The 56,293-nt window shown below is 72.1% G+C and carries 49 protein-coding genes (2 of these 49 cut by a window edge); 25 read left to right on the forward strand and 24 right to left on the reverse strand.

Annotated features, from left to right (window positions below):
* On the reverse strand, positions 1-39 hold the start of the coding sequence (locus RGE_RS10115) for an SDR family oxidoreductase (protein ID WP_014428279.1). 852 nt of this gene lie to the left of the window's left edge; only the first 39 of its 891 coding nucleotides appear in the window; it begins with the start codon at positions 37-39; its stop codon lies beyond the left edge, outside the window.
* A gap of 178 nt (positions 40-217) precedes the next feature.
* On the opposite strand from RGE_RS10115, the gene RGE_RS10120 reads away from it, so the two are divergent.
* Positions 218-604 carry a winged helix-turn-helix transcriptional regulator gene (locus tag RGE_RS10120; protein WP_014428280.1) on the forward strand — a complete coding sequence of 129 codons (387 nt, stop codon included), beginning with the start codon at positions 218-220 and terminating at the stop codon, positions 602-604.
* A gap of 1 nt (position 605) precedes the next feature.
* Here the strand turns inward: RGE_RS10120 and arsB are convergent, their stop codons facing one another.
* From arsB to RGE_RS10140, 4 genes are read right to left on the reverse strand one after another with little or no spacing between them, the layout of a single operon-like run.
* Positions 606-1,670: an ACR3 family arsenite efflux transporter gene (arsB, locus tag RGE_RS10125; RefSeq protein ID WP_014428281.1), complete on the reverse strand. Its 1,065-nt coding sequence runs from the start codon at positions 1,668-1,670 to the stop codon at positions 606-608.
* 4 nt (positions 1,671-1,674) lie between these two features.
* Entirely contained in the window at positions 1,675-2,181 is a 507-nt protein-coding gene (locus RGE_RS10130; RefSeq protein ID WP_014428282.1) for an arsenate reductase ArsC, read from the reverse strand.
* A gap of 1 nt (position 2,182) precedes the next feature.
* On the reverse strand, positions 2,183-2,671 hold the full coding sequence (locus tag RGE_RS10135) for an arsenate reductase ArsC (protein WP_014428283.1): 489 nt from the start codon (positions 2,669-2,671) through the stop codon (positions 2,183-2,185).
* A 27-nt stretch (positions 2,672-2,698) separates the two neighbouring features.
* Complete coding sequence (locus tag RGE_RS10140) at positions 2,699-3,025, reverse strand: ArsR/SmtB family transcription factor (protein WP_014428284.1); 327 nt, start codon at positions 3,023-3,025, stop codon at positions 2,699-2,701.
* Between the two features lie 113 nt (positions 3,026-3,138).
* On the opposite strand from RGE_RS10140, the gene RGE_RS10145 reads away from it, so the two are divergent.
* Positions 3,139-4,020, forward strand: coding sequence for an arsenite methyltransferase (locus tag RGE_RS10145; protein WP_014428285.1), 882 nt, complete (start codon positions 3,139-3,141; stop codon positions 4,018-4,020).
* A 9-nt stretch (positions 4,021-4,029) separates the two neighbouring features.
* Here RGE_RS10145 and RGE_RS10150 read toward each other — a convergent pair whose 3' ends face one another.
* The 4 genes from RGE_RS10150 to RGE_RS10165 are packed head-to-tail and all read right to left on the reverse strand — an operon-like array spanning position 4,030 to position 9,295.
* Complete coding sequence (locus tag RGE_RS10150; protein WP_014428286.1) at positions 4,030-4,656, reverse strand: LysE family translocator; 627 nt, start codon at positions 4,654-4,656, stop codon at positions 4,030-4,032.
* A 52-nt stretch (positions 4,657-4,708) separates the two neighbouring features.
* The gene (locus RGE_RS10155; RefSeq protein ID WP_014428287.1) at positions 4,709-6,004 is read right to left on the reverse strand and encodes a di-heme oxidoredictase family protein; all 1,296 of its coding nucleotides are present in this window, start codon (positions 6,002-6,004) and stop codon (positions 4,709-4,711) included.
* Positions 6,001-7,305, reverse strand: a complete 1,305-nt coding sequence (locus RGE_RS10160) for an ABC transporter substrate-binding protein (RefSeq protein WP_014428288.1) — start codon at positions 7,303-7,305, stop codon at positions 6,001-6,003. Before RGE_RS10160 ends, RGE_RS10155 begins: the two co-directional genes overlap by 4 nt.
* The gene (locus tag RGE_RS10165) at positions 7,295-9,295 is read right to left on the reverse strand and encodes a TonB-dependent receptor plug domain-containing protein (RefSeq protein WP_043783983.1); all 2,001 of its coding nucleotides are present in this window, start codon (positions 9,293-9,295) and stop codon (positions 7,295-7,297) included. The genes RGE_RS10160 and RGE_RS10165 overlap by 11 nt, the downstream gene beginning before the upstream one ends.
* A gap of 237 nt (positions 9,296-9,532) precedes the next feature.
* Here RGE_RS10165 and RGE_RS10170 point away from each other — a divergent pair, with 237 nt between their 5' ends.
* Positions 9,533-10,354: a TOBE domain-containing protein gene (locus RGE_RS10170; protein ID WP_014428290.1), complete on the forward strand. Its 822-nt coding sequence runs from the start codon at positions 9,533-9,535 to the stop codon at positions 10,352-10,354.
* Positions 10,355-10,378: 24 nt separating this feature from the next.
* On the opposite strand, the gene RGE_RS10175 is transcribed toward RGE_RS10170, so the two are convergent.
* Both RGE_RS10175 and RGE_RS10180 read right to left on the reverse strand, forming a co-directional pair.
* The gene (locus RGE_RS10175) at positions 10,379-10,756 is read right to left on the reverse strand and encodes a ribbon-helix-helix domain-containing protein (RefSeq protein WP_014428291.1); all 378 of its coding nucleotides are present in this window, start codon (positions 10,754-10,756) and stop codon (positions 10,379-10,381) included.
* 28 nt (positions 10,757-10,784) lie between these two features.
* Complete coding sequence (locus tag RGE_RS10180; RefSeq protein WP_014428292.1) at positions 10,785-11,360, reverse strand: DJ-1/PfpI family protein; 576 nt, start codon at positions 11,358-11,360, stop codon at positions 10,785-10,787.
* Positions 11,361-11,549: 189 nt separating this feature from the next.
* Between RGE_RS10180 and RGE_RS10185 the strand changes: the two genes are divergently transcribed.
* The 17 genes from RGE_RS10185 (at position 11,550) to RGE_RS10265 (ending at position 32,799) form a co-directional block, all read left to right on the forward strand.
* Positions 11,550-12,392, forward strand: coding sequence for a methionine ABC transporter ATP-binding protein (locus tag RGE_RS10185; protein ID WP_014428293.1), 843 nt, complete (start codon positions 11,550-11,552; stop codon positions 12,390-12,392).
* Positions 12,385-13,047, forward strand: coding sequence for a methionine ABC transporter permease (locus RGE_RS10190; RefSeq protein ID WP_014428294.1), 663 nt, complete (start codon positions 12,385-12,387; stop codon positions 13,045-13,047). The genes RGE_RS10185 and RGE_RS10190 overlap by 8 nt, the downstream gene beginning before the upstream one ends.
* A gap of 35 nt (positions 13,048-13,082) precedes the next feature.
* Entirely contained in the window at positions 13,083-13,907 is an 825-nt protein-coding gene (locus RGE_RS10195; protein ID WP_014428295.1) for a MetQ/NlpA family ABC transporter substrate-binding protein, read from the forward strand.
* A gap of 14 nt (positions 13,908-13,921) precedes the next feature.
* On the forward strand, positions 13,922-14,476 hold the full coding sequence (locus tag RGE_RS10200; protein WP_014428296.1) for a 1,2-dihydroxy-3-keto-5-methylthiopentene dioxygenase: 555 nt from the start codon (positions 13,922-13,924) through the stop codon (positions 14,474-14,476).
* 67 nt (positions 14,477-14,543) lie between these two features.
* Positions 14,544-15,890, forward strand: a complete 1,347-nt coding sequence (locus tag RGE_RS10205; RefSeq protein ID WP_014428297.1) for a phenylacetate--CoA ligase family protein — start codon at positions 14,544-14,546, stop codon at positions 15,888-15,890.
* A gap of 57 nt (positions 15,891-15,947) precedes the next feature.
* A complete protein-coding gene (locus RGE_RS10210) occupies positions 15,948-18,203 on the forward strand; it encodes a helicase-related protein (protein WP_014428298.1) in 2,256 nt (751 codons plus the stop codon).
* Positions 18,204-18,520: 317 nt separating this feature from the next.
* Positions 18,521-19,801: a sodium:proton antiporter NhaD gene (gene nhaD, locus RGE_RS10215; protein ID WP_014428299.1), complete on the forward strand. Its 1,281-nt coding sequence runs from the start codon at positions 18,521-18,523 to the stop codon at positions 19,799-19,801.
* A 435-nt stretch (positions 19,802-20,236) separates the two neighbouring features.
* On the forward strand, positions 20,237-21,115 hold the full coding sequence (locus RGE_RS10220; protein WP_014428300.1) for a (Fe-S)-binding protein: 879 nt from the start codon (positions 20,237-20,239) through the stop codon (positions 21,113-21,115).
* Positions 21,116-21,164: 49 nt separating this feature from the next.
* Positions 21,165-26,162, forward strand: a complete 4,998-nt coding sequence (locus tag RGE_RS10225; RefSeq protein ID WP_014428301.1) for a 2-oxoacid:acceptor oxidoreductase family protein — start codon at positions 21,165-21,167, stop codon at positions 26,160-26,162.
* A gap of 19 nt (positions 26,163-26,181) precedes the next feature.
* Entirely contained in the window at positions 26,182-27,570 is a 1,389-nt protein-coding gene (gene rsxC / locus RGE_RS10230) for an electron transport complex subunit RsxC (RefSeq protein WP_014428302.1), read from the forward strand.
* A gap of 11 nt (positions 27,571-27,581) precedes the next feature.
* A complete protein-coding gene (locus tag RGE_RS10235) occupies positions 27,582-28,727 on the forward strand; it encodes an RnfABCDGE type electron transport complex subunit D (protein WP_014428303.1) in 1,146 nt (381 codons plus the stop codon).
* A gap of 56 nt (positions 28,728-28,783) precedes the next feature.
* Positions 28,784-29,425: an FMN-binding protein gene (locus tag RGE_RS10240; protein WP_014428304.1), complete on the forward strand. Its 642-nt coding sequence runs from the start codon at positions 28,784-28,786 to the stop codon at positions 29,423-29,425.
* Positions 29,422-30,108, forward strand: a complete 687-nt coding sequence (rsxE, locus tag RGE_RS10245; RefSeq protein WP_198408843.1) for an electron transport complex subunit RsxE — start codon at positions 29,422-29,424, stop codon at positions 30,106-30,108. The genes RGE_RS10240 and rsxE overlap by 4 nt, the downstream gene beginning before the upstream one ends.
* A gap of 1 nt (position 30,109) precedes the next feature.
* Positions 30,110-30,691 (forward strand): electron transport complex protein RnfA, encoded by a 582-nt coding sequence (locus tag RGE_RS10250; RefSeq protein WP_014428306.1) that lies wholly within the window; start codon positions 30,110-30,112, stop codon positions 30,689-30,691.
* Between the two features lies 1 nt (position 30,692).
* On the forward strand, positions 30,693-30,899 hold the full coding sequence (locus RGE_RS10255; protein WP_014428307.1) for a hypothetical protein: 207 nt from the start codon (positions 30,693-30,695) through the stop codon (positions 30,897-30,899).
* Positions 30,900-30,910: 11 nt separating this feature from the next.
* A complete protein-coding gene (locus RGE_RS10260; protein WP_014428308.1) occupies positions 30,911-31,765 on the forward strand; it encodes an FAD-binding oxidoreductase in 855 nt (284 codons plus the stop codon).
* A gap of 29 nt (positions 31,766-31,794) precedes the next feature.
* Positions 31,795-32,799: an FAD:protein FMN transferase gene (locus RGE_RS10265; RefSeq protein WP_232505009.1), complete on the forward strand. Its 1,005-nt coding sequence runs from the start codon at positions 31,795-31,797 to the stop codon at positions 32,797-32,799.
* Between the two features lie 50 nt (positions 32,800-32,849).
* Here RGE_RS10265 and RGE_RS10270 read toward each other — a convergent pair whose 3' ends face one another.
* On the reverse strand, positions 32,850-33,404 hold the full coding sequence (locus RGE_RS10270) for a YcbK family protein (RefSeq protein WP_014428310.1): 555 nt from the start codon (positions 33,402-33,404) through the stop codon (positions 32,850-32,852).
* Between the two features lie 14 nt (positions 33,405-33,418).
* Positions 33,419-34,966, reverse strand: a complete 1,548-nt coding sequence (locus RGE_RS10275) for a L,D-transpeptidase family protein (protein WP_014428311.1) — start codon at positions 34,964-34,966, stop codon at positions 33,419-33,421.
* A gap of 107 nt (positions 34,967-35,073) precedes the next feature.
* Here RGE_RS10275 and RGE_RS10280 point away from each other — a divergent pair, with 107 nt between their 5' ends.
* The 5 genes from RGE_RS10280 to RGE_RS10300 all read left to right on the forward strand — a co-directional run bounded on the left by RGE_RS10280 (position 35,074) and on the right by RGE_RS10300 (position 41,253).
* Positions 35,074-36,252, forward strand: coding sequence for an acetyl-CoA C-acetyltransferase (locus RGE_RS10280; protein ID WP_014428312.1), 1,179 nt, complete (start codon positions 35,074-35,076; stop codon positions 36,250-36,252).
* Positions 36,249-37,328 (forward strand): CaiB/BaiF CoA transferase family protein, encoded by a 1,080-nt coding sequence (locus RGE_RS10285; protein WP_014428313.1) that lies wholly within the window; start codon positions 36,249-36,251, stop codon positions 37,326-37,328. The genes RGE_RS10280 and RGE_RS10285 overlap by 4 nt, the downstream gene beginning before the upstream one ends.
* 19 nt (positions 37,329-37,347) lie before the next feature.
* On the forward strand, positions 37,348-38,595 hold the full coding sequence (locus RGE_RS10290; RefSeq protein WP_014428314.1) for an acyl-CoA dehydrogenase family protein: 1,248 nt from the start codon (positions 37,348-37,350) through the stop codon (positions 38,593-38,595).
* An 89-nt stretch (positions 38,596-38,684) separates the two neighbouring features.
* A complete protein-coding gene (gene yjjJ, locus RGE_RS10295; RefSeq protein WP_014428315.1) occupies positions 38,685-40,058 on the forward strand; it encodes a type II toxin-antitoxin system HipA family toxin YjjJ in 1,374 nt (457 codons plus the stop codon).
* Between the two features lie 64 nt (positions 40,059-40,122).
* Complete coding sequence (locus tag RGE_RS10300) at positions 40,123-41,253, forward strand: acyl-CoA dehydrogenase family protein (protein WP_014428316.1); 1,131 nt, start codon at positions 40,123-40,125, stop codon at positions 41,251-41,253.
* A gap of 9 nt (positions 41,254-41,262) precedes the next feature.
* Here RGE_RS10300 and ccoG read toward each other — a convergent pair whose 3' ends face one another.
* From ccoG to RGE_RS24905, 11 genes are all read right to left on the reverse strand, one after another.
* Positions 41,263-42,711, reverse strand: coding sequence for a cytochrome c oxidase accessory protein CcoG (gene ccoG / locus RGE_RS10305; RefSeq protein WP_043785146.1), 1,449 nt, complete (start codon positions 42,709-42,711; stop codon positions 41,263-41,265).
* A 64-nt stretch (positions 42,712-42,775) separates the two neighbouring features.
* Positions 42,776-43,099: a ferredoxin FdxA gene (gene fdxA, locus RGE_RS10310; protein WP_014428318.1), complete on the reverse strand. Its 324-nt coding sequence runs from the start codon at positions 43,097-43,099 to the stop codon at positions 42,776-42,778.
* A gap of 7 nt (positions 43,100-43,106) precedes the next feature.
* Positions 43,107-43,394, reverse strand: a complete 288-nt coding sequence (locus RGE_RS10315) for a DUF2249 domain-containing protein (RefSeq protein ID WP_014428319.1) — start codon at positions 43,392-43,394, stop codon at positions 43,107-43,109.
* A 108-nt stretch (positions 43,395-43,502) separates the two neighbouring features.
* Positions 43,503-45,926 carry an ATP-binding protein gene (locus RGE_RS10320; RefSeq protein ID WP_014428320.1) on the reverse strand — a complete coding sequence of 808 codons (2,424 nt, stop codon included), beginning with the start codon at positions 45,924-45,926 and terminating at the stop codon, positions 43,503-43,505.
* A complete protein-coding gene (locus RGE_RS10325) occupies positions 45,914-47,551 on the reverse strand; it encodes a FecR family protein (protein ID WP_014428321.1) in 1,638 nt (545 codons plus the stop codon). The genes RGE_RS10320 and RGE_RS10325 overlap by 13 nt, the downstream gene beginning before the upstream one ends.
* Positions 47,552-47,630: 79 nt before the next feature.
* The gene (gene ppdK, locus RGE_RS10330) at positions 47,631-50,354 is read right to left on the reverse strand and encodes a pyruvate, phosphate dikinase (RefSeq protein ID WP_014428322.1); all 2,724 of its coding nucleotides are present in this window, start codon (positions 50,352-50,354) and stop codon (positions 47,631-47,633) included.
* A 108-nt stretch (positions 50,355-50,462) separates the two neighbouring features.
* On the reverse strand, positions 50,463-51,128 hold the full coding sequence (locus RGE_RS10335; RefSeq protein WP_014428323.1) for a c-type cytochrome: 666 nt from the start codon (positions 51,126-51,128) through the stop codon (positions 50,463-50,465).
* 23 nt (positions 51,129-51,151) lie between these two features.
* Positions 51,152-51,754 (reverse strand): c-type cytochrome, encoded by a 603-nt coding sequence (locus RGE_RS10340; protein WP_014428324.1) that lies wholly within the window; start codon positions 51,752-51,754, stop codon positions 51,152-51,154.
* Positions 51,754-54,531, reverse strand: coding sequence for an MtrB/PioB family outer membrane beta-barrel protein (locus RGE_RS10345; protein ID WP_014428325.1), 2,778 nt, complete (start codon positions 54,529-54,531; stop codon positions 51,754-51,756). Before RGE_RS10345 ends, RGE_RS10340 begins: the two co-directional genes overlap by 1 nt.
* Before the next feature lie 24 nt (positions 54,532-54,555).
* Positions 54,556-55,560: a DmsE family decaheme c-type cytochrome gene (locus RGE_RS10350; protein ID WP_014428326.1), complete on the reverse strand. Its 1,005-nt coding sequence runs from the start codon at positions 55,558-55,560 to the stop codon at positions 54,556-54,558.
* Between the two features lie 127 nt (positions 55,561-55,687).
* Positions 55,688-56,293: the 3' portion of a helix-turn-helix domain-containing protein gene (locus RGE_RS24905; protein WP_014428327.1), read on the reverse strand. 222 nt of this gene lie beyond the right edge of the window; 606 of the gene's 828 nt are visible here — the last part of the coding sequence; the start codon falls outside the window, past its right edge — the gene reads right to left on this strand; the stop codon is at positions 55,688-55,690.

A 56,293-nucleotide genomic window follows, 5' to 3' on the forward strand; every position in this document is an offset into this window, starting at 1 on the left:
GAAGTGGCCCGAGGCGCCGGTGACGAGAAGCTTGGACATACGAGACTCCGTTGAAGGCGGGCGGGACACCCGGATCATTAGTATTTAAAAGGAACCAACTCTCAACTTGCGTGTTGGTGCCGAAATGATCCATCATCACGCGCCGGCTCCACAAGAAGGGAGCCGAACGTCACTTGGTGACCTCGGTGTTACCGACCCCAGCCCCGCGGAGTTCTCGATGTCGCTTCACAAGTCCAAGGACCCCTACGCCGACCGCTGCCCGATCCGCGACGTGCTCGAACGTTTGGGCGACCGCTGGAGCATGCTGGTGCTGTTCACGCTGGAGGAGGGCGGCACGCTGCGCTTCTCGGTGCTGAAGTCGCAGATCGCCGACATCTCGCAGCGCATGCTGGCGCAGACGCTGCGCCGGCTGGAGCAGGACGGCCTAGTCAGCCGCACCGTCTACGCGACGGTGCCGCCGCGTGTGGACTACGCGCTGACCGAGCTCGGCGCCTCGTTCCTGAAGCCGATGCACGGCCTGCTGGACTGGGCCAAGGCGCACCACCAGGACGTGCACGCGGCGCGCCGTGCCTACACGGCGCCCGAGGCGATCGAGGCGCGCTGAGTCAGCCGCGCCGCAGCCCGGCCTCGTACCAGGGCTGGCTGCGCTTGACCCAGCGCACCACCAGCAGCATCACCGGCACCTCGATCAGCACGCCGACGACGGTGGCCAGCGCCGCGCCCGACTGGAAGCCGAACAGGCTGATCGCCGCGGCCACCGCCAGCTCGAAGAAATTGCTGGCGCCGATCAGCGCCGACGGGCAGGCCACCGCGTGGCTCTCGCCGGCGCGGCGGTTCAGCCAGTAGGCGAGTCCCGAGTTGAAGAAGACCTGGATCAGGATCGGCACCGCCAGCATCGCGATGACCGCCGGCTGCGCCAGGATGGCCTCGCCCTGGAATGCGAACAGCAGCACCAGCGTCGCCAGCAGCGCCGTGATCGACCACGGGCCGATGCGGGCGAGCGTCGCCTCCAGCGCCTGCGGGCCGCGCCGCAGCAGCGCGCGGCGCCAGGCCTGCGCCAGCGCCACCGGGATCACGATGTAGAGCACGACCGAGGTCAGCAGCGTGTCCCAGGGCACTTGAATAGCCGACAGCCCGAGCAGCAGGCCGACGATGGGCGCGAAGGCGATGACCATGATCGTGTCGTTCAGCGCCACCTGGCTCAGCGTGAACAGCGGGTCGCCGTTGGTCAGCCGGCTCCAGACGAAGACCATCGCCGTGCAGGGCGCCGCGGCGAGCAGGATCAGGCCCGCGACATAACTGTCGAGCTGCTCGGCCGGCAGCCAGGCCGCGAAGACCTGGCGGATGAAGATCCAGGCCAGCAGCGCCATCGAGAAGGGCTTGACGGCCCAGTTGACGAACAGCGTGATGCCGATGCCGCGCCAGTGCCGGCGCACCTGGTGCAGCGCGCCGAAGTCGACCTTCAGCAGCATCGGGATGATCATCACCCAGATCAGCAGCCCGACCGGCAGGTTGACGCGCGCGACCTCGAGCCGGCCGATCGCCTGGAACGGGCCGGGCAGCAGCTGCCCCAGCGCGATGCCGGCGACGATGCACAGCGCGACCCAGAGCGTCAGCCAGCGCTCGAACAGGCTCATCGGGGCGGGGGCGGGCAGGGTGGCGGTGGTCATGGCGTCAGCTCCGGCCGATCTCGGCGAGAGCGGCCTGCAGCGAGGTGCGGTCGCCGCCGGCCACCGGCAGCGCCAGCAGCAGCTGCAGCATGCGGTAGCCGATCGCCTGGCGCGTCAGCTCGAAAGCGCGGCGCTTGCCCTCGTCGCCGCCTTCGGCGTTGGACGGGTCGGGGTAGCCCCAGTGCACCTTGACCGGCTGGCCGCGGGCGCTGAAGAAGACCGGGCAGGCCTCGGCCGCGGCGCTGTCGCAGACGGTGATGACGATGTCCAGCGGCGGCGCGCCGTCGGCGACGAACTCGTCCCAGCTCTTGCTGCGCAACGCGCCGGTGGCGATGCCGGCGTTGGCCAGCGCCTCCAGCGCGAGCGGATTGATGCGCCCGCTGGGCGCGCTGCCGGCGCTGTGCGCCTTCACGTCGGCGCCGAGGCGGGCGGCGAGCTGGTTCAGCATGCCCTCGGCGAGCACGCTGCGCGCCGAGTTGTGGGTGCAGAGGATCAGGACGTGGACGGTCATGTCAGTCTTTTCCGATGTCGGTGACGCGCGTCTTCAGCGCGACGCGGTCCAGGCTGGCCAGCGGCAGCGCCAGCATCAGCTGGATGCGCCGCTTCATCGTGACGAAGGTGTCGACGAAGGCTTGTTCGCCCTGGGCCGCGGGCGCGGCGGCCGGATCCGGCATGCCCCAGTGCGCCGTGACGGGCTGGCCCGGCCACACCGGGCAGACCTCGCCGGCGGCCTGGTCGCAGACGGTGAAGACGAAATGCAGCTCGGGCGCGCCGGGCAGGGCGAACTCCTCCCAGCTCTTGCTGCGCAGGCCATCGGTCGGCAGGCCTTGCGCGGCCAGCGTCTTCAGCGTCAGCGGGTGCAGCTCGCCCTTGGGGTGGCTGCCGGCGGAGAAGGCTCGAAAGCGCCCCTCGCCGAGCCGGTTCATCAGCGCCTCGGCGAGGACCGAACGCGCCGAGTTGCCGGTGCAGACGAACAGGACGTTGTAGGTCGTCGGTTCCATTGTTTGCCTCGTGAAGAAGCCTGCCGCTCAGCAGCGCGCGCCGCGGCGCGTGGCGCGCGGCGTGCAGCCGCTGGCCTGGCAGCAGTGGTCGGTGAGGTAGCCCAGCAGCGTGTCCATGCGCGCCATCTCGGGGCGGTAGATCAGGCTGCGGCCGTCGCGCTCGGCGCTGACGAGCCCGGCGTGGATCAGCTCCTTCAGGTGAAAGGACAGCGTCGACGACGGGATGTCGAGCATCGCCGACAGCGCCGACGGCGTCATGCCCACCGGTGCCGCGCCGACCAGCGCGCGGAAGATGCGCAGCCGCGCCTCCTGGGCCAGTGCGGCCAGCGCGGCGACGGCGTCCTTCTCGTTCATCGCGGGGGCGGCGCCTGCGTCGTTCTCTGACATCGGTACTTCCTATATTTCCAGAGTTGTGGAAGTATAGATGCATGGCCGTGACAGCGGCGTGTCCGAGTGAAGGAACAACGATGAACAGCGAAACCGAGGTCAAGGACTTCGTGCGCCGCCACTACGGCGACGCCGCCACGCGCGTGGCGCAAGGCGAGGCCAACCCCTGCTGCGGCATTGCCAGCGCGGCCGCCGACCCGATCTCCTCGGGCCTGTACGACACCGTGCAGACCGGCGAGCTGCCCGACACCGCGGTGCTGGCCTCGCTGGGCTGCGGCAACCCGACCGCGCTGGCCGAGCTGCACCCCGGCGAGACGGTGCTCGACCTGGGGTCGGGCGGCGGCATCGACGTGCTGCTGTCGGCGCGCCGTGTCGGCCCGACCGGCATGGCCTTCGGCCTGGACATGACGCGCGAGATGCTCGCGCTGGCCGAGCAGAACAAGCGCAAGAGCGGTCTGCGCAACGTGTTCTTCCTGCGCGGCGAGATCGAGAACATCCCGCTGCCCGACGACACGGTGGACGTCATCATCTCCAACTGCGTCATCAACCTGTCGGCCGACAAGGACCGCGTGCTGCGCGAGGCCTTCCGCGTGCTCAAGCCGGGCGGGCGTTTCGCCGTCAGCGACATCGTCGTGCGCGCCGAGGTGCCGGCGGCGATCCGTGCCGACCGCAGGCTGTGGGCCGGCTGCGTGGCCGGCGCGCTGCGCGACAGCGACTACCTCGCGCGGCTGCGCGCCGCCGGTTTCGAGCACGCGGCGATCGAGGTCACGCGCGTCTACGGCGCCGAGGACGCGCTGACGCTGCTGTCGGGCCAGGTGGCCGACGCCGAGGCGCTGGCGCGCCAGGTCGACGGCCTGTTCGCCAGCGGTTTCGTGCGCGCCACCAAGCCCCTCGCGGCGCAGGCCGCGCCGGCCGAGCCGGAGGCGGCCGCCGCCTGCGGCTGCAAGTCGCGCTGCTGCTGAGGCCGCGCCTCAGCGGCTGGTGATGATGCGCAGCCCCAGCCCGATGAAGACGACGCCGGCGATGCGGTCCAGCCAGGCGCCGGCGCCGGGGCGGCGGTTCAGCCAGGCGCCGATGCTGCCGGCGAAGGCGCCCAGCAGCGCGAAGATCAGCGCCGCCTGCGCGGTGAACACGAGGCCCAGAACGCCCAGCTGCAGCGCCACCGGGCCCTGTTCCGGCACGACGAACTGCGGCAGGAAGGACAGGAAGAACAGCACGACCTTGGGGTTCACCGCGTTGGCCGCCAGGCCGCGCCGGAACAGCGTCGCCGCGGTCTCGTCGGCGGCGCCGGCCGTGCCCGACAGCCTGCCGCCGCGGCTGCGCAGCGCACGCAGCCCCAGCCAGACGAGGTAGCCGCCGCCGATCCACTTCAGCGCCGTGAAGGCGATCGGCGAGGCCGCGACCAGGGCGCTGACGCCCAGCACCGCCAGCGCCGTGTGGCTCAGGCAGCCGAGCGCGCAGCCCAGGCCGAAGGCGATGCCGCGCCGCCGCCCGCGCGACATGCCGACGCCGAGCACCATCAGGTTGTCGGGGCCGGGCGTGGCCGTGATCAGCACGGCGGCGGCGAGAAAGGCGAGCAGCTGGGCGAGCGTGGGCATCGGGCAGGGCGCGGACGGCGGGCGCCGGATTGTCGCCCCGGCGCCCTGGCCCTCAGCGCGACGCGACGAAGGCCAGCAGTTCGGCGCGCTGCGCCGGGGGCAGGCGCTCGAAACGCCGGCGTGCGGCCCGCGCTTCGCCGTCGTGCCAGAGCACGGCCTCGAACAGCCCGCGGGCGCGGCCGTCGTGCAGGTACTCGTCGTGTTCGTTGACCTGCGGCGTCAGGCCGATGCCCCACAGCGGTGGCGTGCGCCAGTCGCGCGGCCCGGCGCGGTAGTCGGGCCGGCCGTCGGCCAGGCCGCGGCCGAGGTCGTGCAGCAGCAGGTCGGTGTAGGCGGCGATCGGCGCCCGGCCTTCGGGCTGCGGCAGCAGCTGCCGGTGGCAGACGGCGCAGCCGGCGTCCTCGAAGCGGCGCCGGCCGCGTTCGATCGTGGTGTCGCCGTCTCCGCGCGGCGCCGGTGCGGCGAGCTGCTGCAGATAGGCGCCGATGCGCACGACCTCGCTCGCCGACAGATCGACGCCGGGCCCGGCGCGGGCCTTGTCGCGGCAGGCTGTCTGCCGTGCCGTGCAGTTGGGCGCGGGCAGCGCATCGGACGTCAGCCCCAGATCGCCCAGCGCCGCCTGCACGACTTGGGCTTGCAGCGTCGCGGTGTTGGCTTTCCAGCCGAAGCGGCCGACCGCCATGCGCCGCGACACCGGGTCCCAGACCTCGTTGAGCCGGCCGCGAACGCCGTCGGGCTGGGGCGTGGCGGCCAGCGCGTGCAGCGCCGCCTCGGGCACCGCTTCGAGCAGGCCCAGGCCGTAGACCGGCGAGCCGACCCGTGCCGAACTCAGCACGCCGCGCAGCGGGCCGTAGCCGAGTTCGCGGAACTGCAGCAACGGGCGGCGCAGCTCGACGCTCGTGCCGTCGGCCAGACGGTGCACGACCGGCAACCAGCGCAGCGCCGCACGGCCTTCGCCGCGTACCCCGGCCACGCCGTCCTCGTTGAGCTGCTCGCCGTACGCCGGGTGCGGCCGCGGCCCGCCGTGCTCGCCGCGGCCGGGCCGCGACAGCCGCACCAGCATCGACTGCATGCGCTCGTCGGCGCCGGCGGGCGCGCGGCCGCGGCCGTTGTCCGGATGGCAGGCGACGCAGGACAGGCGGTTGTAGAGCGGCCCCAGGCCGCCGCCGGGCCCCGGGCCGTCGCTCCAGGGGCGCTGGAACAAGGCCCGGCCTTCGGCGAAAGCGGCGCGCCCGGCTTCGTCCAGGCCGGGCAGCGGCTGGCCGAAGGGGGCGGCCGCCGCCGCCGGCAGGGCCATCGCCGCCGCGGCGCAGGCGAGCCCGGCCTGGCGCCACCAGACCCGCCTCATGCCAGCAGCGCAGCGGCTTCGCGGCGGCGTTGCGCCGCCGCCGCCCGCCAGCCCAGCTCCAGCGCGCCAGGTTCAGTCGGCGCGGCGTGCTCGACGTAGCGGAAACGCGATTGCAGCGCCGGGTCGGCGGCTTCGGCTTCGGTCAGTGGCGGCGTTTCCAGCAGCTTGCGCGCCTCGGCGGCGCTGGGCCGGCCGGCGGCTTCGGCAGCGTGCAGCTTCTGCCAGAGCGCGGCGTGTTCGTCGGCGTCGGCGACGAAGACCTGGTCGAACAGCGCCGCCAGCAGGCCGTGGCGCGGCTGGCCGGCGGCGTTGTCGTAGTCGTAGCCGCCGCGCGCCGCCGCGTCGAAGGGGTTGAAGTAGCCGGCCGGCAGCCGGGCGTAGACCGAGGGCCGCACCGGCAGCTTGCGGATCGTCGGGTGGGCGAGCAGCGTCTGGCCGGCCTCGGACAGCAGGTAGCGCACGAAGGCCAGCGCCTCGGCACGGTGCGGTGCCGCCTGGGCGACGGCGACGTGCGCCGGGTTCAGCCCGCCGTGCGCCGGATAGGCGAAGGCCAGCGGCGCGCCGCGTGCCACCGCTGACGCAGCGAAGAAGTCGATCGTCAGCCCGATCGCGGCGCGACCGGCCGTGACCTCGTCGCCGATCAGCGTGCCGCCGGCCGGCACCCAGCGCGAATGGCCGGCGATCGCGCTCCAGAGCGCCCAGCCGCGCTGCCAGCCGAAGGCCTGCAGCACGATGTCGACGAGCACCGGCGCGAAACCGACGCGCGACGGGATCGGCGCCGCGATCTGCCCGGCCCAGCGCGCTTCGGCGAGTTCGGGCCAGTCGCGCGGCACCGGCAGGCCCAGCGCCTGCAGCCGCGCCGGCGCGTGCACGAAGCCGTAGCCGGCGACCTCGGTGGCGAGGTAGCGGCCGCCGGGGTCGGAGATCTGCGTGCCGCCGATGCGCGCCGGCAGGCCGTCGCGCGGCACGTCGGCCTCGGCCAGCGCCGCCAGCGTGCCGGCGTTGGCCAGCGCCGCGAAGGTGCGCGGCGAGGCCGCCCAGACGACGTCGACGCCGCGGCCTTCGGCGCTCGCCAGGTACTCCGGCATCTGGTGCGGCAGCCGCCAGCGCAGCTGCAGCTTCAGGCCCGGATGCGCTTTCTCGAACGCCGCCTCGAAACGCGTCAGCGTGTCCTGCGGGTAGGACGTCAGCACGATCACCGGGCGGCGCGGGCGCGCCTGGGCCGAGGGCAGGGCGGCGGCGGCGAGTGCGCCGCAGCCGGCGATGAACTGGCGCCGCGTGGCGCGGAGATCAGAAGACATAACGCAGGTCCGCCTTCCAGCTGCGCCCGGCGGCCGGGAAACCGGCGTCGAGCGCGTAGTTCTTGTCGCCGACGTTGTCGACGGCGGCTTCCAGCGTCAGCGCCGGGGCCGGCTGCCAGCTCGCCTTCAGGCCGAAGATCGTCCAGCCGCCGAGCGCCACCGTGTCGCTGACCCAGCGCCGGCTCTCGTACTCGGCCGTCGCCTGCCAGGACCACTGCGCGCCGGTGCGCGCCAGCGCCCAGGCGAAGAGCTTGCGGTCGGGCACGCCGGTAAGCCGGGTGTCGGGGCTCGACAGGTTCTTCTGCTTCATCGCCGTCAGGTTGCCGCCCAGGTCCAGCCAGGGCAGCACGCTGCCGCGCGCGCCCAGTTCCAGCCCCTGCACACGCGCCTCGCCGACGTTGCGCATCTGGCAGGGCGTGCTCGGGCTGCACGAGCTGCCGCCGGCCACGAAGACCGACTGGATCTTGTCGTCGACCTTGCTGCGGAACGCCGCGGCCTCGACGGTGACGCCGGGCAGCGCGGCCAGCGGCCGGCCCTGGTAGCCGAGTTCCAGGTTCAGCGAGGTCTCGGCGCCGAGGTCGGGGTTCTCGACGTAGTTGCCCAGGCGCTGCGAGTAGCGGTCCTTCAGAGTCGGCAAGCGCGTCTTGCGCGCCAGCGTGAGGTAAGTGCGGTCGGTCGGCGTCAGGTCGTGGAACAGCCCGGCCTGCAGGTTGGTCGCGCCCTGGGTGTCGGGCAGGGCGTAGCTGCTGCTGGCGCTGTAGACGGCGTCGGGCCGCAGCTCGTGGCGCACCGCGCCCAGCGACAGCTGCCAGTCCGGCGCCAGGTCGATCAGGTCTTCGACGCCGGCCGAGCGCAGCGTGTCCTCGTAGCGTGCGCCGACGACGTCGTCGGCGTCGAGCTCGCGGTGGCGGTCGCTCTTTTGCTGCAGCACGGCGCGCAGCAGCTGACCGGCCCAGCGCCGCGACTCGAGTTCGATCGCGCCGCCGCTGCTGCGGTCGTGGTAGATGCTGCGGCCGGTGGACACGCTGCCGCGGCCGCTGGTCTTCAGCGTCGAGTAGCTGGCGTCGGTGTAGCTGTCGACCTCGTTGTCGAAGCTGTCGTGGTACAGGCGCAGCTTGAGCTTCTCGGCCGCGCCCAGCGCGGTGCTGGAGACGAAGTACAGGCTCTCCTTGTCCCAGTCGGGCCAGCGCCAGTAGCGTGCGGCGCTGGGGTCGGTCGACGGCGGCTGGCCTTTCTCGCCGTCCTGGCGGGTGTAGGCCAGCGTGTACTCGTCGCCGCCGGCGGGCGTCAGCCCCAGCTTCAGCGAGACCTTGTTGTCGCGGCGGTCGCTGTTGTTGCGCAGGCCGCCGTTCTCGGTGGCGGTGGGCACGAAATCGGAGGACAGGCGAAAGCCGTCGGCCTCGCGGTGCGAGACGCCGGCCTGGGCGTACCAGAGCGTCTGCCGGGTGCCGACGTTGACGCTGGCCAGCCGGTCCTGGCCGCTGCCCAGGCCCAGCCGGGCGTCGCCTTCGAAGGCCTTGACCGGCTTGCGCGACACGAGGTTGATCGCGCCGCCCAGCGCATTGGGGCCGTAGGCGATCGAGCTGAAGCCCTTGGCGACCTGGATCGCGGCGATGTCGCCGGTGCCGAAGCGCCCGAAGTCGACATAACCGTCGTACGGCACGTACACCGGCACGCCGTCGATGAACAGCGGCACCTGGCGCGCGTCGTAGCCGCGCAGGTAGACCAGCTGTTCGTTGCGCGAGTTGTTCGACAGCGTGACGCCGGGCAGCAGCGCGACGGCGTCGCCGACGCTGTCGCGGCCGAACTGCTCGATGTCGCGGCGCGTGACGACCGAGCCGGCCTGGTCCTGCGGCATCTCGCCGACCGCGGCGCGTGCGCCGGTGACGGTGATCGTGCCGAGGTCGAAGACCTCCTGGGCGAAGGCGAACGGGGAGAAGACGGCCGCGCAGGCGAGCGCCAGACGGCGGGGCACGAGAGGACGTTTCATCGGGACGCGTGAGGCTGTGGGGATGAGCGGAACTCATCGCAATATACGGACCAACATAACGACACTCGCAGCCGCTGGCGGGGCGCTGTCTCTTTGATGACAAAGTGTTCGTACTCGCCGATACGTAGCGGCGTATATAGAACAATACGACGCAGGCCGAGGGCCGGACGATCGATCGCGGGCGCGGGCCCCGCGGCTATGCTTGGCGCGACAGCGAGGCTTCAGGGAGCACGACAGATGGCGCAAAGGCGCGGCCGCACGCCCCGGCTGGGTGTCGGCGGGACGCTGTGGGTCACGGCCGACGGCGAGAACCTGGGCAGCCACGCGCGCATGGCGCTGCTGCAGGCGGTCGTCGAGCAGGGCTCGATCACGCAGGCGGCCAAGGCCTTCGGCATGAGCTACAAGGCCGCCTGGGACGCCGTCGACGCGATGAACCGGCTGGCCGGCGAGGCGCTGGTCGAGCGCCGCCCCGGCGGCCGCGGCGGCGGCTCGACCCAGCTCACCGAACACGGCCGGCGCGTGCTGGAGCGTTATGCCCAGGTCGAGCAAGCGCACCAGCGTTTCGTCGAGCTGCTGGCGCGCGAGGCCTTCGACCTGACGCAGGAGTTCTCACTGCTGAAGGTGCTGAACGTGCGCACGACGGCGCGCAACCAGTTCCTCGGCACCGTCAGCGCGCTGCGCTCGGGCGCCGTGCACGACGAGGTGGAGCTGACGCTGCCCGGCGGCATGCGCCTGGCGGCGATCGTCACGCGCGAGAGCACCGAGGCGCTGGGCCTGCGGGTCCGCGCCCCGGCGATCGCGATGGTGCAGGCCGGCCACGTGATCCTGGCCACCGGCGTGCCGACGCTGCGTGTGTCGGCGCGCAACCAGATTCCGGGCACGGTGCTGCAGCTGCAGCCCGGGGCGGTGAACACCGAGGTGCTGCTGGAGGTCGACGGCGGCGGCCGCCTGGTCGCGATGGTGACGCCGGCCGCGGTGCAGGACCTGGGCCTGGCGCCCGGCGTGCGCGCGACCGCGCTGGTCAAGGCCTCCGACGTGGTGCTGGCGGTGACGATCTGAGCGCCGCCGCCGCGTCTTCGGCGCTCAGCTGAGCGAGCGCTGGCCGCGCCAGGCCGCCACCGGCCGCGGCAGCGCGCCGAGCACACGCTCGGCGTCGAGCGAGCGGATCGGCACCGAGGCGTCGCGCGGGATCCGGCCCTGGGCGATCAGGTTCTCGTAGCGCAGCGCGCAGACGCGCAGGAAGGACGCGAAGTTGCCGACCGCGCCGCGTTCGGCCACCAGTTCGTCGTACAGCGTCTCGATCAGCTGGGCGACGCTCAGGCCGTCGCGCGCGGCGATCTCCTCGAGCACCGCCCAGTGCAGGTTCTCCAGCCGCACGCTGGTGACGACGCCGTGCAGCCGCACCGAGCGCGTGCGGCTCTCGTAGCTGGCGGGGTCGGCGCTGACGAAGATCCGGCACATGGGCGTCTCCCGGGGTGGCGCGACGATGCTACAGGCTGATGCGCGTGCCCAGCACGGCCAGGAACTGCGCGATCCAGGCCGGGTGCGCCGGCCAGGCCGGGGCGGTGACGAGCTTGCCGTCGGTGACCGCGCCGTCGATCGCGATGCCCATGTACTCGGCGCCGGCCAGCTCCACCTCGACCTGGCAGGCCGGGTAGGCGCTGATGCGCCGGCCCTTGATCAGCCCGGTGGCGGCGAGCAGCTGCGCGCCGTGGCAGATCGCGGCCACCGGCTTGTCGGCCGCCAGGAAGTGGCGCGTGATCTCGACGACGCGCGTGTTCATGCGCAGGTACTCGGGCGCGCGGCCGCCGGGGATCACCAGCGCGTCGTAAGCCGCCGGGTCGATGTCGGCGAAGCTGGCGTTGAGCGCGAAGCGGTGGCCGGGCTTCTCGCTGTAGGTCTGCTGGCCCTCGAAGTCGTGGATCGCGGTCATCACCCAGTCGCCGCTCTTCTTGTCGGGTGCCACCGCGTGCACCGTGTGGCCCACGGCCTGCAGCGCCTGGAACGGCACCATGACCTCGTAGTCCTCGCCGAAGTCGCCGCACAGCATCAGGATCTTGCTCATCGCCTGTGTCTCCTGGGTTCGTTGGGATGGGCGCCATCTTCGGCAGGCGCCCGGCGCACGAGGTAGTAGCGGCTTACCGCGGCGGCCGTGGTTTTCCCGGAGGGCGAGCAAGCTAACTCGTTTTCCTTCGTTCGACGCGGCGGGACTGCTGGAGAAACTCATGAGCCGTTTCCGTCTCGTGTCGTTCCCATGCCCGTCCAGGACCTTTCCGCCGCGCCGCCGCTGATCCGGCTCGACGGCCTCAGCAAACGCTTCCGCCTGCCCGGCGGCGAGGTCTTCGACGCCGTGCACGAGGTCTCGCTGCAGGTGCGCCGCGGCGACGTCTTCGGCATCGTCGGCGCCAGCGGCGCCGGCAAGTCGACGCTGCTGCGCCTGATCAACCTGCTGGAGACGCCCGACCGCGGCCGCGTCGAGGTCGACGGGCGCGTGCTGACCGAACTCGGCAAGCGCGAGCTGCGCCTGGCGCGCCAGTCGATCGGCATGATCTTCCAGCAGTTCAACCTGCTGCAGAACGCGACCGTCTTCGACAACATCGCCTTCCCGCTGCGCCTGCACGGCCGGCGCTCGCGTGCCGAAGTCGCCGAACGCGTCGCCGAGTGCCTGGCCATCGTCGGCCTCACCGACAAGCGCGACAGCCATCCGGCGCAGCTGTCCGGCGGCCAGAAGCAGCGGGTGGCGATCGCGCGTGCGCTGGCGCCGCATCCGTCGGTGCTGCTGTGCGACGAGCCGACCTCGGCGCTGGACGCCGACACCACGCGCCAGGTGCTGCGCACGCTGGCCGACATCAACGCCCGGCTGGGCGTGACGATCGTCATCGTCACCCACGAGCTGGAGGTCGTGCGCTCGCTGTGCCGCCACGTCGCGGTCGTCGAACGCGGCGCGGTGGCCGAGCAGTTCGCGCTGTCGGAGCACGGCGTGCGCCGCCGCACCTCGCTGGGCCGGGCGCTGCAGCGCCTCGTGGACCACCCGCCCGAACTCGACGCCGAAGGCGACGAGGCCGTGGCCGAAGAACCGGAGCCCGCCCATGCCTGAGAACATCGTCTCGCTGCTGCCCGAACTCTGGACGGCGGTCGGCCAGACCGCGCTGATGCTGGCCATCGGCCTGGGCTCGGCGCTGATCGTCGGCGGGCCGCTGGGCGTGTGGCTGTTCCTGCTCGGCCCGGGCCAGCCGCTGGCTTCGGCGCCGGTCTACGGCGTCGTCAGCTGGATCGTGAACCTGGTGCGTTCCTTCCCCTTCATCATCCTGCTGGTGGCGCTGGTGCCGGTCACACGCGTCATCGCCGGCACCTCGATCGGGCCGCTGGCGGCGGCGGTGCCGCTGTCGTTTGCGGCGATCCCGTACTTCGCGCGCCTCGTCGAGCAGACGCTGCGCGAGGTGCCGCGCGGCGTCGTCGAGGCGGCGCACGCGATGGGCGCCTCGGAACTGCAGATCGTCTGGCGCGTGCTCGTCGTCGAGGCGCGCTCGGGGCTGGTGCTGGCGCTGACGGTGCTGGCGATCAGCTTCCTGTCGTACTCGGCGGTGGCCGGCGTCGTCGGCGGCGGCGGCATCGGCGACCTCGCGATCCGCTACGGCTACTACCGCTTCCAGACCGACGTGATGGTGTTCACCGTCGCGATCCTGGTCGTGCTCGTGCAGCTCATCCAGTTCGCCGGCAGCGCGATCGCGCGCCGGCTGGACAAGCGCTGAGCTTTCCCTTCTTCCGCCAACAAGGAACCCGTCCCATGTCGTTCTCGCGCCGCTCGCTGCTGTCCGCCGCCGTCGCTCTCGCCGCCGTGCTCGGCGCCGCGACGATCGCCTCCCAGGCCCATGCGCAGCAGAAGAAGGAGCTGGTGATCGGCGCCACCGCCGGTTCCAACCTCGACGTGCTCAAGCTCGGCATCAAGCCGCAGCTCGAACAGAAGGGCTACAAGGTGAAGCTCGTCGAGTTCAACGACTACGTGCAGCCGAACAAGGCGCTGGCCGACGGCGCGCTCGACGCCAACTTCTTCCAGCACATCATCTACCTGAAGAAGTTCGCCGCCGACCAGAAGCTCGACATCGTCGACATCGTGCAGGGCCCGATCGCGCCGCTGGGCCTGTACTCGCGCAAGTTCAAGACCGTGGCCGACGCGCGCGAAGGCGCGCGCATCGCGCTGCCCAACGACCCGACCAACCTCGCGCGTTCGCTGGTCTTCCTGGAGCAGCACAAGCTGCTGACGGTCAAGCCCGGCGTCGACCCGCTGCGCGTGACCGAGAAGGACATCGTCGCCAACCCGAAGAAGATCCAGCTCGTGCCGCTGGAAGCCGCGCAGCTGCCGCGCGCGCTGGACGACACCGACTTCGCCATCGTCAACGGCAACTTCGCGATCGCCTCGGGCCTCAAGCTCACCGAAGCGGTGGCGCTGGAGAAGACGCCCGACTACTACCTGCTCGTCGCCGCCGTGAAGCGGGCCGACGCCGGCACGCCCTGGGCGCACGACATCGCCGAGGCCTTCAAGACGCCGTTCTTCAAGCAGGTGCTGGACAAGAACTTCGCCGGCTACGCCCGTCCGTCCTTCCTGCAGTAAACCGGGAGCGCACGATGCAGGCCTGGCTCTTCGACGAAGACGGCGGCGTGCGCGAGCACGCACGCGGCACGGCCGCCGGCGTGGCGCTGCTGGCGCGCCTGGGCGTGGACGCCGGGCGCGTGGAGATCGAGCCCGACGCCGACTCGGGCCACCACGCGGCGCTGGACGCGCTGCGCCGGCACTACGGCATCGTGCACGAGGACCGCGTCACGGTGCGCCCGGGCGACCCGGCCTGGCCGCCGCTGCGCGCGCGTTTCCTCGAGGAGCACACGCACGCCGACCTGGAGCTGCGCGTGTTCGTCAACGGCCGTGGCCTGTTCCACGTGCGCCTGCCGGCGGGCGGCCTGGCCGTGCTGTGCAGCGCCGGCGACTGGATCGCCGTGCCGGCGGGTCTGGCCCACCGCTTCGACGGCGGCCGCCTGGCCGACTTCGAGGCGCTGCGTTTCTTCTCGCGTGCCCAGGGCTGGGAGGCAATGCCCACCGGCGCCGGCGCGCCGACGCTGCCGCTGCTCGACGAGCTGCTGGCCGGGCGCGTGACCGCGCCGCCGGCCGTCGCGAGGCTTGCATGAGCCCTCAGGACTTGTCCGGGGCTCATTCCCGCTCGGCGGGACCGGCCGCCAGGCCGGAGGGTGCCCAATGAGCGCCGTGCTGGCCCAGCTCGGCACCGAACGCCGCTTCTGGGCGCCGGCGCTGGAGACCCAGTCACGTGCCGACTGGGATGCGCTGAAGCTCGAACGCCTGCGCCGCCACCTGCGCCACGCCGCCGAGGGCTCGCCGTACTACCGCGCCGCCTTCGCCGCCGCCGGCGTCGGCCCCGAGGACCTGCGCACGCTGGACGACCTGCGGCGTTTCCCGACGCTGGACAAACGCACGCTGCGCGACCGCCAGCTGGCGGTGCCGCCGCTCGGCGACATCGTCGCCGTGCCCGAGCGCGACGTGGTCTACGTCTGCGCCTCCAGCGGCTCGACCGGCGTGCCGACGGCCTCGCCGTTCACCGCCGAGGACTTCGACGACTGGATCGATTACGAGGCGCGCCAGTTCTGGTCCTCCGGGCTGCGGCCCGAGGACCGCTACGGCCACGCGCTGAACCTGTCGCTGTTCGTCGGCGGGCCCTGCGTGCTCGGCGCGCAGCGCCTGGGCGCCTTGAGCGTGCACGCCGGCACGCTGCCGTCCGAACGCCTGTTGCAGATCGCGCAGCAGTTCCGCCTGACGGCGCTTTGGACGACGCCGTCCTACGCCTGGTACCTGGGCGAGACGGCGCTCAAGCAGGGTCTGGACCCGCGCCGCGACCTGCAGGTGCGCCGGCTCTTCGTCGCCGGCGAGCCTGGCGGCTCGATCCCGCAGACGCGCCAGCGCATCGAGGCGCTGTGGGGCGCCAAGGTCTACGACTACTACGGCCTGTCGGACATCTTCGGCTCCTGCGCCGGCATGTGCGAGCAGCAGGACGGGCTGCACTGGGCCGAGGACCACATCCACTGGGAGGTGCTCGACGCCGCTGGCGAGCCGGTGCGCGAGGGCGAACGCGGCGAGCTGGTCCTGACCACGCTGACCAAGCGCGCGCGGCCGATGATCCGCTTTCGCACCGGCGACATCGTCTCGTTCACCACCGAGCCCTGCCGCTGCGGCCGCACCAGCGCGCGCCTGCTGGGCGTGCACGGCCGGCTCGACGACATGCTGATCGTCAAGGGCGTCAACCTCTTTCCCAGCGACGTCGAGGCCGTCGTGCGGCGTTTCGCCGAGTTCAACGGCGAGTACCGCCTGGTCGTCGAGCGCGTGCAGCATCTGGACCGGCTGACGGTGGAAGTCGAGACCGCGCCCGGTTTCGTCGGCGACGCGCCGGGCCTGGCCGGGCGTTTCGCCCATGCGCTGAAGAGCGCCAGCGGCGTCTCGGCCGAGGTCCGGCTGCTGGCGCCCGAGACGCTGCCGCGTGCGACGCACAAGGCGCGCCGTGTCGACGACCGGAGGGGCGCGCTCTGGGGATGAGCGGGCAGGGCGCCGGCGCGGGCGGTTAGAGTCGGCGCCTCGCCCTGTTCCCGTTCCATGACCGTTTCACGCCCGACCGACACGCCGCGCCCGCTGCCCCATCTGCCCGAGCCCCGCCACCTGGCGCGTGTGCCCGCCGGCGTCTCCCCCGAGGACTTCGAGCGCGTGCGCCGCGCGGCGCACCTGCTGCCGCAGGTCACCAAACCCGCCGAATACCTGGAGCCGCACGCGCCCGGCTTCGAGGCCCACCTCGACAAGCTCGGGCTGATCCTGCTGCAGAAGGCCGCCGGCACGCGGCCCAGCCGCTGGATCGAGCCGCGCCTGGTGCCGCTGGCGCTGGCCCATCTGGACGCGGTCGGCACCGGCCCGGACGTGCGCGCGCTGATGCACGAACGCGCCGCGACGCTGGAGTCGCTGGGCCTGCTGCGCCACGCCGGCGCGTTCACCCGGCTGCTGCAGGACACGGTCGAGATCCCGGTGCCCGAGGAGCCTCCGTTCCCGGTGGTGCTGCCGTTCCGGGTGCAGGTCGACGACGCGCCGGTCTGGAGCTTCTGGCGCACCGGCGACAGCGCCGCGCTGCAGGCCGCGCTGGGCGCCGGCGTGCCGCACCCGCAGCGCGCGGCGATCCTCGCGCACCTGGAGCGTCTGGTCGCGCGCAGCCACGCGCTGTCGCCGCGCGAGCTGGTGTCGCTGCTGCCGCGGCTGTCGGCCGAGTGCGCGCGCCCGCAGGCCGCCGACGAGCTGATGGCCGCCTGCACGCGCGTGCAGGACCGCTGGGAGCACCGCGTCACCGAGCTCGACACGCTGCAGGGGCTGACCAGTGAGCTGGCCTTCCAGGGCTATCCCGACACCTTCCCGAAGGCGCGTGCGCAGCAGCGCACCGTCAAGCTCTACGTCGGCCCGCCCAACAGCGGCAAGACCCACGCCGCCTTCGAGCGCCTGTGCCAGGCGCGCGACGGCACCTACCTGGCGCCGCTGCGCCTGCTGGCGCTGGAAGGCCGCGACCGCATGGTCGCGCGCGGCGTCGCCTGCTCGCTGCTGACCGGCGAGGAGAACGTGCCCGCCGAGGGCGCGCGCTTCGTCTCCAGCACGATCGAGATGGTCTCGACCAACAACCCGGTCGAGGTGGCGGTGGTCGACGAGGCGCAGATGATCTTCGACCCGGCGCGCGGCTGGGCCTGGACCCAGGCCATCGTCGCCGTGCCGGCCAGCGAGCTGATCATCATCTGCAGCGAATACGCGGTGTCGGCGATCGAGAACCTGCTCGGCGTCTGCGGCGAGCGCTGCACGGTGCGGCGCTTCGAGCGCAAGCAGCACGTCGAGCTGCTGCCGCGGCCGGTGCCGCTGGGCGGCCTGCAGTCCGGCGACGCCGTCGTCGCCTTCAGCCGCCGCGACGTGCTGACGCTGCGCGACGCGATCGCCGCCAACGGCCGGCCGGTGTCGGTGATCTACGGCGCCTTGCCGCCCGAGGTGCGGCGGCGCGAGGCCGAACGTTTCGCCAGCGGCGAGTCGGAGATCCTGGTCGCCACCGACGCCATCGGCATGGGCCTGAACCTGCCGATCCGGCGTGTGCTGTTCTCGACGCTGAGCAAGTTCGACGGCGTCGGCGACCGCCTGCTCGACGAGTCCGAGGTGCACCAGATCGCCGGCCGCGCCGGGCGTTTCGGCATGCAGGAGGAAGGCTTCACCGGCGTGCTCGACCTGGCCGAGCCGACCGCGGCGCGCACGCTGAAGGAGCTGCTGCACCGCCAGCCCAAGGCACCGCGTCAGTTCAAGGCGCCGGTGGCGCCCAACGGCTGGCACGTGCGCACGATCGCCGAGCGCCTGCAGGCCACCCGGCTGCGCGAGGTGCTGGGCGTCTTCGTCGAGCGGCTCAAGCTCGACGACGCCCACTTCGCCGTCGCCGAACTCGATGCGATGCTGGCGCTGGCCGAGCAGCTGGACCACGCCGCCGGCGCGCTGCCGCTGGCGGCGCGTTTCGTCTACGCCCAGGCGCCGGTGGACACGCGCAGCGAGGACACGGTGCAGGAGTACCTGGACTGGGCGCGCGGCCACGCCAAGGGCGCCCGTGCCGGCCGGCCGTACTTCCTCGACGCGGTCGACGGCTGGAGCCGGCTCGACCGCATCGAGCAGGCGCTGCGCGCCTGCACGCTGTGGCTGTGGCTGGACCTGCGTTTCCCCGGCGTCTACGGCCTCGTCGAGGAGGTGCACGCCTTGCGCGCCGAACTCAACGACGGCATCGAGCGCCAGCTGCAGGGCAAGCGCCCGCTGGCGCAGATGCGGCGCGGCCGGCGGCAAGCGCCGCACCGTTAAGGGGTGCGACGCCCCAATTTGTCACATGGTGGGAATGCTTGTGGTCGATCAATCCATTTCGGCTGGCGAAAGCATCCAATCCCCTTCGAGCCGTGTTGCCATCGCGACGCGGCCGGACACACGGCGGCCGATGAGGCCGCCGCTGCAGTGACGCAGGCCGCCGGAACGATCTCCGTCCGGCCGCACGACCGTCGGCTTCGTGCCGCCTCCGACCGGCGCACGAGGTTGGCGCACGCCGTCCCGGCATCCGGGGCGCCCGTTGCCGGGCCCCGCTGCAAGTCCCGGACATCCGTCTTCCGTTCTCCCGTTCCGATTCCATGCTGACTGCGCTCGTGATGGTTTTCGTCGCCGCCTATGCGGCGATCGCGCTCGAACACCCGCTGAAGATCAACAAGTCGGCCTCCGCGCTGCTCGGCGCCGGCCTGCTGTGGACGATCTACGCCACCGTCACCGCCGACCACCAGCGTGTCGGCGCCGAGCTCGGCGAGTCGCTGATGGGCACGGCGCAGATCGTGTTCTTCCTGATGGGCGCGATGACCATCGTCGAGGTCGTCGACGCGCACGACGGTTTCGAGGTCATCACCGAGCGCATCCGCACCGCGACGCTGTCGTCGCTGCTGTGGCTGGTCGGCTTCGTCACCTTCTTCCTCAGCGCCATCCTCGACAACCTGACGACGACGATCGTCATGGTCTCGCTGATGCGCAAGCTGCTCGCCAAGCGCGACGACCGGCTGTTCTTCGCCGGCATCATCGTCATCGCCGCCAACGCCGGCGGCGCCTGGACGGCGATCGGCGACGTCACGACGACGATGCTGTGGATCGGCGGCCAGATCACCGCGCTGTCGATCATGCGCTCGGTGTTCCTGCCCTCGATCGTCAGCCTGCTGGTGCCGCTGGCGATCACCGCCTTCGTGCTGCGTGGCAAGCCGGTGATTGCACCGGCCGAGGCCGAGCGCGGCGAAGGCCGGGCGACGACGCCGTTCGAGCGCAAGCTGATGCTGTTCCTCGGCCTGGGCATCCTGGTCGCGGTGCCGGTGTTCAAGACGCTGACGCACCTGCCGCCGTTCATGGGCATCCTGTTCGGCCTGGGCATCCTGTGGCTGGTCGGCGACCTGATCCACCGCGACCAGGACGACGAGGCCAAGGAGCGCTTCACGCTGGCCGCCGCGCTGAGCCGCATCGACATGAGCTCGATCGTCTTCTTCATCGGCATCCTGCTGGCCGTGGCGACGCTGGAGCACACCCACGTGCTCGGCGGCATCGCCGAGTGGCTGGACCGCGAGGTCGGCCGGCTCGACGTCATCATCGTGCTCATCGGCCTGGTCAGCGCGGTCGTCGACAACGTGCCGCTGGTGGCCGCAGCGATGGGCATGTACGACCTGGCGGTCTACCCGCCCGACCACTTCATCTGGGAGTTCCTGGCGTACTGCGCCGGCACCGGCGGCTCGATCCTGATCATCGGCTCGGCCGCGGGCGTCGCCGCGATGGGCCTGGAGAAGATCGATTTCTTCTGGTACGTGCGCAAGATCAGCGGCCTGGCGCTGGTCGGCTATCTGGCCGGCGCGGCGGTCTACCTGCTGGAGCGTCACCTGAACTGAGCGCGCAGCCCCGGCAAGGCGCTTTGTGCGGCTGCGGGGCGCGGTTTCAGCGGTTCGAGATTGCGATTTTGGGGTTTGTCCGGGTCGCATTTCTCGCCAGATGAAGTCGTTTGTCGTTCGTCAATCCAGCTTGCCAGGGGCCCGGGTCCAATTCGTTTCAGGGTCGAACCGCCATCGCGGAGCGGCCCGGGTTTCGGCGGTCAACGTGGTCGCCGGCGTAGTGAAGTGGTCTGTCAGACCGATCTCTGGCTGCCCTGTGAACGACGCTTCATCCCGCCGCCGACCGGCGTCAGGAGTTGCCGACGCTTTGCATGCGTAGCCCCGCCCGCATCCGGCTCGACGCCGGCGCGGCTCGACTTTCGCACTTGGCATCGGACGCTCTTGCGGGCTGGGCGCTGTGGGGCGCATGAGTAGGACGGTCCGGGAGAGGTTTCGATGGAGCAGGTAGGGGTCTTCGGCATCGCGGGCGGCTTCATGGCGGCGCTGGGCGTCGCGCTGGCCGGTGTTCTCGCGTTCGCCAATCGTCGGCTGTCGGTGCAGGAGGATCCCCGCATCGACGAGGTCGAGAACCTGCTGCCCAAGTCCAACTGCGGTGCCTGCGGCCTGGCCGGCTGCCGCAACTTTGCCGAGAAGGTCGTCGCCGGCGAAGTCGTGCCGGCGCGCTGCACGGTCAGCAGCCCGGATCAGGTCGGTTCGATCGCCCAGTTGCTGGGCATCGGCGCCGGTGAGGTCGAAAAACGCGTGGCGCGTCTGGCCTGCGCCGGCGGCAAGCACGTGTCGCGCATGCGCGCCCACTACGCCGGCCTGGAGACCTGCCGCGCGGCGGCCGTGGTCAGCGGCGGCGGCAAGGAATGCGCCTGGGGCTGCCTGGGCCTGGGCGACTGCGTCGCCGTCTGCAAGCACGGCGCGATCACGCTGGACCTGCACGGCCTGCCGGTCGTCGACGTCGACAAGTGCACCGCCTGCAACGACTGCGTCGAGGTCTGCCCCAAGGGGCTGTTCTCGGTCGAGCCCGAGGACCGGCGGCTGTGGATCGCCTGCCGCAACCGCGCCGAGGGCGACGTCGCCGAAGCCTCCTGCGAAGTCGCCTGCACCGCCTGCGGCCGCTGCGTCGCCGACGCGCCCGCCGGGCTGATGGCGCTGAAGAACAACCTGGTGGAGATCGACTACGGCTGGAACGACCAGTCCGAGCGACGCTTCACCGACCGCTGCCCGACCGGCGCGATCGTCTGGTTCGACGACCGCGGCCGCCCGCTGCGCGGCCATGCCGCCAAGAAGATCCTGCGCCACGACGCGCTGCCGGTGCGCCAGTAGTTCCGCGCGCCCGCCCCACCGTTTTCAACATCCGTCCGAGGAATCCCAAATGCTGAAGAAGGTCATCGACTACCTGACCGGCGACAACCGCCGCGACAGCGAGCCGCAAACCGTCAAATACCCCGGCGTGCGCGACGCGGTCGACGGCAACACCGCCGTCATCATGGTCGAGCGCGAGGCCTCGGACGCCGCCGGTGCCTACCCGATCACGCCGTCGACGCAGATGGGCGAGTACTGGGCGCAGGAAGTCGCCGCCGGCCACCTGAACGTCTCCGACCGGCCGCTGATCTTCGTCGAGCCCGAGAGCGAACACGCCGCCGCCGGCGTCACCGCCGGCATGTCGATGACCGGCCTGCGCGCGACCAACTTCTCGTCGGGCCAGGGCATCGCCTTCATGCACGAGTCGCTGTACGCGACGGTCGGCAAGCGCCTGCCCTACGTGCTGAACATGGGCTGCCGCGCGATCACCAAGGCCAGCCTGAACGTGCACGCCGGCCACGACGACTACCACTGCATCGACGACACCGGCTTCATCCAGGTGATGGCCAAGAGCGCCACCGAGGCCGCCGACCTGAACCTCATCGCGCGCAAGCTCGCCGAGCTGTCGCTGACCCCGGCCATCGTCGGCCAGGACGGCTTCCTGACGACGCACCTGATCGAGTCCGCCCGCATCCCCGAGCGCGAGCTCGTCGCCGAGTACCTCGGCCGCCCCGACGACCTGATCGACTCGCCGACGCCGGCGCAGGCCATGGTCTACGGCCCCAAGCGCCGCCGCGTGCCGGCGATCTGGGACGTCGACGTGCCGCTGCTGTCGGGCTCGGTGCAGAACCAGGACGCCTACATGCAGGCCGTGGCTGCGCAGCGGCCGTACTTCTTCGACGCGATCGAAGCGCTGTCCGAGCAGTGCATGGCCGAGTACGCCGCGCTCACCGGCCGGCGCTACGGCCGCGTCGGCGGCTGGAAGCTGGAAGACGCCGATTACGTCATCGTCGGCATGGGCAGCATGGTCGTGCAGGCCGAGGCCGTGGCCGACTACCTGCGCGAGACGCGCAAGCTCAAGGTCGGGGTGCTGAACATCACGATGTTCCGCCCCTTCCCGGGCGACCTGGTCGGCCAGGCGCTGCGCGGCAAGAAGGGCGTCGTCGTGCTCGAGCGCACCGACCAGCCGCTGGCCGAGGACCTGCCGCTGATGCGTGAGGTGCGCGCCTCGGTGTCCAAGGCGCTGGAGAACGGCCTCGCCGGCTCGGACGCGCTGCCGCACAAGAACTACGCCTCGATCGCGCCGCAGGAGATGCCGCGCCTGTACTCGGGCTGCTACGGCCTGGGCTCGCGCGACCTGCAGCCCGAGGCGCTGATCGGCGCCATCGAGAACATGCTGCCCGGCGGCGCGAAGAAGCCGTTCTTCTACCTCTCGGTGGACGTCCAGCGCGACCCGCTGAACCCCAAGGACGAGCTGCACCAGCAGGCGGTGAAGGCGGGCTACCCCAAGGCCGCCGAGATGGTCGTGCGCGGCAGCGAGAACCCGAACCTGATGCCCAAGGGCGCGATCACGGTGCGCATGCACTCGATCGGCGGCTGGGGCGCGATGACCACCGGCAAGAACCTGGCGATGACGCTGTTCGAGCTGCTGGACTACGAGATCAAGGCCAACCCGAAGTACGGCTCCGAGAAGAAGGGCCAGCCGACGACCTACTACCTGTCGGCCGCGCCCGAGACGATCCGCGTGAACTGCGAGTACGTCAGCGTCGACGTCGTGCTCTCGCCGGACCCGGCGGTGTTCAGCCACTCCAACCCGCTGGCCGGGCTGAAGAAGGGCGGCGTCTTCATCATCCAGAGCAATCTGGGCGAGGGCACCTGGGCGGCGTTCCCGCGCTGGGCGCAGCAGATCATCGTCGACCAGCAGATCCGCGTCTTCTACCTCGACGCCTTCCAGATCGCGCGTGAGGAGGCCGGCAGCGCCGACCTGCAGCTGCGCATGCAGGGCAACGCCTTCCAGGGTGCGTTCTTCGCCGCCTCGCCGGTGCGCGAGAACGCCGGCCTGTCCGAGGAGGCGCTGTTCCGCGCCATCGAGAAGCAGCTCGAAGCGAAGTTCGGCTCCAAGGGCGCGCGTGTCGTGCAGAACAACGTCACCGTGGTGCGCCGCGGCTACGACGAGCTGCGCGAGATCGTCGACAAGACCGTCGGCACGACGGCCGCGCCGCGTGCCGTGGCCGCGCTGCCGATCACGCTGCTGCGCACGCCGCAGGGCGACGCCAAGTCGCTGCCGCCGGTGGCCGACATCCACCGCTTCTGGGAACAGACCGGCCACTTCTACGCCACCGGCAAGGGCAACGACAACCTGCTCGACCCGTTCATCGGCGCCTCGCTGGTGCCGGCGGCCAGCGGCATCTTCCGCGACATGACCGGCATCCGCTTCGAGCATCCTGAATGGGACGCCGACAAGTGCACGGCCTGCGGCAAGTGCGTCACCGCCTGCCCGGACAGCGCGATGCCGGGCCTCGTCAACAAGACCGACGAGGTCTTCGCCACGGCGCTCAACCGCGTCGAATGCGGCGGCACGCCGACGCGTTTCCTGCGCCGTGCGGTGCGCACCGCCGACAAGAAGCTGCGCGGCCTGATCGGCAAGGGTGACGGCGTCGCCGTGCGCCCGCTGATCGACCAGGCGATCGCCGCCACCGTCGCCGAGGCGCCGGAGGAGGACCGCGAGAAGATGGCCGCCGAGTTCGAACTGCTGAAGGCCCAGCTCGGCGACTTCAAGTTCTCGGCCACCAAGCCCTACTGGCAGGTGCGCGAGAAGAAGAACCCCGGCAGCGGCGGCCTGTTCTCGATCACCGTCAACCCGCTGACGTGCAAGGCCTGCGGCCTGTGCGTCAACGTCTGCAACGACGGCGCGCTGAAGATGGTCACGCAGAGCGAGGCCTCGGTCGAGCAGCTGCGCCGCGACTGGAGCTTCTGGCTGGACCTGCCGACGACCAGCCGCGAGTTCATCCGCGTCGAGAACATCGACGAGAAGAGCGGCGCGCTGGAGACGCTGCTGTTCGACAAGGCGGTCTACAACTCGATGAACTGCGGCGACGGCGCCTGCCTGGGCTGCGGCGAGAAGACCGCGATCCACCTCTTCACCTCGGCCGTCGCGGCGCTGATGCAGCACCGCGTCAAGCCTTTCGTGGCCAAGCTCGACACGCTGATCGAAGGCCTGCAGCAGCATCTGCGCACCCGCCTGGCCGAGTCGGTGGACGTCTCCGACACCGGCGCCGTGCTGCGTGCCGTCGAGGCCAACGCGACGCACGACCTGACGCTGTCCAAGCTGGCCGACAGCCTGGCCGCCGGCAAGCCCTCGCAGCCGCTGGACCCGGCCTGGGTGAAGCGGGTCGCGCAGTTGCTGGAGAAGCTGAAGGACCTGCGCTGGCGTTACGTCGAGGGCCCGACCGGCCGCGGCCGCGCCAACATGGGTATCGTCAACTCCACCGGCTGCACCTCGGTCTGGGGCTCGACCTACCCGTACCACCCGTATCCCTTCCCCTGGACCTCGCACCTGTTCCAGGACTCGCCGTCGGTGGCGATGGGCCTGTTCGAGGGCCACATGGCGAAGATGGCCGAAGGCTTCAAGACCGTGCGCATGGCCGAGATGGAGCTCGCCGGCAAGTACGTCGAGGAGCGTGACGGCAACTTCTTCAAGCGCTTCAACTGGGAACAGTTCAGCGACGAGGAGTGGAAGCTGTGCCCGCCGGTCGTCAGCCTCGGCGGCGACGGCGCGATGTACGACATCGGCTTCCAGAACCTGTCGCGCATGCTGATGTCGGGCAAGCCGGTGAAGGTGCTGGTCGTCGACACCCAGGTCTATTCCAACACCGGCGGCCAGGCCTGCACCTCGGGCTTCATCGGCCAGGTCTCGGACATGGCGCCGTACGGCAGCGCCTGGCACGGCAAGGTCGAGCCGCGCAAGGAGATCAGCCTGATCGGCATGGCGCACCGCACCGCGTTCGTCATGCAGGGCACGATCGCCCACGCGACCAAGCTGCTCGACGGCTTCATCGACGGCCTGAACTCGCGCCGCCCGGCGCTGTTCAACGTCTACGCCGTCTGCCCGCCGGAGCACGGCGTCGGCGACGACAAGAGCGTCGACCAGAGCAAGCTGGCCGTCGAGAGCCGCGCCTACCCGCTGTTCCGCTACGACCCGGACGCCGGCGCCACCTTCGCCGAGTGCGTCAGCCTGGCGGGCAACCCGGCGATGAGCGCCGACTGGCCGACCTACAAGCTGAAGTACCTCGACGAGAACGGCACCGAGCAGCGCATGGACCTGCCGGTGACCTTCGCCGACTTCGCCGCCACCGAGGCCCGCTTCTCCAAGCACTTCCGCAAGGCGCCGGCCGAGACCTGGAACGACGCGATGATCCCGCTGGCCGAGCTGCTGACGCTGCCGGCCGACGAGCGCGGCGGCCGCTTCCCCTACATCTGGGCGGTCGACGCCAAGCGCCGCCTGATGCGCCTGCTGGTCGCCCAGGAACTGGTGCGCGCCTGCGAGGAACGCCAGCAGTACTGGCGCCAGCTGCGCGACCTGGTGACGCGCGAGAAGCCGGCCGACATCCCGGCGATCACCGAGCGCGTGCGCGGCGAGCTGCTGCAGAAGCTGAGCTCGGCGCTGGCGGCGCCGGCGGCTGCGGCCCCGGTGGCGGCGGCGCCGGCCCCGGTGGTCGCGGCGCCGGTCGCGCCGGCCCCGGTGCAGGCTCCGGCTCAGACGGCCCCGGCCGCCAAGCCGGCCGCCGCGGCCGCCGAGGCCCCGGTGGTCAACGGCGCGCACGAGCCGGTCTGGGTCGACAGCCCCGAGTGCTCGGCCTGCGACGAGTGCATCACGCTGGCCCCGGGTGTCTTCGCCTACGACGGCCGCCGCCGCGCGGTGGTCATCAACCCGAAGGGTGCGAGCTACTCGGACATCGTGAAGGCGGCCGAGAAATGCACCGCCGGCTGCCTGCACCCGGGAACCCCGTGGAACCCGGCCGAGCCGAACCTGGAGAAGCTCAAGCAGCGCGCGGCCAAGTTCAACTGAACGGCGACGCGACACACCGATGAAGCTGCTCAACTTCCTGCGCGGCGAGACCTTCGCGCGCGGCATCCATCCGCCGGAGCACAAGCACACGGCGGCGACGCCGATCCGGCGCCTGCCCTGGGCCGACGAACTCGTCGTCCCGCTGGCGCAGCACATCGGCAAGCCGGCCCAGGCGGTCGTGCGTGTCGGCCAGGAGGTCGTGCGCGGCCAGCCGATCGCCAAGGCCGACGGCTGGCTGTCGGTGCCGCATCACGCGCCGGCCACCGGCGTCGTCAAGGCCATCGAGCTGCGGCCCACGGCACGCGGGCCGTGGACGCCGTCCATCGTCATCCGCCCGCACGCCGCGGCGACCCAGGAAGACCTCTGGGGCGTGGCGCGCGACGCCGACGCGATGACGCCCGACGAGATCCTGCAGGCCGTCTGGGACGCCGGCCTCGTCGGCCTGGGCGGCGCGGCCTTCCCGACGCACGCCAAGCTGAAGGTGCCGCCGCAGGCCAAGGTGCACACGCTGGTCATCAACGGCTGCGAGTGCGAGCCTTATCTGACCTGCGACCACCGCACGATGGTCGAGGAGGCGACGGCGCTGGTGCGCGGCATCGCGCTGTCGATGCGCGCCACCGGGGCCGTGCGCGCCATCGTCGGCATCGAGGACAACAAGCCCGACGCGGTGCTGGCGGTCAAGGCCGCGATCGCCCAGGCCGGGCTGGAGAACGTCTTCGCCGAGGCGGTGCCGACCAAGTACCCGCAGGGCTCGGAGAAGATGCTGATCATGTCGCTGTTCGGGGTGGAGATCCCCTCCGGGCAGCTGCCGGTGTCGCTGGGCATGGTGATGAACAACGTCGGCACGATGGCGGCGATCGGCAAGCTGCTGCCGGCCGGCCAGGGGCTGACCGAGCGTGTCGTCACGATTGCCGGCCCCGGCGTCGCCCGCCCGGGCGACTACCGCGTGCCGCTGGGCACGCCGATCTCCTTCGTGCTCGACTGGGCCGGCGCGCCGCGCGATGCCACCAGCGCCTGCCAGCTGGTGCTCGGCGGCCCGATGATGGGCCAGGCCGTCGCCGCGCTGGACACGCCGGTGACCAAGGGCGTCTCCGGCGTGCTCGTCTTCCGCCGCGAGGACATGGCCGAACGCGACGACCGCCGCACCTACCCGTGCATCAAGTGCGGCCAGTGCGTCGAGAGCTGCCCGATGGGCCTGAACCCGTCGGCGCTGGGCATGTTGGCGGCCAAGCGCGAGTACGACGAGATGGGCGCGCATTACCACCTCGGCGAGTGCTTCGAGTGCGGCTGCTGCACCTACGTCTGCCCGTCGAACATCCCGCTGGTGCAGCAGTTCCGCGTCGCCAAGCAGGTGCTGCGCGAACGCGCCGCGTCCGCTCCCGCCGCGCCCGCGGCCACGCGCAGCTGAGGGCCCGCACGATGAGCACCACGATCGAGATCCGCAGCGCGCCGCACATCAAGACGCAGCGCAGCGTCGAGCAGATCATGCGCAACGTCGTCGGCTCGCTGCTGCCGGTGTGCGCCTTCTTCGTCTACCAGTACGGCGTCTCGGCGCTGGCCTCGCTGGCCGTCGTCACCGCCGCCTGCCTGGCGACCGAACGTTTCTTCGTCAAGACCGGCACCCAGTCGGGGACGCTGGCCGACTGGTCGGCGGTCATCACCGGCATCCTGCTGGCGCTGTCGCTGCCGCCGGCCTTCCCGCTGTGGATGGGCGCGGTGGCCGGCATCGTCGCGATCGCGCTGGGCAAGGCGCTGTTCGGCGGCATCGGCTTCAACGTCTTCAACCCGGCGCTGGTCGGCCGGGCCTTCGTGCAGGCGGCGTTCCCGGTGGCGATCGCCACCTACACGCCGTCCTTCCTCGACGGCCGCTTCACCAGCTTCGTGCCGAGCACGCTGGCCTGGCCGCTGATGATGCCGGCCGACACCGCCGCCTGGCTGCAGAGCCTGCACCTGGACGGCGTCACCGGCGCCACGCCGCTGGCGAAGTGGAAGTTCGAGGGCGTCGCCGCCGACCCGCTGCAGCTGCTGTCCTCGCTGTCGGGCCACATGGCGGTGGGGCCGTCGCCGCTGCTGATCCTGGTCTGCGGCGCCTACCTCGCGCTGCGGCGTTATCTGGACTGGCGCATCCCGGCGGCCATCCTCGGCAGCGCCGGCCTGACGGCCTTCGCGCTGTACGCCTGGAACCCGGCACGCTTCCCGGACCCGTTCTTCATGATGTTCTCCGGCGGCCTGATGCTCGGCGCGGTCTACATGGCCACCGACATGGCGACCTCGCCGGTGACGCCACGCGGCATGTGGGTCTACGGCGGCCTGATCGGCGTGCTGACGGTGCTGATCCGCTACTACGGCGGCCTGCCCGAAGGCGTGATGTACGCGATCCTGATCGGCAACGCCGCGTCGCCGCTGATCGAGCGCTTCACGCAGCCGCGTCCCTTCGGCAAGAGCGGGCTGCTGCGCCCGCGCCGCGGCGCGACCTACGCGCTGCACCCCGAGTACATCTCGCGCGAGGAAGCCGGCGCCACGACGCCGAAGAAGCGCATGCCGATCAACAAGCCCCGCAAATGAACGCGCCCCAGTCCCCGGCGGCCCTGCCGCCGCCTCCGCCGACGCCCACGCGCGCAATGATCGCGACGCTGGGCCTCGTGGCCGCGATCTGCGGCCTGCTGATCGTCACCGCCTACGAAGGCAGCCTGCCGGCGGTGAAGGAGAACCGCCGCATCGCGCTCGAACGTGCCGTCGCCAAGGTGCTGCCCGGCGCGCAGAAGACGGTCTCCTACCTCGCGCTGGCCGACGGCCAGGTCGTGCCCGGCGCGCCCGACGGCGCCCCTGCCGGCGCGCTGCCCTTCCAGGCCGCCTACGACGCGCAAGGCGCGCTGATGGGCATCGCCGCCGAAGGCGCCGCCAAGGGCTACGCCGACACCGTGCGCGTGATGTTCGGCTACAAGCCGCAGTGCCAGTGCATCGTCGGCATCGCCGTCGTCAGCATGCGCGAGACGCCCGGCATCGGCGACAAGATCCTCACCGACGCCGCGTTCCTGAAGAACTTCGAGGCCCTGGACGTCAAGCTCGGCGCCGACCTGAAGGGCCTGGCCAACGCGGTGAAGACCGTCAAGCACGGCACCAAGACCGACGCCTGGCAGATCGACGCGATCTCAGGCGCCACCGTCACCTCGCGTGCGGTCGGCCGCGGCATCGACGAAGCCGCGCAGGCGCTGCTGCCGCGGCTGGTGCCCCAGCTCCAACAGATCGGAAAAGCCCCATGAGTTCACATCACGCCCATGGCGGCGCCGCGAGCACCGGCATGACCGGCGCCTGGGAGCAGCTCACCGAAGGCGTCTGGAAGCAGAACCCGACCTTCGTGATGATGCTCGGCATGTGCCCGACGCTGGCCGTCACAGTCTCGGGCATCAACGCGCTGTCGATGGGAGTCGCCACCGCGCTGGTGCTGATCGCCTCCTGTGGCCTGGTCTCGCTGCTGCGCAACGTCGTGCCCAAGGAAGTGCGCATCGCGACCTACATCGTGATCATCGCGACCTTCGTCACCGTCATCGACTACACGATCCAGATGGTGAGCCTGAAGCTGTACGAGGCGCTGGGCGCCTTCATCCAGCTCATCGTCGTGAACTGCATCATCCTCGGCCGCGCCGAGGCGCACGCCTCGAAGAACCCGCCGATCGCCTCGATGCTCAACGCCGCCGGCATGGGCGCGGGCTTCACGATCGGCCTGCTGTCGCTGGGCGTGGTGCGCGAGATCCTCGGCGCCGGCACGCTGTTCGGCTTCTCGCTGTTCGGCCCGCACTTCCAGCCCTGGGTCGTGATGGTGCTGCCGCCGGGCGGCTTCTTCGTGCTCGGCTCGTGGCTGCTGTTCTTCTCGTGGTGGGAAAAGCGCAAGCGCCGGCTGGCCGCCGCGGCCGCGACGCCCGCCACCGCCTCGTCGGGAGCTTGAGATGGCGCACGACACCGTCTTCCAGATCTTCATCGGCGCGCTGCTGGCCAACAACTTCGTACTCGCGATGTTCCTCGGCCTGTGCCCCTTCCTCGGGGTCTCGGGCAAGCTCGACACCGCGCTGCCGATGGGCGTGGCCACGACCTTCGTGATGGCCGTGGCATCGCTGTTCGCCTTCGGGCTGAACTGGCTGCTGAGCCTGGTCGGGCTCGAGTTCCTGCGCCTGATCTCCTACATCGTCGTCATCGCCTCGGCGGTGCAGCTCGTCGAGATGGTGCTGAAGAAGTACAGCCCGACGCTGTTCCGCGCGCTCGGCATCTACCTGCCGCTGATCACGACCAACTGCGCCGTGCTCGGCGTGGCGCTGATCCAGACCGCACGCGAGTACAGCCTGTGGCAGTCGCTGGCCTTCGCGATCGGCGGCGGCGCCGGCTTCACGCTGGCGCTGGTGCTGATGGCCGGCCTGCGCGAGCGCCTGCAGCTGGTCGAGGTGCCCGAGTTGGCACGCGGCTCGGCGCTGACGCTGATGCTCGCCGGCGTGCTGTCGCTGGCCTTCATGGGCTTCGCCGGCCTGGGCGGATGACATGCTGAACTACCTCGTCGCCTTCGGCGCGATCGCCGGCCTGATGGTCGGCTGGCTCGTCGTGCAGCGCATCGCACGCGGCTACGCCGAGCGCCACCCCGAGACCGGCCCGTACCGCGAGGTCGGCTGCTCCGGCGGCTGCGGCCATTGCGGCCAGCCCTGCGAACAGCCGGCCGAGGCCCCCGTCGCGCCGCCGCGCCCGCTATGAGAGCCCCCGACATGACCCTCACCGATGCCCCCGTGGCCGCGTCGCAGCTCAGCGCCGCGCTCGTCTCCAGCGCGCGCATCACGCCGGCCGAATCGCCCGAAGACGTGCGCCACCTGGTCTTCGAGACCCACGACCCATCCTTCGACATCCGCCTGGGCCAGTGCCTGCGCCTGCGTGTGCCCGGCCGCTACGGCCAGGCCTGGCACGAGCGCCTGTATTCGCTCGCCGACCTGGACGTCAGCGATCCCGAACGCACCGAGTTCGCGCTGCTGGTGCGCCGCTGCCACGAGATCGACGACTTCAACGGCGAGCGCCATCCCGGCGTCGCGTCCAACTATCTCTGCGACCTCAAGCCCGGCGAGCGCATCGAGTTCAGCGGCCCGGTCGGTCACCCGTTCCCGGTGCCGCCGGACCGCCACTCGCCGATGATCATGATCGGCATGGGCACCGGCATCGCGCCGTTCCGGGGCCTGGTGCGCCGCATCTACGAGACGCTGGGCCGCTGGGACGGCCCGGTGCGCCTGTTCTACGGCGCGCGCTCGGGGCTGGAGATGCTCTACATGAACGAGCAGAACACCGACATCGCGCAGTACTACGACGAAGCCAGCTTCAAGGCCTTCCAGGCCGTGAGCCCGCGGCCGCACCTGAGCGTGCTGTCGGCGCTGGGGCGCAGCGTCGAGGACAACGCCGCCGAGCTGCGCAGCCTGCTCGAGGACAAGCGTACCCATGTCTACATCGCCGGGCCCGAGGCGCTGAAGTCGGGCACCGAGGTCGCGCTGGCGCGCATCGCCGGTGCGCCCGGACGCTGGGCGCTGCTGCGCCAGACCTTCATCGCCGGCGGCCGCTGGCACGAGGTCCTGTACTGAACGCCGCGCGCGAAGGAAACAAGATGCTGATGAAGCGACGCACCCTGATCTCCGCCTCGCTGGGCCTGGGCGCCCTCGGGGTCCTGGCCTGGAGCCGGCGTGAAGCCGCCCCGGCCGCCACCGCGGCGCTGCCGCGCCACGAAGGCAGCGCGCGCGCCTTCGGCACCACGGTCCACCTCACCGTGCTGCACCCCGACGAAGCCGTGGCGCGCACGGCGATCGACGCCGCGCTGGCCGAGGTGAAGGCCGTCGATGCGCTGATGAGCCTGCGCCAGGACGGCAGCCAGCTCGTGCGCCTGAACCGCAACGGCGTCTTCGACTCGCCCGACGCGCGTTTCGTCGCCGTGCTGCAGGCCGGCCAGGAACTCGCGCGCATGACCGGCGGCGCCTTCGACCTGACGGTGCAGCCGCTGTGGAACGCGTTCGAAGCCGCGCACGAAGCCGGTGGCCTGCCGGACGCGGCGACCCTCGCCGCCGCGCGCGCCAAGGTCGGCTGGCAGCGGCTGAAGGTCTCGGCCGAACGCGTGACGCTGGCCGAGGCCGGCATGGGCATCACCGTCAACGGCCTTGCCCAGGGCTATGCCGCCGACCGCGCGCGCGCCGTGCTGCTGCAGCACGGCATCGCGCACGCGCTGCTGGACACCGGCGAGTTCGCGACCATCGGCGCCAAGGACGAAGGTCGTCCCTGGATGCTGGGCGTGCGCGACCCGCGCGACGCCGAAGCCGTGGCCGCGCGCCTGGCGATGGACGGCCGCGCGCTGTCGACTTCGGGCGACTACGAGACCTTCTTCACGCCCGACTTCGTGCACCACCACATCTTCGACCCGGCGGCCGGCGACTCGCCGACGCAGCTGGCCAGCGTTACCGTGCTCGCGCCCACCGGGCTGCAGGCCGACGGCCTGTCGACCGCCTTCATGGTGATGGGCGCCGAACGTTCGCTGGCGATGGCCGAGCGCCTGGACGGCGTCGATGCGCTGCTGATCGCCAAGGACGGCCGGCGCTGGACCAGCCGCGGCTTCACGACGGCCGCCTGATCCGCCGCGCCCGCGACGACGACGCCCGGCTGCGGCCGGGCGTTTTCACGTCACCAGTGGCGCACGCGCCCGGTGTCCAGGTGTACGAAGCGATCCTGCTCGTAGTAGCCGACGCCGCCGGCCTGCAGCGTCATCGCCGCGTCGCGCAGCTCCTTCAGCGGCACGCCGGCCAGGCGCACGTCGATCGCGCGGCCATCCATGTGCAGGCTGTGCCGCGCGACGCCGCCGCCACGCGTGTTGCGCAGCCGGTCGTTGGTCTCGGGGCAGCGGTAGCCCGAGATGACCTCGAAGACAGCGCTCTCGGTGCCGAGCAGGCTGCGCACGCGGTGCAGCAGTTCGAAGAGCTGCGGGTCGATGACGCCGACGCTGCCGGTGTAGTGGTCGCGCAGGAAGCGGTTCAGCGTGCCCAATGCCGCCGGCACGAACTGGCTGTCCACCGCATACACCAGGTCCAGCGACTCGCCGGTGTGGGTGTGGTTCATCGCCAGCGCGCGCGGGCCGGGCAGGGCAGCCAGCGCCGGGCGCGTGGCGGCGGCCACCGGCAGCACGCCGACGGCCAGCTTGGCGCCGTGGCGCAGGAAACGGCGGCGGTCCTGATTGCGCATCGTGGTCCTCCTCGTCAGTCGGCGCGGGCGGGCGCGGCGCGTTCGCGCAGCGCGGCCTGCAGGCGCGGGTCCTGACGGTAGATATCGTCGAAGAAAAACACGCGCCCGTCCTTGACGAGCGCGGTGCCGTAGGCGATCAGCACCCGCACCGGCGTCGTCAGCCGCAGCGTGCGCGACTCGCCGGCGTCCATCGCCTCGCGGATGCGCGCCTCGGGCCAGTCGGGCATGTCCTGCAGCACGAACATCGCCAGCGAAAGCGGGTCTTCGACACGCACGCAGCCGTGGCTGAAGTCGCGCCGGTCGCGCGCGAACAGGCCCGTCGACGGCGTGTGGTGCAGGTAGATCTGCTCGGCGTTGGGGAACACGAACTTGATGTCGCCCAGCGCGTTGCGCGGCCCGGGGCGCTGGCGGATGCGCCAGCGGCCGGCAGCCAGCGCGTCCAGCGCCTCGGCGGAGGCGCCGGTGTGCACGCTGCCGTCGGCGGCGACGAACTCGAAGCCTTCGCGTTCCAGGTAACCCGGGTCGCGGCGCAGCTTGGGCAGGGTCTCGGAGCGCACGATGGACGGCGGCACGTTCCAGTAGGGGCTGAACTCGACGGCACGCAGCTCGGCGTCGATCAGCGGCGTGCGTTTGTCCAGCGCCTGGCCGACGACGACGCGCATGCGCTGCACGATGGCGATGCGGCCGTCCTGCACCTCGTAGGCGCGCAGCACGAACTCCGGGATGTTGACGACGACCATGCGCGGCGATTCGAGCAGCGGCGTCCAGCGCAGGCGTTCCAGCGCCAGCGCCAGTTGCTCGGCGCGGGCCGCGGGCTTGATCTCCAGCCGCGAGAAGGTCGCCGCGCCGATGACGCCGTCGGCGCTGACGCCGTGGCGCTCCTGGAAGCGGCGCACGCCGCCGGCCAGCGGCTCGGCGTAGACCGCGCCGGCATGCGTGCCGGCCGGCAGGTCGCCCAGCGCCACCAGGCGCGCGGCCAGCGCCGGCAGGCCCGGCCAGGCGGCGCCGGGTTCGAGCTTGCGCGTGCGGCCGACGCTCGGCAGCGGCGGCAGCGGCGCCGCCCAGGCCGGGTCGTGTTCCAGCGTGCGGTAGCGCGCGAGCGCCTGGCGCAGCTCGCCGTACTGCGGCAGCACCGGCTCGGCGCGGCGCACGGCCAGCGCCAGCGAACCGGCGGCGAGGCCGGCGTCGAGCGCGGCGCGGGCGTCGAAGGGCTGGCGCTCGGGCAGCGTCAGCGTCGGGTACAGCACACGCGGGTCCAGGCGGCCGCGGTGCAGGTCGGCGAGGTAGCGCCGCATCGTGACGTCGAGTTCGGCTTCCAGCCGCGTCGCCAGCTCGGGCGAGGGCGCCCGCGCGGCGGCGTCCAGCGCCTGGACCAGCGCCGCGGCGTGGTAGTCCTCGGCGACGAGGCCGTGTTCGGGCGCGGCGGCCAGCAGCGTGGCGGCTTCACGGGCCAGCGGGCCGGGGCGTGAGCCGGCGTCGAACCACGGCGAGGCCTGGGCCGCGGCGGCGGCGATCACGAGAGCGAAGGCGGCGGCGCGGCGCGCGGACGGGGCAAGACGCATGCAGCCATTGTCCGCCCGGGCTGGCGGCCGGGCCAGCGTCGCCATGGTGACGGCGCGACGCCCGGGGGCGCCGCAGAATGGCCCGCAGACCATCCGAGGAGCCCGCCATGGCCGAAGCCTTCATCGTCGCCGCGCTGCGCACCCCCTGCGGGCGCCGCAACGGCCGTTTGAGCGGCTGGCATCCGGCCGACCTGGCGGCGCAGGTCATCGACGCGCTGGTCGCACGCTGCGGCGTCGACCCGGCGGCAGTGGACGACGTGATCCTCGGCTGCGTCGGCCAGGTCGGCGAGCAGGCGGCCAACGTCGCGCGCAACGCGGTGCTGGCTTCGTCGCTGCCCGAGTCGGTGCCGGGCACGACGGTCGACCGCCAGTGCGGCTCGTCGCAGCAGGCGCTGCATTTCGCCGCCCAGGCGGTGATGTCGGGCACGATGGACTGCGTCATCGCCGGCGGCGTCGAGAGCATGTCGCGCGTGCCGATGGGCTTGCCAATGGAACTGCCGCGCCAGGCCGGTTACGGCCACTACGTCAGCCCGGCGATCGCCGCGCGTTACCCGGGCGCCGAGTTCAGCCAGTTCACCGGCGCCGAGTTGCTGGCCACCCAGTACGGCCTGGCCAAGCCGGCGCTGGACGCCTGGGCGCTGCAGAGCCACCAGCGCGCCGCGGCCGCGACCCGCGACGGCGCTTTCGCCGCCGAGATCCTGCCGCTGGCCGTGCGCCGTGCTGACGGCTGCGGCGAAGCCGAGCCGCTGGCCGCCGACGAAGGCATCCGCGCCGACGCCAGCGCCCAGAGCATCGCCGGCGTTCGCCTGCTGCGCGAAGGCGGCACGGTCACCGCCGCCAACGCCAGCCAGATCGCCGACGGCGCCAGCGGCGTGCTGGTCGTCAACGAACGTGGCCTGCGCGCGCTGGGCCTGGCGCCGCTGGCGCGCATCCACACGATGACGGTCATCGGCCACGACCCGGTGGTCATGCTGGAGGCGCCGATCCCGGCCACCGCCGCGGCGCTGGCGCGTGCCGGGCTGGCGCTGGACGACATCGACTGCTTCGAGGTCAACGAGGCCTTCGCCTCGGTGCCGCTGGCCTGGCTGCAGGCCACCGGCGCCGACCCGGCGCGGCTCAACGTGCACGGCGGCGCGATCGCGCTCGGCCACCCGCTGGGCGCCTCGGGCACGCGGCTGATGGCGACGCTGGTGCACGCGCTGCGCCGCCGCCGCGGCCGCTGGGGGCTGCAGACGATGTGCGAAGGCGGCGGTCTGGCCAACGTCACCATCGTGGAGCGCGTGTGAGCGGCCCGCTCGCCGGGCTGCGTGTGATCGAGTTCGCCGGGCTCGGCCCGGCGCCGTTCGCCGCGATGCTGCTGGCCGACCTGGGCGCCGAAGTGCTGCGCATCACGCGCCCCGGCGTCGAGCCCGACCCGCGCGACGTCACGACACGCAGCCGCGCGGCGCTGGCGTTGGACCTGCGCGACCCCGACGGCGCCGCCGCGGCGCTGGCGCTGGCCGCACGCGCCGACCTGCTGATCGAAGGTTTCCGCCCCGGCGTGATGGAGCGCCTGGGCCTGGGGCCGGACGTCGTGCTGGCGCGCCGGCCCTCGCTGGTCTACGGCCGCATGACCGGCTGGGGCCAGGACGGGCCGCTGGCGCAGGCCGCCGGCCACGACATCGACTACATCGCGATCAGCGGCGCGCTGGCCGCGATCGGCGTGCCCGGCCGGCCGCCGGTGCCGCCGGCCAACTACCTGGGCGACTTCGGCGGCGGCGCGATGCTGCTCGTCGTCGGCCTGCTGGCGGCGCTGCACGAGGCCCGCAGCTCCGGCCGCGGCCAGGTCGTCGACGCCGCGATGTGCGACGGCGCCGCGCTGCTGTCGGCCTTCATGGTCGGCTGGAAGGCGCAAGGCCTGTGGTCGCGCCCGCGCGGCGAGAACATGCTCGACGGCGGCGCGCACTTCTACGCCTGCTACGACTGTGCCGACGGCAAGCCGATCGCCGTCGGCGCGATCGAACCGCAGTTCTACGCCGAGCTGCGCCGCCTGGCCGGGATCGACGACCCGGCTTTCGACGCCCAGTTGGACGCCGGGCGCTGGCCCGAGCTGAAGGACAAGCTGGCCGCGATCTTCCGCACCCGCACGCGCGCCGAATGGTGTGCGCTGCTCGAAGGCACGGACGCCTGCTTCGCCCCGGTGCTCGACTGGGACGAGGCGCCGCAGCACCCGCACAACGCCGCACGCGGCAACTGGCTGGAGGCCGGCGGCGTGATGCAGCCGGCGCCGGCACCCCGTTTTTCGCGCACCGCAGCGCGAACCCCCGAACCCCCGACGGCGACGACGCTCGCCGCCGCGCTGGCCGCGTGGCCGGCGCGCTGACCCCCGAGAGAGCACCACGATGGACTTCGAATACAGCCCCGAGAACCTGGAGATGCAGCGCACGCTGCGCCGCTTCCTCGACGAGGAGGTGCTGCCGCGCAACCGCGACTGGTACCGCATCGCCGACGAAGGCCGCTACCCGACCGAGGTCGTCGAGCCGCTGAAGGCCCGGGCGCGTGAACTCGGCCTGTGGAACCTGTTCCTGCCGGGGCTCAAGGCCGACGAGCCCGGCACCGCGCTCAGCAACCTGGACTACGCGCCGCTGGCCGAGCTGATGGGCCGCATCGGCTGGGCCTCGGAGGTCTTCAACTGCAACGCGCCGGACACCGGCAACATGGAGCTGCTGCACCTGTTCGCCACGCCCGAGCAGCACGAGCGCTGGCTGAAACCGCTGCTGGCCGGCGAGATCCGCTCGTGTTTCTCGATGACCGAGCCCGATGTCGCCAGCTCCGACGCGACCAACATCGAGACCACGATCCGCCGCGACGGGGACCATTACGTCGTCAACGGCCGCAAGTGGTTCTCCACCGGTGCCGCGCACCCGAACTGCAAGGTTGCCGTCGTGATGGGCGTCACCGACGAGCGCCCCGACGCCGACCGCCATCGTCGCCACTCGATGATCCTCGTGCCGCTGGACACGCCGGGCGTGCAGGTGGTGCGCAACGTCGCCGTGCTGTCGCACGTCGCGCCCGACGGCCATTGCGAGATCGTCTACCGCGACGTGCGTGTGCCGGTCGCCAACCTGCTGGGCGAAGAAGGCAGCGGCTTCGCGCTCGCCCAGGCGCGCCTGGGCCCGGGGCGTGTGCACCACTGCATGCGCACCATCGGCCAGTGCGAGCTGGCGATCGAGATGATGTGCGAGCGGGCGCTGGAGCGCCGCGCCTTCGGCCGCCACCTGGCCGATTTCGCCAACATCCAGGACTGGATCGCGCATTCGCGTGTCGAGGTCGACCAGGCGCGGCTGCTGGTGCTGCGCGCCGCGGCCAAGATGGACCGCGCCGGCAACCAGGCCGCGCGCATCGACGTCTCGGCGATCAAGCTCGTCGCCGCGCAGCTGCACCAGCGTGTGCTCGACCGCGCGATCCAGGTCTTCGGCGCGATGGGGCTGACGCCCGACACGCCGCTGGCGCAGATGTTCAGCTGGGGCCGCGCGATGCGTTTCTTCGACGGCCCGGACGAGGTGCACTGCCGCGTCATCGCGCGCGACGAACTTGGCAAGGCCAAGGCGCGGCGCGGCTCGACGGCGGCGTATTACCTGATCGGCTGATCGTTTCATAAATCGTTTCACGCGGGGGCCATGAAATGATCTAATCCCTTGTCGCCAAAAGACAAGATGGCGACGAGGATCGTTTCATCGTGCTCCCGCTCGTCGACTTCCTGCGGCGCCGCGGCCGGCAAGCGGCCGGCGCGCTCGCCGAACAACTGGGCATCAGCCGCGCGACGCTGATGCGGGCCGTGCGCGCCGCCGGCGACGAGCTCGTCGTGCGCGGTGCCGCGCGCCGCACCCAGTACGCCGCGCGCCGGGCGCTGCGCGGGCAGGCGGCGCCGCTGCCGGTCTACCGTGTCGACGCCGAGGGCACGCCACGGCAGATCGCCTGGCTGCACCTGACGGCGCCCGACGGCTCGGCGCTGGAGATGCTGCAGCCGCTGGGCTGGCCGCTGGACGAGGCCGCGCGCGACGGCTGGTTCGACGGCCTGCCGTACCCGCTGCAGGACTTGCGGCCGCAAGGTTTTCTCGGCCGCGCCTTCGCGCGCCACCACGCGGCAACGCTGCAGGTCGCCGACGATCCGGCCGCCTGGAGCGACGACGACACGCTGCACGCGCTGTCGCTGCTGGGCGAGGACGCGCCCGGCGACCTGATCGTCGGCGAGGCGGCCTGCCGGCGCTGGCTGCAGCGTGTCCGTGCCGTTCGTGCCGGCGAGGCCGAGCCGCCGCTGCGCGAGGCCGAACTGGCGCAGGCCTATCCCGCGCTCGCCGACGCCGCGATGGCCGCCGGCCTGCCGGGCTCGTCGGCCGGCGGCGAGTTCCCCAAGTTCACGGCCTGGCGCGAAGGTGCCGACGGCCGGCCGCAGGCCGTGCTCGTCAAGTTCAGCGGCTCGGACGACTCGCCCGGCACGCGGCGCTGGTCCGACCTGCTGGTCTGCGAACACCTGGCCGGCGGCGTGTTGCCCGTGCTGGGCCTGCCGGCGGCCGTCTCGCGCATCGTGCAGGCCGGCGGGCGGACCTTCCTCGAAGTCGAACGCTTCGACCGCCACGGCGCGCTGGGCCGCTCGGGGCTGCTGTCCTGGGGCGCGTTGAACGCCGAGTGTTTCGGCCTCGCCGGGCGCTCCTGGGCCGAAGCCGGGCGGGCACTGGCGGCGCGCGGCTGGCTGGCCGCCGAGGACGCCCAGGCGCTGGCGCGGCTGTGGCAGTTCGGCCGGCTGCTCGCCAACACCGACATGCACGACGGCAACCTGTCGTTCCAGCCTGGCGAAGGCGCTGCGCCGCTTCGTATCGCGCCGGTCTACGACATGCTGCCGATGCTTTACGCGCCGGCGCGCGGCGTCGAACTGCCGCCGCGCGAGTACCGGCCCGAGCTGCCGCTGCCGCAGGACGCCGCGGTCTGGCAGGCGGCGGCGCCGGTGGCGCTGGCCTTCTGGCAGCGCGCCGCGGCCGATGCGCGCATCGGCGCCGAGTTCCGCGCCGTCTGCGCCGAGAACGCCCGCCGGCTCGCCGCGCTGCTGGGCTGAATCCGGATGCCGCTCGCGCCGGGCCTGGGCTAGGCTGGCCCTTCGACACCAGACCGGAGACCCGATGATCCTCGACGACGACCACCGCGCGGTGCAGGACGCGGTGCGCGCCTACGTGCAGGACCGCATTGCGCCACACGCGGCCGAGTGGGACCGCAGCCACAGCTTCCCGCGCGAGGCGCTGGCCGGGCTGGCCGAACTGGGCTGCTACGGCGTGGCCGTGCCGGCCGAACTCGACGGCGCGGGGCTGGACTACCTGGCGCTGGCCGTGATCCTGGAAGAGATCGCCGCCGGCTGCGGCGCCACCAGCACCATCGTCAGCGTCAACAACTGCCCCGTCTGCAGCATCCTGATGGCCTGGGGCGACGAGGCGCAGAAACAGCAGTGGCTGCGCCCGCTGGCGCGTGGTGCGATGCTGGGCGCCTTCTGCCTGACCGAGCCGCAGGTCGGCTCCGAGGCCTCGGGCCTGCGCACGACCGCGCGGCGCGACGGCGACGACTACGTCATCGACGGCGTCAAGCAGTTCATCACCAGCGGCAAGAACGGCGACGTGGCGATCGTCGTCGCCGTCACCGACAAGGAGGCGGGCAAGAAGGGCTTCAGCGCCTTCCTGGTGCCGACTTCGACGCCGGGCTACGTCGTCGCGCGGCTCGAGGACAAGATGGGCCAGCACGCCAGCGACACCGCGCAGATCGTCTTCGAAGGCTGCCGCGTGCCGGCCGCGAACCGCATCGGTGCCGAAGGCGAGGGGCTCAAGGTCGCGCTGTCGGGGCTGGAAGGCGGGCGCATCGGCATCGCCTCGCAGTGCGTCGGCATGGCGCGCGCTGCGCTGGACGCCGCCACCGTCTACGCCAAGGAGCGCGTCGCCTTCGGCAAGCCGATCTACGAGCACCAGGCGGTGCAGTTCCGCCTGGCCGACGCGGCGACGCAGATCGAGGCCGCGCGCCAGCTGGTGCACCACGCCGCGGCGCTGAAGGACGCCGGCCTGCCGTGCCTGAAGGAGGCGGCGATGGCCAAGCTCTTCGCCAGCGAGATGGCCGAGCGCGTCTGCAGCACCGCGATCCAGACCTTCGGCGGCTACGGCTACGTCAACGACTTCCCGGTCGAGCGCATCTACCGCGACGTGCGCGTCTGCCAGATCTATGAAGGCACCAGCGACGTGCAGCGCATCTTGATCGGCCGCGCGCTGGCCTGAGGCCAGGTCTCAGCGCGGCACGAGAAAGGTCGACTTCTCGCGCCGCGACAGCGGCGCTTCGCCGTCGTGCGCGGCTTCGCTCAGAACGAAGGCCACCGGCACAGACTGCCCGGCCAGCGCTGCCGCAGCCTCGGCCGGCAGGCGCAGCCGCACGACGACCTGGGCCGCACCGGCGGCGTCGACCGTGATCGGCTGGGCGTCGACCACCAGCCCGGCCGGGCCTTCGGCGCTGACGACGAGCTGCTGCGGGTGTTCGCTGCGATTCGTCACCTGCAGCCGGTAGACGTTCTCGATCGCGCCTTCGTCGACCAGGCGCGCCAGCGTGCTGCGGTCCTTCAGCACGTCGAACTGGAAGGGGCTGCGCAGCGCCAGGCTGGCGGCGAACGCCAGCGTCAGCGCCGATAGCAGCGCGCCGTAGATCAGCACACGCGGGCGCAGCACGCGGCGCAGCGTCTCGCGCCGGCTCCAGCCGCCGGCCACGGCGTTCTCGGTCGAGTAGCGGATCAGCCCGCGTGCGTAACCCATCTTGTCCATCACGCCGTCGCAGGCGTCGATGCAGGCGGCGCAGCCGATGCACTCGTTCTGCAGGCCGTGGCGGATGTCGATGCCGGTCGGGCAGACCTGCACGCACAGCGTGCAGTCGACGCAGGAGCCCAGGCCCAGCGCACCGGCGTCGGCTTTCTTGGAGCGGGCGCCGCGCGGTTCGCCGCGGCCGGCGTCGTAGGCGATGACCAGCGAGTCGCGGTCGATCATCGCGCTCTGGAAACGCGCGTAGGGGCAGATGTACTTGCACATCTGCTCGCGCAGCAGGCCGGCGTTGCCGTAGGTGAAAGCGCCGTAGAACAGCGCCCAGAAGGCGCTCCAGCCGCCGATCTCGCCCTGCAGCGTGGCCGGCACGAACTCGCGGATCGGCGTGAACCAGCCGACGAAGGTCAGGCCGGTGACCAAGCTGAACACGGTCCACGCGGCGATCTTGCCGCTGCGGCGCGCGACCTTGGCGGCGCTCCAGGGCGCCCGGTCCAGGCGCATGCGCGCCAGGCGATCGCCTTCGAAGCGGCGCTCGATCCACATGAAGATCGAGGTGTAGACCGTCTGCGGGCAGGCGTAGCCGCACCACAGCCGCCCGGCGACCGCGGTGAAGAAGAACAGCGCCAGCGCCGACAGCACCAGCAGCCCGGCCAGGTAGATCAGGTCCTGCGGCACGAGCACCAGATCGAAGAGGTAGAAGCGCTGCGCGTCGAGGTCGAACAGCACCGCCTGGCGGCCGCCGATCTCCAGCCAGGGCAGGCCGTAGAAGAAGAGCTGCGTCAGCCAGACGAAGACCCAGCGCCAGGTGGCGTAGCGGCCGCTGACGGCGCGCGCGTAGATCGGCTGGCGCTTCTGGTAGAGCGAGACGACTTCCGGCGCCCCGGCGGCAGCGGCCACGGGGCGGATCGGGATCACGCGGGCATCGGGCATCTTCGTCACGGGCACTCCGGGGCGCCGCCGCGTCGCCGCAGCGGCCGGGGACACAAGGGGGCGTTCAGCGCTTCAGCTCGGCGCGCTTGAGCTTCACCGGGGCCCAGGCCTCGGCGTCGGGCAGCGCGGCGTGCAAGCGCGTGATCGCCGGCCAGGCGCGCGCCAGTTCGGCGTTCAGCGCCACGAAGTCCTGCTGGTCGCCGGGCACGTCCTCGTCGGCGTAGATCGCCTGCACCGGGCACTCGGGCACGCAGACCGCGCAGTCGATGCAGTCCTCGGGGTCGATGGCGAGGAAGTTCGGGCCTTCGCGGAAGGCGTCGGTCGGGCAGACGTCGACGCAGTCCGTGTACTTGCAGCGGATGCAGGACTCGGTGACGACGAAGGTCATCGTGCGCTCAGCCGCAGCAGCGGCCGCCCGAGCAGCAGGAGCCGGCGGCTTCGGCCGGCACGGCCTTGCGGATCTCCAGCTGCCAGACCTCGGGGCCGTCTTCCAGGTAGGCGACGGCGAAGCGGCCCGGGAAACGCTCGAGCAGCTGGCGTTGCAGCGGTGCCGGGTCGTGGTCGTCGACCAGCAGCAGGCCGTCACCGGCGGCCAGCGCCTGCAGGCGCGAGAAGACCAGCGTGTGGCGCTCGGCGGGGGCGACGGGGCGCAGGTCCAGAACGGAGGGGCTCGGGAAACTCATGGTCGGCGCAAAGATGTATGACGCGAGCAGATTAACCGAGGTCAAGCTCTAAAGCAACTCGCCAAATGCACCTTTATGCACGGAAAGCGGCGCCGGCCGCCTGCCGCTTCAGGCCTTGCGGCCCCAACGCTGCATCGCCTCGAGCAGCGCGGCCCGCGACACCGGCTTGGCCAGGTGCGCGTCGCAGCCGGCTTCGCGGCTGTCGCGCACGTCTTCGTCGTAGGCGTTGGCCGTCAGCGCGACGACCGGCGTGCGCGGCACGCCGCGCTCGGCTTCGAGCCGGCGCAGTGCGCGTGTCGCCGACAGCCCGTCCATCCGCGGCATCTGCATGTCCATGAAGACGAGGTCGTAGCGCTCGGCGGCCAGCCGCGCCAGCGCCTCCTGGCCGTCGGCGGCGACGTCGAGGCGGCCGACGTGGCCGGCGAGCATCGCGCTGACGATGTAGACGTTGAGCTCGTTGTCCTCGGCCAGCAGCACGCTGTCCAGCCAGACCATCGGCGGCGGTAGCACCGGCAGCACCGGCAGCACCGGCGGCGCCTCGCGCGGTGGCGCGGCCGGGGCGGCCGGCGGCGCCTCGTGCGCCGCCAGCGGCAGCTCCAGCGTGAAGGTCGATCCGGCGCCGGGCTCGCTGGCCAGCAGCACGTCGCCGCCCATGCGCTGGGCCATCGCACGCGTGATCGCCAGGCCCAGCCCGGTGCCGCCGTAGTCGCGCGAAATGCGCTCGTCGGCCTGCACGAAAGGCTCGAAGACCAGCCGCTGCTGCGCCGGCGCGATGCCGATGCCGGTGTCGCGCACCGTGAAGGCGATGCGGCCGCCGCCGCTGCGTGCCACGCGCAGCGAGACCTCGCCCTGGGGCGTGAACTTGATCGCGTTGCCGACCAGGTTGGTCAGCGCCTGCTCGATGCGGCGGCGGTCGCCGATCACCCAGGCCGGCAGCTCGGAGTCGACCTCGACGGCGAAACGCAGGCCTTTCTGCTCGGCGCGCGGGCGCAGCAGGCTGTCGACCGAGGCGATCGAGCTGCGCAGGGCGAATGGTTCGGCGGCCAGTTCGAGCCGGCCCGCCTCGATCTTGCCGAGGTCCAGCAGGTCGTCGATCAGTGCCGCCAGCGTCTGTCCGGCGTGGCGGAACACGTCGACATGGCGGCGCTGCTCGGCCGACAGCGCGGTGCCGGCCATCAGGTCGGCTACGCCGAGCACGGCGTTCAGCGGCGTGCGTATCTCGTGGCTGACGGTGGCCAGGAAGGCCGACTTGGCGGCGCTGGAGCGCGCCGCGACCTCGCGTTCCAGCGCCAGCCGGCGTTCGCATTCGGACTGCTCGCGGCGCTGCTGCACCAGCAGCGCGACCAGCGCCGCCGGCACCGCCGCCAGCGCGGCGGCCAGCGGCAGGCTGAGGGCTGCGGACTGCATCGCGCCGACGGCCGTGGCGACCAGCAGCAGCACGACGCCGGCCGAAGCCGCCAGCAGCATCCGCGTGCCGACACGCGTCAGCGCCGCCGCCAGCGCCGGCAGCAGCGCCAGCAGCAGCAGCGCCGCCTGCAGCGGCAGCGGCGCGGCACGCACCAGCCGGCCGTCGCGCAGCGCGGCATAGGTCTGCGCCGCGATCTCGGTGGCGTCCGCCTGGCCGGCGACGGTCATCGTGCGCCCGGCCAGCAGCGCGCTGCTGCCGACGAAGACGACACGGCCGTGCAGCGCCTGGGCCAGTTCGTGGCCGCCGGGCAGGGCCTCGGGGCCGGTGCTGGCCAGCGTCCAGGCGTCGCGGTACGAGATGCGCGGCACGCTGCCCTGCGGCGCCAGCAGCGGCCGCACGCGGCCTTGTGCATCGACCGGCCAGCGCCCGTCGACGTGGCCGCCGGCGGCGATCAGCGCCGCCAGCGCGACGCCGGGCAGGCGCTGGCTGCCGGCGGCATGCCACAGCGGCACGCGGCGCAGCACGCCGTCGTCGTCCAGCGGCGTCGTCACCACGCCCAGGCGCAAGGCCGCGGGGTTGGCCGGCTGCACCGAGACAGCGGGCAGCAGCAGCTCGCGCCAGCGCTGCGCGGCCGCTTCGCCGTCGGCCGCCGGCGAGGGCGCCATCGCGTCGATGCCGGCGGCGGCCAGCACCACCGGTGCGCCGGGCGCGCCCAGCGTGTCGGCGAGCTTGCGGTCGTCGAGCTTGCGGCCGTCGGCCGTGTGGCCGTCGGCGCTGGCGGCGCTCACCGGGCGGCCGTCGACGGTGTCGCGGCGCTCGGCCAGCAGCAGCTGCAGCACGACGGTGCGGGCGCCGTGGCGGCGCAGCCCGTCGATCAGCAGCGCATGCGTGTCGCGGGTGTAGGGCCAGGCGCCGTTGCCCTTCATGTCCTCGATCGAACGGTCGTCGGCGTCGACGATCAGCACGCCGGCCGGCGGCAGCGCCGGCGCTGCCAGCCGCTGCGCCCAATCGTCCAGCGGCTGCGACCACCAGGTCTGCAGCGGCGACAAGGCCACCACCAGGGCGGCGAGCAGGCCGGCGGCGGGGATGCTCCAGCGGCGTGGATCGACGCTCAGTGCAACCACAACAGCGCCGGCAACAGCCACCACCAGCGCCAGGCCCGGGGCACCTCGAACTGCTGCGCGCTGCCCCAGCCGCCGGCCCGGCCGTCGGCACCGACGGCGCGCACGCGCACGTCGTAGAGGCCCGCGCCCGGCGGCTCGAAGCTCCAGGCCGGGCCGTCGCTGCGGCCTTCGGCCACCGGCTCGGCGAACGCGGCGTCGCGTGCGACCTGGATCTCGTAGTGCACGCCCGGGCGCGGCGACGCCGGCCAGGCGAGCGAGACGCGATCGGACGCGGTGTCGGCCCGCGGCGGCTCGGCCGGCGGTGCCGGCGGCGGCTCGACGACCTGCAGCGCCAGCGCCTCGCCCCAGGGGCCGGCGTCGCCGCCGGCACGCACGCTGCGCAGGCGCCAGAAATAGTCGCCGGGCACGAGTTCGGCTTCGGTCTCGGTGGCGTTCAGCTCGCGGTCGACGAGCGGTGCGGCGAAGTCGGCCGTCGCGGCGATCTGCAGTCGGTAGTGCTCGGCCTCGGGATGGCGGGTCCAGCGCAGCGGCACGCGGCCGGCGTCGACCCGCGCGCCCGGTGTCGGCGTCATCGGCATCGGCGGCTCGGGCCGGGCCTTCAGTTCGAGCGCGACGCGCGCGTCCAGGCCTTCCAGTCCGTCGGCCGCGATCGCGCGCACGCGGAGTTCGTAGCGGCCATCGGGCAGCTCGTCGGGCCAGTCGGCGGCCGGGCTCTCGAAGCGGCCGTCCAGGCGCAGCCGGCTGTCGCCTTCGGCGTCGAAGACCTGCGCCCGGTAGGCGGCGGCGCCGGGTGTCGGCGTCCAGGCGAAGGCCAGCGGCAGGCGGCCGACGGCCGCAGCCGGTGCCTGCAGCAGCGGCGCCGGCAGCAGCGGCGCGGCAGGCTGCACGCCGCCGCGTGTGGCGACGATGCCCAGCCCGGCGCCGACCGGCCGGGCGCCGGCGGCGACGCGGCCCTCCAGCACTTCGAGCCGCGTGCCGGTCTCGTCGGTGCGGGCGCGGAACTCGGTGCCGCGCACCGCGAGGTTGACGACCGGGGTGCGGATCTGCAGGCGCGGGCGCGGCGGTGCCGCCGGCCGGGTCTGCACGCTGGCCTCGGCGCCGCCGGCTTCGAGCCGCAGCCGCGACTCGCGGTAGGCGCTGGCGCCGCGCCGCAGCAGCGCTTCGATGCGCAGCCGGCTGCCGGGTTCGACCAGCAGGCGCGAGCCGTCGTCGAAACGCAGCACCGTCGACGCCGATCGCGCCCCGGTGACGATCTCGTCGCCGTCGGCGACACGTTCGCCCGAGGCCAGCGGCCGCGGCGCTTCGCCGGGGCGGCGCAGCTCGACCTCGCCGTGAACGAACAGCACCTCGGCCTCGACCGGCCGCGTTCGCAGCCAGGCCACGGGGATCTGCAGCGTCTGGCCGACCGGCAGACGGCGAGGGTCGGCGACCTCGTTGTGCTGCTGCAGCGCCTGCCAGCCGATGCCCGGGCGCAGCAGCCGCGCCTGCAGCGCGATCAGCGTGTCGCCGGCGCGCACCCGGTAGGCCCACGCCGGGCCGTCGCCGGCGGCGTGCACCGGGGAACTCAACGCGACGAGGGCCAGCAGACCGGGCAGGGCGCCGCGGTGCATCGAAAGGTACGACATGCCGTGCGACCGACGACCCGAAGCCGTCGCGTAGGGATGCGACGGATTCTACGGGTCGGACCTGAGCCCGGTGATCAGCTCATGACGCGATGGCCGCCTGCGCCGCGGCCAGTCGCGCGATCGGCACGCGGAACGGCGAGCAGCTCACGTAACGCAGCCCGGCGCGGTGGAAGAAGCCGATCGAGGCCGGGTCGCCGCCGTGTTCGCCGCAGACGCCGAGCTCGATGTCCGGCCGCGTCGCACGCCCCTTGGCGACCGCCATCTCGACGAGCTGGCCGACGCCCTTCTGGTCGATCGAGCGGAACGGGTCGTGCTCGTACAGGCCGAGCTTCAGGTAACGCGGCAGGAAGCTGCCCGCGTCGTCGCGCGAGAAGCCCATCGTCATCTGCGTCAGGTCGTTGGTGCCGAAGGAGAAGAACTCGGCGCTCCTGGCGATGCTGTCGGCCACCAGCGCCGCGCGCGGCGTCTCGATCATCGTGCCCAGCATCCAGTGCACGGTCTCGCCGCGTTCGGCGAACACCTGCTCGGCGACGCGGCGGATCACCGCCGCCTGCTGGTCGAGCTCGCGAATCGTGCCGACCAGCGGCACCATGATCTCGGGCACGACCGCCGTGCCGCGCGACTTGGCGTTGAGCGCGGCCTCGAAGATCGCGCGCGCCTGCATCTCGGTGATCTCGGGGAAGCTGATGCCCAGCCGGCAGCCGCGGTGGCCGAGCATCGGGTTGAACTCGTGCAGTTCCTCGACACGCATCTTGATGCGCCCCAGCGAGACGCCCATGTCGCGCGCCATCGCCAGCTGGCCGGCGTCGTCGTGCGGCACGAACTCGTGCAGCGGCGGGTCGAGCAGGCGGATCGTCACCGGCAGCCCGTCCATCTCGCGGAACAGGCCCTCGAAGTCGCTGCGCTGCATCGGCAGCAGCTTGGCCAGCGCCTTGCGGCGGCCGGCCTCGTCCTCGGCGAGGATCATCTGGCGCACCGCGACGATGCGGTCGCCCTCGAAGAACATGTGCTCGGTGCGGCACAGGCCGATGCCGGTGGCGCCGAACTTGCGCGCGACGGCGGCTTCTTCGGGCGTGTCGGCGTTGGTGCGGATCTCCAGCGTGCGGTATTTGTCGGTCAGCGCCATCAGCTTGCCGAAGTCGCCCGACAGCTCGGCGTCGCGGGTGGCGATGCGGCCGAAATAGACCTCGCCGGTGGAGCCGTTCAGCGAGATCCATTCGCCTTCGGCGTAGACCGTGCCGTCCACCGTCATCGTGCGCGCCTTGAGGTCGACGTGCACCGCGCCGCAGCCGCTGACGCAGCACTTGCCCATGCCGCGTGCGACGACGGCCGCGTGCGAGGTCATGCCGCCGCGCGCCGTCAGGATGCCCTTGGCGACGCTCATGCCGCGCAGGTCCTCGGGCGAGGTCTCCTGGCGCACCAGGATCACGTCGCGGCCGCGCTGGCTCCAGGCCTCGGCCTCGTCGGCGAAGAAGACGATCTGGCCGGTGGCCGCCCCGGGCGAGGCGGGCAGGCCGCGTGCGATCGGCCTGGCCTGGGCCAGCGCACGCGGGTCGAACACCGGGTGCAGCAGGTCGTTCAGGCGGTCGGGCGCGATGCGTTCGAGCGCGGTCTTCTCGTCGATCATGCCCTGCTCGAGCATCTCCATCGCGATGCGCACCATCGCCGCGCCGGTGCGCTTGCCGTTGCGTGTCTGCAGCATCCACAGCCGGCCTTCCTGGATCGTGAACTCCAGGTCCTGCATGTCGCGGAAGTGGTTCTCCAGCGTCGTCTCGGCCTCGATCAGCTGGCGGTACAGATCGGGCATCAGCTCCTCGAGCGAGGGGTACTTCTCGGCGCGTTCGGCTTCGGGGACCAGGGCCAGTTCGGCCCAGCGCCGCGAGCCGACCAGCGACACCTGCTGCGGCGTGCGGATGCCGGCGACGACGTCCTCGCCCTGCGCGTTGACCAGGAACTCGCCGTTGAACAGATCCTCGCCGGTGCCGGCGTCGCGCGTGAAGGCCACGCCGGTGGCGCTGTGGTCGCCGAGGTTGCCGAAGACCATGGCCTGCACGTTGACCGCCGTGCCCCAGGACTCGGGGATGTCGTTGAGTTCGCGGTAGACGCGCGCCCGGTCGTTGTTCCAGCTGTCGAAGACGGCGACGATCGCGCCCCAGAGCTGTTCCCAGGGGTCGACGGGGAAGTCGCGGCCGATGCGCGCGCGGATCAGCGCCTTGAAGCGCGCGACCAGCTCCTTCAGGTCGGCGGCGTCGAGCTCGGTGTCGAGCTGCACGCCGCGCGCTTCCTTGACCATGTCGATGACGACCTCGAAGGGGTCGTGCTCCTCCTTGGACACGGGCTTGAGGCCCATGACGACGTCGCCGTACATCTGCACGAAGCGGCGGTAGGAGTCCCAGGCGAAACGTTCGTTGCCGGCCTTGCGCGCCAGGCCCTCCACGGCCTCGTCGTTGAGGCCGAGGTTGAGGATGGTGTCCATCATGCCGGGCATCGACGCCCGGGCGCCGGAGCGCACCGACAGCAGCAGCGGGTCTGCGGCGTCGCCGAAGCGTTTGCCCATCTCGGCCTCGACCGAGCGGATGCCGGCCAGCACCTCGTCGCGGATCATCTCCAGCAGCCGCTCGCGGCCGAGCGTGGTGTAGGCGGTGCAGGCCTCGGTGCTGATCGTGAAGCCCGGAGGCACCGGAATGCCCAGGCGGCACATCTCCGCGAGGTTGGCGCCCTTGCCGCCGAGCAGGTTCTTCATTCCGGCGGCACCTTCGGTGCCGTGGGAGCCGAACAGGTAGACGTACTTCGTCGAGGACATGACCGACACCTTTCGGACGGCCGGCGGCGGCCAGCCTCGGCGACCATTCTGCGCAACGCCGGGCGCGCGTCCAGCCCCGCGCTTCAATGCAGCGACGGTGTCGGCTTTTCAGGGCGCGCTGGGCAGGCGCGAGACGTAGTCGGCCAGCGCCGCCAGCTCGCTGAACGAGAAGCCGCGGATCGTCTCGACCATCTTCGGGTCGGCGTTGCCGCGCACGCCGTCGCGGATGTAGACCAGCTCGCGCAGCAGGTACTCGTAGTGCTGCCCGTTCAGGCGCGGATAGAAGCGTGCGGCGTCGCCGCTGCCGTCGGCACCGTGGCAGCTCGTGCACTGCGCCTCGTAGACGCGGCGGCCCTGCACGAGCTCGGTGCCGGCGCCGCGGCCGTTGGTCGGCGGCGACGGCAGCGCCGCGAGGTAGGCGGCGATGTCGACGACGTCCTGCGTGCTGACCAGCGCCTCGTCGATGAAGGGCCGCATCTTCGGGTTGAAGCGGCGGCCGGCGCGGATGTCGAGCATCTGCTTGACGAGCACGCTCGCGTGCTGGCCGGCCAGCCGCGGGTAGCTGCCGTCGGCGCGGCCCAGCGCGTTGGGCAGATGGCAGCCCTGGCAGACCTCGTAGGCCGCCTGGCCCCGCGTGGCGTCGGCGTGCCGGCCCAGGGCCTGCACACGTTCGTCGCGTTCGGCGCTGCCGGTGTCGGGCGGCGCCGCGAGCGAAGCGGTCGAGGCCCAGACCAGCGCCAGCGGCGCGAGGCGGTCGATGCGGCGCAGCTTCATGCGTTCTCCTCGGTTTGCGGGGCTCATGGCAGCGTCGCGAGGTATTCGGCGACGGCGGCGATCTCGTCGTCGCTCAGGCGTTCGGCCACCGTGCGCATCACCTTGGCCTTGTCGTTGCCGCGTGCGCCGTTCTTGAAGGCGCGCAGCTGCGCTGCCGTGTAGGCCGGGTGCTGGCCGGCCAGGCGCGGGTAGCGTTCGTTGCCCACGGCGCCCGGCTGGTGGCAGCCGACGCAGGCCGGCACGCCGGTGCCGGTGTTGCCTTCGCCGAAGATCGCCTGACCGGCGGCGACCAGGGCCTCGTTGTCGGCCTTGTTCGGCGCCGGCGGCTGGGCGGCGTAGTAGGCGGCCAGGCGTGCGATCTCGGCGTCGGGCACGTGCTCCAGCACCGGCGCCATCACGTCGTTGCGGCGTTTGCCGGCGAGGAAGTCGCGCAGCTGCTTTTCCAGGTAGACCGCCTGCTGCGCCGACAGCCGCGGGAACACCGGCACGAGGCTGTTGCCGGCGGGGCCGTGGCAGGCCGCGCAGAGGCTGTCGACGAGTGCCGGGGCGTCGTCGGCCAGGCTGGCCAGCGGCATCAGCGCCGCCGCCGCCAGCCAGCGCGCCAGGGTTTGCTGCAGCGTCGCCATCAGAACATCACTCCGATCAGCACGCCGAGCATCGTCGCGCGGTAGCTCTGCGGGCCGGTGTCCAGATAGGTCTGCTGGTTGTTCGACGGCGTCGGGTTGGCGGCGACGCCGTCGTAATGCCAGTCGGCGATGCGCGTGCGTTCGTGGCGCAGCAGCCAGCGGCTGTAGACCTTGGGCGTGTGCGTGACGACGAGGTTGAAGTCCAGCGCGTGCTGGCGGTAGCGCAGGTCGGGCAGGCCCGAGCCGATCAGCGCCAGCGCGGCCAGTTCGGTGTCGGTCGGCGCGCCGCTGGTCACCAGGCCGAGCGCGGCGGCGTTGTAGCTGTAGCCGGTGCTGGTGCGGCCGCTGACGTAGCCGTAATGGGCCTCGAAGCGATAACGGCCGAACTCGTGGTGCAGGCCGAAACCGGCCGAACGCGTGTCGTCCTTCTGTTCGACGGTCCAGCGCCGGCTGTTCGGATACAGCGGGCTGAAGTCCGAGGCGCTGCCGCACAAGGCCTCGAAGTTGTCGCCGGTGACGACGCCGCTGGAGCCGATGACGCTGATGCCGGCGGCCGTCTGCGCCGCGGTTGGCGTCGCGCGGGTGCTGATCGAGCCGTCGCTGTAGAAGTAGTAGTTGCTGCCGAGCACGCAGGCGTTGGTCTGCAGCCCGGCCTGCGCCATGCGGCTGCGCTGCAGGCCCAGCGTCGCCGAGACCGAGGTCTGCGTCGTCGGCTGCCAGTTCCAGTCGGCGTTCAGCGAGTTCAGCTGCTGCGTGCCGCCGCGGCCGTAGGCCGAGCCGGGGTAGCGCTGCTCGCGCGCCAGCGCCGCGAACGACAGGTCCATCGTGTCGCTCAGCGCGCGGTTGTAGCGCGCGTTCAGCGTCGCGGTGTCGCGGTCGGCGAGGTCGAACTTGCGCATCAGGTCGCTGGTGTGGATCCAGCTCGCGGCGTTGACGCCGCTGACGCTGGGCGTGGGCCCCAGCGACGAGCTGTAGAAGGACTCGTAAGGGTCGGCGACGTAGGTGCTGCCGCGGCGGCGCGCGTATTCGCCCGACAGGCGCAGCGTGCCGCTGGCGATGTCGCGGTCGACCCAGCCGGCCTTCAGCCGGTCTTCCCAGGTGCGTTTGCGCTCGCGGTTCTCGCGCTGCACCGTTTCGCGTTCGAGCATCAGGTTCAGGCTGCGGTGGCGGCCCAGGCGCCAGTCGCCGGCGAGGCTGGCGTTGTCCTGCTTCAGCCCGTACTGCGGCGCGCCGATGTTGACGTTGCCGGCGCTGGGCACCAGGCCCAGGGCCTTGATCGCGTCGAGGTCGCAGCGCAGCGTGTCGTAGGCGGTGGCCGGGGTGCCGGCCGGGTTCTGGCCGGCGGTGGCGTTCGGGATCGCGAAGACCGCGCCGCTGCCGTCGTTGATCAAGCGCCCCCACTGGCCGGTCAGCGGGTTGCAGGCCCAGTACTGCGGCGACTTGTCGATCGTCTCGTAGCGCCGCAAACGGGCTTTGACGTCGAGCGCCGCCAGCGGCTGCAGCGCCAGCGCGAAGTCGTACAGCCGCGAGTCGATGCGGCGTTCGGCGCTGTCGCGCGACAGCGAGGCCAGCGTGTCCCAGGCGCCGCCGGCGACGCCGTTGACGGCGGCGCTGCTCGAGCGCGTCATCGGGATCAGCGTGTCGTCCTGGCGCGACGAGGCCAGCGAGACGACGCCGGTGAAACGTGCGTTCGCCCACTCGGGCATCGCGTGCGCGAACTCGCCCTTGAGGTTGAAGTAGTCGTTGTCGGGCGGCAGGTCGAACACCGCCTCGGGGAAGCTGGCGATGCCGTTGGCCGCCGCCAGGAACAGCGGGCTCTCGACGGTCAGCGTGTCGATGCGGTTGCGGAACAGCGAGGCCGACATCACGAGGTTGGCGCTGCTGCGCTCGCCGTTCCACTGCAGCCCGGCGTAGATCTCGTGGGTGTCGTAGTCGATCGACTCGGCGGTCTCGACGCCGCCGGTGCCGCCGCCGCCGCCCATCACCATGCCGAACGGCCGCGCGCCCTGGCGCTTCTCGCTGGCGAAGCTGGCGAACAGCGACAGCGACTCGTCCAGCGGCAGGTCCAGCCGCAGGCCGCCTTTCTGGCGCAGCAGCGACAGAGTTCGCTCCGGCGCGGCGAGCGCCGCTTCGCCGATCGCGATGTCGGTGCTGGCCGCGGTGGCCGGCGCCTTGGGGCCGGCCGGCAGCTGCGACAGCGTCAGCCGGCTGCTGCCGATGCCGTTCCAGAGGCTGCGGTAGCCGCTGGTGAAGACGTGCGGCGTCTCGTTGTAGAAGGCCTTGAGCCGCCAGCCGTTGTAGCGCCCGGTGCTCAGCGTGGCGAAGCCGTCGTCGCGGCCCAGCGAGGCGGCGCTCAGGTCCAGGTAGTTCCGGCCGTCGGCGCTGTCGCCTTGCAGCCGCAGGCCGCCGAGCAGCAGCCCGGAGTCGAGGTCGCGGTATTCGAGCAGCTTGGCGGCGTCGCGGTCGCCGCCGACCTTCAGCCCGCCGCCTTCGACCTGGCCGCGCCAGCGCCAGCCTTCGCCGTCGGCGGGCTCGGCCACCCGTGCCGGCTGGGCGTTGAGCAGGCCGGTCGGGTTGCGTTTGACGCCGGCTTCGCCGATGCCGTCGGGGTCCAGCGCCGGCACGCGCAGCCCGGCGCCGGGCATCAGCACGTTGCCGGGGCTGGTGTCGGTGCCGACGCCGGAATCGGCGCGGGCCGGGGCCGCGGCCATCTGGGCGAGTGCGCTGCCGATCAGCAGGCCCAGCAGGCGGCGTTCGCACGAGGTCGAATGACGCATGGGACGGACTCCTGGTTGACGGGGTCAGCGCTGGAAGCGCGCGCCGGCGGGGTGGTTGCTGCCGTGGATCTGCACGTGGCAGTTCTGGCAGCTGCGGCCGACCATGCGCTGGCTGGTCGCGCCGCCGGGCAGCTGGCCGGCGCCGGCGGTCTGGTTGGCGCGGAAGAAGTTGTTCGGGTGGCCGACCGAGGGGCTGTGGCACTGCTGGCACAGCTGCGGCCGCGACGCGACGAGCAGCTTGTCGTGGTTGCTGCCGTGCGGGCTGTGGCAGTTGGTGCAGCTCTCGCGCACCGGCGCGTGCTCCCAGAGCATCGGCCCGCGCTTCTCGGCGTGGCAGCTGAAGCAGACGTTGTTCGTGCTGTCGGCCTTCAGCAGCGGCCGCGTCGTGCTGCCGTGCGGGTTGTGGCAGTCGACGCAGCTGACCTTGCCCTCGGGCAGCGGCATGTGCGAGCGCTTGTTGAACTCGGCACGCTGCTGCTGGTGGCAGCGCGAGCAGACCTCGTTGATCGTGCTGCGCGCTAGCAGGCTGTTGGTCGACACCTTCTGCATCGGGTTGTGGCAGTCGGCGCAGCCCAGTTCGTTGCCGGCGTGCGCCGAGCCCGGCCAGTGCAGCCGGTTGCCGCCTTTGTGGCAGCCCAGGCAGGACTCGTTCTGCCGCGCCACCGGCGTGTCCCAGCCCTTGGTGAAGCCGATGATCAGGTCCTTGTTCTTCGGGTCCTTGGCGTGCAGCGAACCGGGGCCGTGGCAGGCTTCGCAGACCAGGCGCTCGCGTTCGTTGCGCGGGTTCTGGCGGAAGGCCTTGGCGTGCGGCGTTTCGCTGTAGTGCAGGTTCTCCTGGCTGTGGCAGCCGGTGCAGGCCTTCTCGCCGATCGGAAAGGCCTCGGCCTTGAAGCCGGCCGGCGCGCTGGCCGCCGGGGCCGCCGTGGGCGCGGGTGCCGCCAGCGCTGTTGCGGCGGTGCACAGCAGTGCCATGAAGGCCTGTGCCACGAAGGCACGCCAGCCGCTGCGGCCGGACGCGGTGTCGCCCATGTCTCCCCCTGTTCGTTCTGGTTCTCGGGGGCCACGATAGGCAGGCGGCGGCGGCCCGCTTGTCCGCGGCTGAACCGCGGCTTGACTGCAACTGAAGCGCGGCCGCGGGGGATTTCCCCCGTCGCGCTCACACCGCGCTGGGCGGCACGCCGAAACGGCGCTTGAAGCTGCGGCTGAAATGCGCCGGGCTGGTGAAGCCCCAGGCCCAGGCGACCTCGGCCACCGGCCGGCCGCGGCGCGTGCGCAGCGCCTGCCAGCAGGCCTGCAGGCGTTGCTCCTGCACCCACTGCATCACCTGCGCGCCGTCGGCGAACAAGCGGTGCAGGTAGCGTGTGGACACGCCCAGGTGGGCGGCGATGTGCGCGACGTCCAGACGGTGGTCGTGCAGGCGTTCGAGGATGAAGGCTTCGGCACGCCGGCGCTGGCGCGTCGCCGCGCTCTCGCCGACCGGCGCCGTGGCGCCGGCCGTGTCGTGCGCGGCGACACGTTCGATCAGGCGCAGCAGCGCGTCGCCCAGCGCCAGGCGCTCGGGGCCGGCCAGGTCGGCGTGATGGCCCCAGACGTAACGCGCCAGCGTCGCCGCGGCGCGCACGTCGGAGCGCCGCGCGTCCAGGCGCCGCAGAGCCGGCGCGCAGCTCGCCAGCGGCAGGTCGACGAGCAGCTGGCGAAACGCGCGCTGCGGCTCGATCCAGATGTCGCGCCCGGGCGGCAGCAGGCAGACCTCGCCCGGGCC

This window comes from Rubrivivax gelatinosus IL144 (genome assembly GCF_000284255.1).
Classification (GTDB): Bacteria; Pseudomonadota; Gammaproteobacteria; order Burkholderiales; family Burkholderiaceae_C; genus Rubrivivax; species Rubrivivax gelatinosus_A.

Excerpts from the sequence above, each read along its gene's own strand:
- RGE_RS10120 (WP_014428280.1), top strand. The coding sequence starts at position 218 with ATGTCGCTTCACAAGTCCAAGGACCCCTACGCCGACCGCTGCCCGATC.
- arsB (WP_014428281.1), bottom strand. The coding sequence starts at position 1,670 with ATGACCACCGCCACCCTGCCCGCCCCCGCCCCGATGAGCCTGTTCGAG.
- RGE_RS10130 (WP_014428282.1), bottom strand. The coding sequence starts at position 2,181 with ATGACCGTCCACGTCCTGATCCTCTGCACCCACAACTCGGCGCGCAGC.
- RGE_RS10135 (WP_014428283.1), bottom strand. The coding sequence starts at position 2,671 with ATGGAACCGACGACCTACAACGTCCTGTTCGTCTGCACCGGCAACTCG.
- RGE_RS10140 (WP_014428284.1), bottom strand. The coding sequence starts at position 3,025 with ATGAACGAGAAGGACGCCGTCGCCGCGCTGGCCGCACTGGCCCAGGAG.
- RGE_RS10145 (WP_014428285.1), top strand. The coding sequence starts at position 3,139 with ATGAACAGCGAAACCGAGGTCAAGGACTTCGTGCGCCGCCACTACGGC.
- RGE_RS10150 (WP_014428286.1), bottom strand. The coding sequence starts at position 4,656 with ATGCCCACGCTCGCCCAGCTGCTCGCCTTTCTCGCCGCCGCCGTGCTG.
- RGE_RS10155 (WP_014428287.1), bottom strand. The coding sequence starts at position 6,004 with ATGAGGCGGGTCTGGTGGCGCCAGGCCGGGCTCGCCTGCGCCGCGGCG.
- RGE_RS10160 (WP_014428288.1), bottom strand. The coding sequence starts at position 7,305 with ATGTCTTCTGATCTCCGCGCCACGCGGCGCCAGTTCATCGCCGGCTGC.
- RGE_RS10165 (WP_043783983.1), bottom strand. The coding sequence starts at position 9,295 with ATGAAACGTCCTCTCGTGCCCCGCCGTCTGGCGCTCGCCTGCGCGGCC.
- RGE_RS10170 (WP_014428290.1), top strand. The coding sequence starts at position 9,533 with ATGGCGCAAAGGCGCGGCCGCACGCCCCGGCTGGGTGTCGGCGGGACG.
- RGE_RS10175 (WP_014428291.1), bottom strand. The coding sequence starts at position 10,756 with ATGTGCCGGATCTTCGTCAGCGCCGACCCCGCCAGCTACGAGAGCCGC.
- RGE_RS10180 (WP_014428292.1), bottom strand. The coding sequence starts at position 11,360 with ATGAGCAAGATCCTGATGCTGTGCGGCGACTTCGGCGAGGACTACGAG.
- RGE_RS10185 (WP_014428293.1), top strand. The coding sequence starts at position 11,550 with ATGCCCGTCCAGGACCTTTCCGCCGCGCCGCCGCTGATCCGGCTCGAC.
- RGE_RS10190 (WP_014428294.1), top strand. The coding sequence starts at position 12,385 with ATGCCTGAGAACATCGTCTCGCTGCTGCCCGAACTCTGGACGGCGGTC.
- RGE_RS10195 (WP_014428295.1), top strand. The coding sequence starts at position 13,083 with ATGTCGTTCTCGCGCCGCTCGCTGCTGTCCGCCGCCGTCGCTCTCGCC.
- RGE_RS10200 (WP_014428296.1), top strand. The coding sequence starts at position 13,922 with ATGCAGGCCTGGCTCTTCGACGAAGACGGCGGCGTGCGCGAGCACGCA.
- RGE_RS10205 (WP_014428297.1), top strand. The coding sequence starts at position 14,544 with ATGAGCGCCGTGCTGGCCCAGCTCGGCACCGAACGCCGCTTCTGGGCG.
- RGE_RS10210 (WP_014428298.1), top strand. The coding sequence starts at position 15,948 with ATGACCGTTTCACGCCCGACCGACACGCCGCGCCCGCTGCCCCATCTG.
- nhaD (WP_014428299.1), top strand. The coding sequence starts at position 18,521 with ATGCTGACTGCGCTCGTGATGGTTTTCGTCGCCGCCTATGCGGCGATC.
- RGE_RS10220 (WP_014428300.1), top strand. The coding sequence starts at position 20,237 with ATGGAGCAGGTAGGGGTCTTCGGCATCGCGGGCGGCTTCATGGCGGCG.
- RGE_RS10225 (WP_014428301.1), top strand. The coding sequence starts at position 21,165 with ATGCTGAAGAAGGTCATCGACTACCTGACCGGCGACAACCGCCGCGAC.
- rsxC (WP_014428302.1), top strand. The coding sequence starts at position 26,182 with ATGAAGCTGCTCAACTTCCTGCGCGGCGAGACCTTCGCGCGCGGCATC.
- RGE_RS10235 (WP_014428303.1), top strand. The coding sequence starts at position 27,582 with ATGAGCACCACGATCGAGATCCGCAGCGCGCCGCACATCAAGACGCAG.
- RGE_RS10240 (WP_014428304.1), top strand. The coding sequence starts at position 28,784 with ATGATCGCGACGCTGGGCCTCGTGGCCGCGATCTGCGGCCTGCTGATC.
- rsxE (WP_198408843.1), top strand. The coding sequence starts at position 29,422 with ATGAGTTCACATCACGCCCATGGCGGCGCCGCGAGCACCGGCATGACC.
- RGE_RS10250 (WP_014428306.1), top strand. The coding sequence starts at position 30,110 with ATGGCGCACGACACCGTCTTCCAGATCTTCATCGGCGCGCTGCTGGCC.
- RGE_RS10255 (WP_014428307.1), top strand. The coding sequence starts at position 30,693 with ATGCTGAACTACCTCGTCGCCTTCGGCGCGATCGCCGGCCTGATGGTC.
- RGE_RS10260 (WP_014428308.1), top strand. The coding sequence starts at position 30,911 with ATGACCCTCACCGATGCCCCCGTGGCCGCGTCGCAGCTCAGCGCCGCG.
- RGE_RS10265 (WP_232505009.1), top strand. The coding sequence starts at position 31,795 with ATGAAGCGACGCACCCTGATCTCCGCCTCGCTGGGCCTGGGCGCCCTC.
- RGE_RS10270 (WP_014428310.1), bottom strand. The coding sequence starts at position 33,404 with ATGCGCAATCAGGACCGCCGCCGTTTCCTGCGCCACGGCGCCAAGCTG.
- RGE_RS10275 (WP_014428311.1), bottom strand. The coding sequence starts at position 34,966 with ATGCGTCTTGCCCCGTCCGCGCGCCGCGCCGCCGCCTTCGCTCTCGTG.
- RGE_RS10280 (WP_014428312.1), top strand. The coding sequence starts at position 35,074 with ATGGCCGAAGCCTTCATCGTCGCCGCGCTGCGCACCCCCTGCGGGCGC.
- RGE_RS10290 (WP_014428314.1), top strand. The coding sequence starts at position 37,348 with ATGGACTTCGAATACAGCCCCGAGAACCTGGAGATGCAGCGCACGCTG.
- RGE_RS10300 (WP_014428316.1), top strand. The coding sequence starts at position 40,123 with ATGATCCTCGACGACGACCACCGCGCGGTGCAGGACGCGGTGCGCGCC.
- ccoG (WP_043785146.1), bottom strand. The coding sequence starts at position 42,711 with ATGCCCGATGCCCGCGTGATCCCGATCCGCCCCGTGGCCGCTGCCGCC.
- fdxA (WP_014428318.1), bottom strand. The coding sequence starts at position 43,099 with ATGACCTTCGTCGTCACCGAGTCCTGCATCCGCTGCAAGTACACGGAC.
- RGE_RS10315 (WP_014428319.1), bottom strand. The coding sequence starts at position 43,394 with ATGAGTTTCCCGAGCCCCTCCGTTCTGGACCTGCGCCCCGTCGCCCCC.
- RGE_RS10325 (WP_014428321.1), bottom strand. The coding sequence starts at position 47,551 with ATGTCGTACCTTTCGATGCACCGCGGCGCCCTGCCCGGTCTGCTGGCC.
- ppdK (WP_014428322.1), bottom strand. The coding sequence starts at position 50,354 with ATGTCCTCGACGAAGTACGTCTACCTGTTCGGCTCCCACGGCACCGAA.
- RGE_RS10335 (WP_014428323.1), bottom strand. The coding sequence starts at position 51,128 with ATGAAGCTGCGCCGCATCGACCGCCTCGCGCCGCTGGCGCTGGTCTGG.
- RGE_RS10340 (WP_014428324.1), bottom strand. The coding sequence starts at position 51,754 with ATGGCGACGCTGCAGCAAACCCTGGCGCGCTGGCTGGCGGCGGCGGCG.
- RGE_RS10345 (WP_014428325.1), bottom strand. The coding sequence starts at position 54,531 with ATGCGTCATTCGACCTCGTGCGAACGCCGCCTGCTGGGCCTGCTGATC.
- RGE_RS10350 (WP_014428326.1), bottom strand. The coding sequence starts at position 55,560 with ATGGGCGACACCGCGTCCGGCCGCAGCGGCTGGCGTGCCTTCGTGGCA.